The sequence below is a fragment of the Rhodococcus sp. BE178 genome, assembly GCF_050433545.1.
Taxonomy (GTDB): domain Bacteria; phylum Actinomycetota; class Actinomycetes; order Mycobacteriales; family Mycobacteriaceae; genus Prescottella.
On sequence record NZ_JBNPXA010000025.1, the window covers coordinates 1 to 40902 of the forward strand.

33 protein-coding genes and 4 pseudogenes are annotated in these 40902 nt (G+C 68.4%); 13 read left to right on the plus strand and 24 right to left on the minus strand.

Annotation, left to right across the window (positions count from 1 at the left end):
- Nucleotides 1–221 precede the first annotated feature (221 nt).
- Both J2X34_RS27315 and J2X34_RS27320 read left to right on the plus strand, forming a co-directional pair.
- On the plus strand, nt 222–2222 hold the full coding sequence (locus J2X34_RS27315; RefSeq protein ID WP_429520266.1) for an SDR family oxidoreductase: 2001 nt from the start codon (nt 222–224) through the stop codon (nt 2220–2222).
- A 139-nt stretch (nt 2223–2361) separates the two neighbouring features.
- Nucleotides 2362–3843, plus strand: a complete 1482-nt coding sequence (locus tag J2X34_RS27320; protein WP_114718946.1) for a flavin-containing monooxygenase — start codon at nt 2362–2364, stop codon at nt 3841–3843.
- Between the two features lie 10 nt (nt 3844–3853).
- On the opposite strand, the gene J2X34_RS27325 is transcribed toward J2X34_RS27320, so the two are convergent.
- The 7 genes and pseudogenes from J2X34_RS27325 to J2X34_RS27355 form a co-directional block, all read right to left on the minus strand.
- Complete coding sequence (locus tag J2X34_RS27325) at nt 3854–4771, minus strand: sucrase ferredoxin (protein ID WP_181818664.1); 918 nt, start codon at nt 4769–4771, stop codon at nt 3854–3856.
- Between the two features lie 21 nt (nt 4772–4792).
- Nucleotides 4793–5365: a YdeI/OmpD-associated family protein gene (locus tag J2X34_RS27330; RefSeq protein ID WP_114718945.1), complete on the minus strand. Its 573-nt coding sequence runs from the start codon at nt 5363–5365 to the stop codon at nt 4793–4795.
- A 2-nt stretch (nt 5366–5367) separates the two neighbouring features.
- Nucleotides 5368–5868, minus strand: coding sequence for a hypothetical protein (locus J2X34_RS27335; RefSeq protein ID WP_397484289.1), 501 nt, complete (start codon nt 5866–5868; stop codon nt 5368–5370).
- 29 nt (nt 5869–5897) lie between these two features.
- Entirely contained in the window at nt 5898–6671 is a 774-nt protein-coding gene (locus J2X34_RS27340) for an alpha/beta fold hydrolase (RefSeq protein ID WP_114718943.1), read from the minus strand.
- On the minus strand, nt 6668–8785 hold the full coding sequence (locus tag J2X34_RS27345) for a heavy metal translocating P-type ATPase (protein WP_429520267.1): 2118 nt from the start codon (nt 8783–8785) through the stop codon (nt 6668–6670). Before J2X34_RS27345 ends, J2X34_RS27340 begins: the two co-directional genes overlap by 4 nt.
- A gap of 48 nt (nt 8786–8833) precedes the next feature.
- Entirely contained in the window at nt 8834–10390 is a 1557-nt protein-coding gene (locus J2X34_RS27350; protein WP_429520268.1) for a DNA polymerase Y family protein, read from the minus strand.
- Nucleotides 10387–10773: pseudogene (locus J2X34_RS27355) on the minus strand (hypothetical protein); the annotation flags it as partial. The pseudogene J2X34_RS27355 and the gene J2X34_RS27350, both read right to left, overlap by 4 nt.
- Nucleotides 10774–11750: 977 nt before the next feature.
- Here J2X34_RS27355 and J2X34_RS27360 point away from each other — a divergent pair.
- A pseudogene (locus J2X34_RS27360) lies at nt 11751–11981 on the plus strand (ATP-binding protein); the annotation flags it as partial.
- Nucleotides 11982–12257: 276 nt separating this feature from the next.
- Nucleotides 12258–13463 carry an Ig-like domain-containing protein gene (locus J2X34_RS27365; protein WP_258557625.1) on the plus strand — a complete coding sequence of 402 codons (1206 nt, stop codon included), beginning with the start codon at nt 12258–12260 and terminating at the stop codon, nt 13461–13463.
- A 35-nt stretch (nt 13464–13498) separates the two neighbouring features.
- Here J2X34_RS27365 and J2X34_RS27370 read toward each other — a convergent pair.
- The 5 genes and pseudogenes from J2X34_RS27370 to J2X34_RS27390 form a co-directional block, all read right to left on the minus strand.
- Nucleotides 13499–14646 (minus strand): annotated as a pseudogene (locus J2X34_RS27370) (serine hydrolase domain-containing protein).
- Nucleotides 14647–14711: 65 nt separating this feature from the next.
- Nucleotides 14712–16118: a WS/DGAT/MGAT family O-acyltransferase gene (locus J2X34_RS27375; RefSeq protein WP_429520269.1), complete on the minus strand. Its 1407-nt coding sequence runs from the start codon at nt 16116–16118 to the stop codon at nt 14712–14714.
- Nucleotides 16119–16309: 191 nt separating this feature from the next.
- Nucleotides 16310–16573: a DUF1876 domain-containing protein gene (locus J2X34_RS27380; protein ID WP_429520270.1), complete on the minus strand. Its 264-nt coding sequence runs from the start codon at nt 16571–16573 to the stop codon at nt 16310–16312.
- A 45-nt stretch (nt 16574–16618) separates the two neighbouring features.
- Nucleotides 16619–17189: pseudogene (locus tag J2X34_RS27385) on the minus strand (erythromycin esterase family protein); the annotation flags it as partial.
- A 356-nt stretch (nt 17190–17545) separates the two neighbouring features.
- Nucleotides 17546–17764, minus strand: a complete 219-nt coding sequence (locus J2X34_RS27390; RefSeq protein WP_114718937.1) for a hypothetical protein — start codon at nt 17762–17764, stop codon at nt 17546–17548.
- A gap of 686 nt (nt 17765–18450) precedes the next feature.
- Here J2X34_RS27390 and J2X34_RS27395 point away from each other — a divergent pair.
- Complete coding sequence (locus tag J2X34_RS27395; RefSeq protein ID WP_114718936.1) at nt 18451–19260, plus strand: ribosome hibernation promotion factor; 810 nt, start codon at nt 18451–18453, stop codon at nt 19258–19260.
- A gap of 276 nt (nt 19261–19536) precedes the next feature.
- Here J2X34_RS27395 and J2X34_RS27400 read toward each other — a convergent pair whose 3' ends face one another.
- Nucleotides 19537–20067, minus strand: coding sequence for a DUF6262 family protein (locus tag J2X34_RS27400; RefSeq protein ID WP_429520271.1), 531 nt, complete (start codon nt 20065–20067; stop codon nt 19537–19539).
- Nucleotides 20068–20862: 795 nt separating this feature from the next.
- On the opposite strand from J2X34_RS27400, the gene J2X34_RS27405 reads away from it, so the two are divergent.
- Entirely contained in the window at nt 20863–22035 is a 1173-nt protein-coding gene (locus tag J2X34_RS27405) for a serine/threonine-protein kinase (RefSeq protein WP_181818669.1), read from the plus strand.
- Nucleotides 22036–22058: 23 nt separating this feature from the next.
- Here the strand turns inward: J2X34_RS27405 and J2X34_RS27410 are convergent, their stop codons facing one another.
- On the minus strand, nt 22059–22733 hold the full coding sequence (locus J2X34_RS27410) for a response regulator (protein WP_114718934.1): 675 nt from the start codon (nt 22731–22733) through the stop codon (nt 22059–22061).
- 9 nt (nt 22734–22742) lie between these two features.
- A complete protein-coding gene (locus J2X34_RS27415) occupies nt 22743–24029 on the minus strand; it encodes an ATP-binding protein (RefSeq protein WP_429520278.1) in 1287 nt (428 codons plus the stop codon).
- Nucleotides 24030–24163: 134 nt separating this feature from the next.
- On the opposite strand from J2X34_RS27415, the gene J2X34_RS27420 reads away from it, so the two are divergent.
- Both J2X34_RS27420 and J2X34_RS27425 read left to right on the plus strand, forming a co-directional pair.
- Entirely contained in the window at nt 24164–25561 is a 1398-nt protein-coding gene (locus J2X34_RS27420) for a PspC domain-containing protein (RefSeq protein WP_429520272.1), read from the plus strand.
- Between the two features lie 31 nt (nt 25562–25592).
- Nucleotides 25593–25811, plus strand: coding sequence for a hypothetical protein (locus J2X34_RS27425; RefSeq protein ID WP_114719004.1), 219 nt, complete (start codon nt 25593–25595; stop codon nt 25809–25811).
- 65 nt (nt 25812–25876) lie between these two features.
- Here J2X34_RS27425 and guaA read toward each other — a convergent pair whose 3' ends face one another.
- The 4 genes from guaA to guaB all read right to left on the minus strand — a co-directional run bounded on the left by guaA (nt 25877) and on the right by guaB (nt 32143).
- A complete protein-coding gene (gene guaA / locus J2X34_RS27430; protein WP_429520273.1) occupies nt 25877–27448 on the minus strand; it encodes a glutamine-hydrolyzing GMP synthase in 1572 nt (523 codons plus the stop codon).
- A gap of 41 nt (nt 27449–27489) precedes the next feature.
- Nucleotides 27490–29253: an FAD-dependent oxidoreductase gene (locus J2X34_RS27435; protein WP_429520274.1), complete on the minus strand. Its 1764-nt coding sequence runs from the start codon at nt 29251–29253 to the stop codon at nt 27490–27492.
- Nucleotides 29254–29449: 196 nt separating this feature from the next.
- Entirely contained in the window at nt 29450–30589 is a 1140-nt protein-coding gene (locus J2X34_RS27440; RefSeq protein WP_114718930.1) for a GuaB3 family IMP dehydrogenase-related protein, read from the minus strand.
- Nucleotides 30590–30619: 30 nt separating this feature from the next.
- Nucleotides 30620–32143, minus strand: coding sequence for an IMP dehydrogenase (guaB, locus tag J2X34_RS27445; protein WP_114718929.1), 1524 nt, complete (start codon nt 32141–32143; stop codon nt 30620–30622).
- Between the two features lie 208 nt (nt 32144–32351).
- Here guaB and J2X34_RS27450 point away from each other — a divergent pair, with 208 nt between their 5' ends.
- Nucleotides 32352–32756 carry a DUF5319 domain-containing protein gene (locus J2X34_RS27450; protein WP_114718928.1) on the plus strand — a complete coding sequence of 135 codons (405 nt, stop codon included), beginning with the start codon at nt 32352–32354 and terminating at the stop codon, nt 32754–32756.
- Nucleotides 32757–32837: 81 nt separating this feature from the next.
- On the opposite strand, the gene J2X34_RS27455 is transcribed toward J2X34_RS27450, so the two are convergent.
- The 3 genes from J2X34_RS27455 to J2X34_RS27465 form a co-directional block, all read right to left on the minus strand.
- Nucleotides 32838–33818, minus strand: a complete 981-nt coding sequence (locus tag J2X34_RS27455) for an anti-sigma-D factor RsdA (protein WP_429520275.1) — start codon at nt 33816–33818, stop codon at nt 32838–32840.
- Nucleotides 33811–34389, minus strand: a complete 579-nt coding sequence (locus J2X34_RS27460; RefSeq protein WP_031938667.1) for a sigma-70 family RNA polymerase sigma factor — start codon at nt 34387–34389, stop codon at nt 33811–33813. Before J2X34_RS27460 ends, J2X34_RS27455 begins: the two co-directional genes overlap by 8 nt.
- Before the next feature lie 129 nt (nt 34390–34518).
- On the minus strand, nt 34519–35367 hold the full coding sequence (locus tag J2X34_RS27465) for a hypothetical protein (RefSeq protein WP_429520276.1): 849 nt from the start codon (nt 35365–35367) through the stop codon (nt 34519–34521).
- Nucleotides 35368–35929: 562 nt separating this feature from the next.
- On the opposite strand from J2X34_RS27465, the gene J2X34_RS27470 reads away from it, so the two are divergent.
- From J2X34_RS27470 to J2X34_RS27485, 4 genes are all read left to right on the plus strand, one after another.
- Nucleotides 35930–36220 (plus strand): WhiB family transcriptional regulator, encoded by a 291-nt coding sequence (locus J2X34_RS27470; RefSeq protein WP_114719002.1) that lies wholly within the window; start codon nt 35930–35932, stop codon nt 36218–36220.
- A gap of 167 nt (nt 36221–36387) precedes the next feature.
- Entirely contained in the window at nt 36388–37050 is a 663-nt protein-coding gene (locus J2X34_RS27475; protein WP_114718926.1) for a fasciclin domain-containing protein, read from the plus strand.
- Nucleotides 37051–37113: 63 nt separating this feature from the next.
- A complete protein-coding gene (locus tag J2X34_RS27480) occupies nt 37114–37779 on the plus strand; it encodes a sigma-70 family RNA polymerase sigma factor (protein WP_114718925.1) in 666 nt (221 codons plus the stop codon).
- Between the two features lies 1 nt (nt 37780).
- Nucleotides 37781–38485, plus strand: coding sequence for an anti-sigma factor domain-containing protein (locus J2X34_RS27485; protein WP_429520277.1), 705 nt, complete (start codon nt 37781–37783; stop codon nt 38483–38485).
- A gap of 80 nt (nt 38486–38565) precedes the next feature.
- Here J2X34_RS27485 and groL read toward each other — a convergent pair whose 3' ends face one another.
- Nucleotides 38566–40179, minus strand: coding sequence for a chaperonin GroEL (gene groL / locus J2X34_RS27490; RefSeq protein WP_114718923.1), 1614 nt, complete (start codon nt 40177–40179; stop codon nt 38566–38568).
- A 114-nt stretch (nt 40180–40293) separates the two neighbouring features.
- Nucleotides 40294–40596, minus strand: a complete 303-nt coding sequence (groES, locus tag J2X34_RS27495) for a co-chaperone GroES (RefSeq protein ID WP_005518479.1) — start codon at nt 40594–40596, stop codon at nt 40294–40296.
- Between the last annotated feature and the right edge of the window lie 306 nt (nt 40597–40902).

Consider the following 40902-nt stretch of genomic DNA (forward strand, 5'->3'; position numbering starts at 1 on the left):
GCTGCACGAACTCGAGCGCCGCGACGGCTCGACCGCCCTGATCACGATGTGCGCGGGCGGCGCACTCGCGACGGGCACCATCATCGAGCGGATCTAGTCGTGCGGCCGCGTCGATGAACCGGCGAGGCCGCCGCTAGTCGCCGTGGCCGCCACCGTTCCGACCACCGAAAGCCGCCCCGATTACCCTGGCACCACTCCTTACTTCGGAGTAAGTTCCGGGTATGGCCACGTACATCGTCACGGGCGGCACCGGGTTCCTCGGCAGACACACGATCGAACGGCTGCTCGAGCGCGATCCCGCCGCCGAGATCCACGTCCTGGTCCGCCCCGGGTCGGTGTCGAAGCTCGAACGGATGTCGCACTCGTGGCCGGACGGCGACCGCGTCCACGCGCTGGTCGGGGACCTCACCGAGCCCGGACTGGGACTCGACGCCCCACCTCCGGACGCCGACCACGTGCTGCATCTCGGCGCGATCTACGACCTCACCGCCGGGGACGAGCAGGCGGCGACGAACATCGACGGCACCCGATCGGTGATCGAGCTGACCGCCCGGATCGGCGCGACGCTGCACCATGTCTCGTCGATCGCGGTGGCAGGCGATCACCGCGGACGGTTCACCGAGAGTGACTTCGACCTGGGCCAGGGATTCCCGACGCCGTACCACCGCACCAAGTTCGAGGCCGAGCGGCTGGTGCGCGCGTCGACGGTGCCGTGGCGCATCTACCGGCCGGCGGCCGTGGTGGGCAGCTCGGTCACCGGCGAAATGGACAAGATCGACGGGCCGTACTACTTCTTCCCCGCCCTCGCCGCACTCGCGAAGCTTCCGTCCGTCCTTCCCGTCGCGGTCCCGAGACTCGGATACACCAACGTGGTTCCGGTGGACTTCGTCGCGGCGGCGATCGTCGAACTCATGCTCCGCCCCGGCCTCGACGGCCGCGCCTTCCACCTCGTCTCTCCCGAGTCACAACCGGTCCGGCAGATCTACGCCGCGCTCGCCGACGCCGCCCACGCGCCGACACCGGTAGCCGATCTACCCGGCGCCCTGGCCGCGCCCCTGCTGAACCCACCGGATCGGATACGGCCCACCCGCAACCTCGTGCTGCGTCGCATGGGCATCCCGCCGCTGCTGCTCGACCACCTCACCCTGCCGACCCGGTTCACCACCGACCAGACCCAGGAAGCACTGCAGGACAGCGGAATCGCCGTACCCCCGTTCCCGTCGTACGCGGCGAGGCTGTGGTCGTACTGGCGTGAGCACCTCGACCCCGACCGGGCCCGCCGCGACGATCCGGCCGGTCCGCTCGTGAACCGTCACGTCGTCATCACCGGCGCCTCCTCCGGCATCGGACGGGCCACCGCGATCGCCACCGCCGCGAAGGGCGCGACCGTGCTGCTTCTCGCTCGTCGCGCCGACGAACTGGACGCCGTGGTGTCGCAGATCCGCGAGGCCGGCGGGTCCGCGTTCGGGTACCCGTGCGACCTCACCGACACCGAGGCGGTCGACCGTACCGTCAAGTCGATCCTCACCGAACACGATCACGTGGACATGCTCGTGAACAATGCGGGTCGGTCCATCCGCCGAGGTATCTACCGCTCGACCGACCGCCTGCACGACTTCGAGCGCACCATGGCCGTCAACTACTTCGGCGCTGTCCGCATGGTCCTCGCGCTGCTACCGCACATGCGCGAGCGACGCTTCGGCCACATCGTCGACATCAGCACCGCCGGCGTCCAGGCCCGGACGCCGCGGTTCGCGGCCTACGTCGCGAGCAAGTCCGCGCTCGACGCCTTCGCCGACGTGGCCGCGGCCGAGACCCTGTCGGACGGGATCACGTTCACCACGATCCACATGCCGCTCGTGGAAACCCCGATGATCGCGCCGACCGGGCAGTACAACGCCGGCCGCGCGGTGAGTGCCGAGAAGGCTGCGGCGATGGTGGTCCGCGCCCTGATCGAACGCCCCAAGCGCATCGACGTCCCCATCGGAACCCTGGCCGAGTTCGGTGCCATCTTCGCGCCGCGAATGAAGGACCTCGCACTATCTCGGATGTATCACGCCTTCCCGGACTCCCCGGCCGCCCGCGGCGAGGCCGGCCCCGCACCCCGGCCGGTACCCCTCCTCGAGGCCCCGCGGGACGCCCGCCGACCGACCGGTCCGACAGCGTCGGCGGCCCGCTTCGCCCGTCGTCTCACCCGACTGGTTCCGGGCGTGCACTGGTGACGCATATGCGCTGGTGAACCGCCCTATTTCGCCCCGAAAATCGCACAGAATTTCGATTCCGAACGAGCCGCCGAGTTCGCCAAACCGTCTTTCGCTGTGCTAAGCAAGATAGGGGACCAACGAAAATAGGGAGAAGACTTTGACGCCAAGGATCGCGATTTTGGGAGCCGGTCCGAGTGGCCTCGCACAGTTGAGGGCATTCGAGTCGGCACGTAAATCAGGTCTTGGGTCGATGCCCGAAATTGTTTGTTACGAAAAGCAGAGCGATCTGGGCGGCATGTGGAACTACACGTGGCGCACCGGGCTCGACCAAAACGGCGAACCAGTGCACGGAAGCATGTACCGCTTCCTCTGGTCGAACGGACCGAAGGAATGCCTGGAGTTCGCCGACTATTCTTTCGAGGAACATTTCGGCCGACCGATTCCGTCGTACCCGCCGCGTGCCGTCGTACACGACTACATCATGGGCCGGGTCGATCAGAGCGATGTGCGCAAGTACATCCGCTTCGACACCGCCGTCCGCTGGGTGGAGTACGTCGAACCCGAGAGCGAGGGTGACACCGGAAAGTTCGCGGTGACCGTCGCCGACCACAAGTCCGGCTCGCTCGAGACCGAACTCTTCGACTATGTCGTGGTCGGAACCGGACACTTCTCCACTCCGAATGTTCCGCACTTCGAGGGCCTCGACGACTTCCCGGGCCGCGTGCTGCATGCTCACGACTTTCGTGACGCCCGAGAATTCACAGGTAAACGGCTTCTGCTGATCGGCAGCAGTTACTCGGCCGAGGACATCGGGACGCAGTGCTTCAAGTACGGCGCCGCCGAGGTCACCTTCAGCTACCGCTCGGCGCCCATGGGCCACGACTGGCCCGAGGGCTTCTCCGAGGTGCCCGTGCTGACCGGGATCGACGGCCACACCGCACGTTTCCAGGACGGCAGCACCCGCGAGGTCGACGCGATCGTCCTGTGCACCGGCTACCAGCACCACTTCCCGTTCCTGCCCGACGAGCTGGCGTTGCGCACGAACAACCGCCTGTACCCGACCGGCATGTACAAGGGCGTCGTCTCGCAGGAGAACTCGCGTCTGTTCTTCCTCGGCATGCAGGACCAGTACTTCACGTTCAACATGTTCGATGCGCAGGCCTGGTTTGCGCGCGACGTCATTCTCGGCCGGATCGAATTGCCAGACACCGAGACGCGGGAACGGGATATCCAGGAATGGCGGGCCCGCGAGGAAGAACTTTCGACTGCCGTCGAGGAAATCGATTTCCAGGCCGCTTACATTCGCGATCTGGTGGATCGGACCGACTACCCCGAATTCCACGTCGAAAAGCAGGGCGAGCTTTTCAAGCAGTGGAAGAAGGACAAGAAGGCCGACATCATGGGCTACCGGAATTGCAGCTACGTGTCGACGCTGACCGGCACGATTGCCCCGCCGTTGCACGACGAGTGGCTGAACATTCTCGACGATTCCGCGGAATCGTTCCTGAACAACGATTTCGGCACGGGCGATTCGGCGAAGCAGGATTCACCCGCGCCGCGGAACGTGACGCCCATCGGACCTCGGATCACGCGGGCGCACCCGCCGCGGACCGAACGCTCGACCGAACTGTCCGGCTGAGCCGACGTCGCTAGGAACTCCCCGCCGGCACCTCGGCGGGGAGTTCCTGCATGCTCACCGCCACCACCGGCCGCACGAGCTTGGCCTCGGCGCCGCAGCTCGCGGGGCGGGCCGCGAGCTCCCGCTGCTCGAGTGAGACTCGCCACCGTCGACCGTCGCGGTGTGCCACCACCGGATCGGCGGTCCGTTCGTCGACCACCAGCTCGTCAGTACGGGCCGGCACGTCCTGTCGCACCGTCACCTCGGCGACCTGGCCGCGCGGGCTCCAGATGCTCCGTCCCCGCAGTCCCGGCAGGTACACCCGACCGTCCGCGGCGGCCCGGACGGCCCGCGCGCTGTCGTCCGGGCCCAGCCGCCCGTACGTGTTGCCGCTGGGCAGCAGGATCAACGACGGCGCGAACCGGTGGCCACCGGTGTGCGAGCACTCCCACACGGCGTCGCCGAACTCCGCGGTGAGCGCCGCCGCCACCGGACGTCCGAGCACCGCGCAGCACTGATCCCTTTTGCCGTGCGCGCACACCAGCACCACCGGCCCGGGCACCCGCTCCCCCAGCCCGGGTGCGCGGCCACGAACCTGCATCAGATCGACGTCGAGCAGGTCGGAGACATCTCCGATTTCGAGGCGCTCGCACCACGAGTGGTCCGGGTGCGAGTTCGCCAACAGCACCGTGCGACCGCCGCGCGCCACCTCGCTGCGTCCGGGACGGCGGATGAACATGATGCGCACCCCCGCCGCGTCGGCGCGGTCCGCCAGCTCACCGGCCAGTTCCGCGCCCAGCGCGGTGCCGTCGAGGACGTCGCGGCCCCACGCGCCCGGGTACTCGATGCACACCCAGCCCGCGACCTGAGCCGCGGTGCCCGGCAGCGGTTCGTCCGCCGACAGCACGGAGCACGTGTTGGGGCCGGCCTGCGGTACCGATTCACTCACCCCGCCATTGTGTACCGGCGCTCACTCGTAGAACCTGCGGCCCTCGGCGAACTGCTCGACGAAGGTGGCGATCCGCCGGGCCCGCGTCTCGGGACGCTTCGCGTCCTGGATGCGGTACAGCGCCGCGAACCGGTTGCGACTGTCGAGGGTCGCGAAGAACGCCTCCGCGGCCGGGTTCGCGGCGAGGGCGTCGAGCAGGTCCTGCGGCACCTGTGCCGTCCTCGGTCCCGCGTACGCCCGGTCCCACCGGCCGTCGGCCTTGGCCGCCTCCACCGCCGCCAGCCCCTCCGGTTCCACCAGGCCGCGCTCGATCAACGCCTCCACGGCATCCCTGTTGCGCTCGGACCAGGGGCTGCGGGCGGTGCGCGGCGTGAACCGCTGCACCCGGAAGTCCTCGTCGAGCCTGCGGGCCTGACTGTCGATCCAGCCGAAGCACAGCGCAACCTCGACCGCCTCGGCGTACGTCACGGACGTTTGCCGAGAATCCTTGCGGGCGATCTTCACGAGCACACCGGGCGACGACACGTTGGCGCACAGCCACTCTCGGAACTCGGCCTGGTCGGCGAAGTACTCGACGGGCAGTTCGGCCGCCACGATCAGTGCCTCGCCCAGACCCGCACGAAACCCTGCACCAGATACGCGAAGGCGCCGAGCCCGAGGACCCACTTGGTGGTGCTGACCGCGGTGGCGGCCCGCACGGTGGTGTCGCTGATGCGGTCCCGGTGATCGAGCAGGTAGAGCCCGGCGACGTTCTCGACGTAGTCGCCCGCGGCCGCGGCGACGGGAGCCGCGAGCAGCATCCGCTTCGTCGCCGGGGACAGCGGCGTCAGCTCGTCGAGCCGCCGGGCCCCCACCCGCAGCGCGGTGGCGTAGATGACGGGGTGCACGAAGTCCGGGTAGAAGTGGCTGCGGTAGCGCGCGATCTCGCCCGCGTCCATGCCGTCCAGCACCGCCCGGTACGCCCGCGCCGACGGCGCCGTCTGCGTCTTCAGCAGCTTCACCCCGACCGGGCCGAGCAGGCGCGCGATGTTGGCCTGCGACACGACATACGCCACCGACCACGCGATGAGCTTCCGATCTGCACGAAGGAATGCCATGTCCCGCATACTGCCACGCGGGACCGACGTCAGTGCGCCATCAGGAACGGCAGGACCGCGGCCTCGAAGTCCCGGTACCGGTCGCGATGGATGCTGTGCCCGCTCGTGAACGACACCACCTCGCAGTCGCGGATCGCGGTGACCGCGGCGTCGAGCAGCACCGGATCCACCATGCCGGCGGGGCCACCGCGCAGGATCAGCGTCCGCGCCTCGATGTCCGGGAGCCGTTGCCACCATGACGGATTGGGCTCGTGGAACTGGGTGAGCGCCGACGCCGTCATCGACCGGTCGAACGCCCACACCGCCCGCGGGCTGCGCAACATGCTGGAGGCGGCGTGCCACAGTTCCACCAACGACGGCAGCCTGCCGCCGAAGTTCGGGATCGGATCGCCGGGGCGCAACGGCAACGGTGATTCCTCGAGCACGAGGCGACGGACCAGGTCCGGACGCTGCTGCGCGACCAGCGAGACGGCGTGCCCGCCGAGCGAGTGCCCCACCAGGTCCACGCTGCCGAAGCCGAGGTCCTCGCACAGGCCGAGGATGTCGTCGCCGAACTCCCCGAACAGGTACGACTCGGCGTGCGCGCTGCGGCCGTGACCGCGCAGGTCCACCGCCAGCACCCGCCGCCCACGACCGGCGACGGCCCGCGCGAACCGGTCCCACGTGCGACTGTCGCCGCCCATCCCGTGCACCAGGATCACCGGAACAGGATGTGCCACAGCAGATCCTGTGGCACCACTGTCGCGGTAGGCGATCGTGTGGCCACTCCGGGTGACTGTCGTCTCGGTCATCTCCACGATCATCGAGCGTAATCGTGCTCCCGTTCCGGAACCGAGCGGGTCAGCCGTTGCGGTTCGAGCTTCAACCGGCGCAGCAACTGTGCGTTCGCCGCGACGACGACGGTGGACGCCGACATCAGGATCGCGCCCACCTCCATCGGCAGCACGAACCCGACCGGCGCGAGGACACCGGCCGCGAGCGGCACCGAGATCACGTTGTAGCCCGCCGCCCACGCCAGGTTCTGCACCATCTTCCGGTACGTCGCGTGGGACAGTTCGATCACCGACACCACCGCACGGGGATCGTCGCTGACCAGCACCACCCCGGCCGACGCGATCGCGACGTCGGTGCCGGCACCGATCGCGATGCCGACGTCGGCCTGCGCGAGCGCGGGCGCATCGTTGACGCCGTCGCCCACCATCGCGACCCTGCGCCCCGCGGCCTGCAACTCCTTGACCTTGGCGCCCTTGTCCTGCGGCAGCACGCCGGCGATCACCTCGTCGATGCCGAGGTCGTCGCCCACGGCCCGCGCGACCGCCTCCGCATCGCCGGTGAGCATCACGACGCGTACCCCGCGGGCATGCAGCGCCTCGATCGCGTCGCGAGACTCGGGCCGGATCTCGTCGGCCAGCGCGACCGCACCGATCACCCGACCGTCGCGGAGCACGTGCAGCACCGTCGAGCCGTGCGACGCCCACTCCTCCGTCTCGGGCAGGGCGGACGCACGGTGGCTGTGGAGCATGCCGGGCCCGCCGACGCTGACGCTCGCGCCGTCGACGATAGCCGTGACGCCGACGCCGTTGCGGGCCTGAAACTCGGTGGCCTGCGGGACGCGCAACCCGCGATGCTCGGCGGCCGCGACGATCGCGCGGCCCAGCGGATGCTCGCTGTCGCGCTCCACCGCGGCCGCGAGCGCGATGACGGTGTCGTCGTCCCGTCCGGCGACCGCGGTGGCCGCGACCAGCGCCGGTTCGCCCTTGGTGAGGGTGCCGGTCTTGTCGAACAGCACGGTGTCGACGGTGCGCATGGCCTCGAGCGCACGCCGGTCGGTGATCAGCACACCGGCACGGGCCGCGCGCTCGGTCGCGATCGACACCACCAGCGGAATCGCCAGACCGAGAGCGTGCGGGCACGCGATGACCAGGACCGTGATGGTCCGGGTGATGGCCTCGTCGGGGGTACCGAAGATCGACCACACCGCCAGCGTGACCACCGCGGCGCCCAACGCGAACCAGAACAGCATGGCCGCGGCCCGATCGGCGAGGACCTGCGCCCGCGACGACGAGTTCTGCGCCTCGGCGACCAGACGCTGGATGCCGGCGAGCGCGGTGTCGTCGCCGACCGCGGTGATCTCGATCCGCAGCGCGGAATCCGTCGACACCGTGCCCGCGACGACCGTGTCGCCCAGCCCGCGGCGCACCGTGCGGGACTCGCCGGTGATCATGGATTCGTCCAGGTCACCGGCGCCCTCGACGATCCGGCCGTCGGCGGGGATGCGGCCGCCGGGGCGCACCATCACGACATCGCCGGCCACGAGATCGGCGGTCGAGACCGTGGTGACCGCGCCGTCGTCGCCGATGCGCTCGGCCTCGTCGGGCAGCAGGGCGGCGAGCGAATCCAACGCACTCGAGGCCTGCCCCAGCGACCGCATCTCGATCCAGTGCCCGAGCAGCATGATCACGATGAGGAGGGCCAGTTCCCACCAGAAGTCCAGGTCGTGGCCCAGGATGCCGAGGCTCGACCCCCACGACGAGACGAATGCGACGGTGATCGCGAGCGCGATCAGCAGCATCATCCCGGGCTGCCGGGCACGGAGTTCGCTCACCGCGCCGGTCAGGAAGGGGCGGCCGCCCCACACGAACATGACAGTGCCGAGCAGCGGCGAAATCCATTCCACCGCAGGGTTGTCCGGCAACGTGTAGCCGACCAGATCCGCGAACATCATGTTCGCCCCGACGACGGGGACGGACAGAATCAGCATGATCCAGAAGAGCGTGCGGAACTGGGCGACATGATCACCGTGACCGGCGTGCCCGCCGTGACCGGCGTGACCTGAATGATGCGCGTGTTCCGAACCCTCGTGACCGGAAGTATCCGCCGCGTGGTGTTCGTGAACTGCTTCTCCACTTGGGTTCATACCCACTGAAGGTATACCCCCCATGGGTATAGAGCAAGGGTGGATCGGCTACTCGTAGATGCCCTCCACACCCCACCTTCCTCCCTCGCAGATCAGAAGCAACGCCCGCGACTCGGCGAGCAGCACCTGCGCGCGCGCGGCCGCCCGCGCCGCCGAGACGTCCCACCAGCGTTCGTCCACCGGCCACGGTCCCGCCCACCCCTGTACCTCCCAGTCCCGGCTCCCCCACCGCAGCCGTGCGGGAACGGCGCTGAACTCCCCCCGCTCGGTGACCTGCACCGCACCACCCGCGCGGTCCTCGAGCGACACCGTCGGGATGTTCGGCAGCACCGTCGCCGGCGCCGGTTCGGGGAGTCGTCCCGGCCACGGCGCGGTGGGGTCGGATTCCGGTACCAGCTCGCCTCCCAACGGCACCAACGTGATTCGTTCCGCCGGCCCCCGACCGCCACTGAGCACACCCACCCGCACCGATTCGCCGCCGAGCAGACCCTGCACGCGGATCAGGGCCCGGCGGGCTCGTTCGTCCTCCTCTCCGACACCACCCCAGAGCCCCAGTTGCAGGGCCCCGGCAGCCACCACCTCCACCGGTTCGAGACGCAGGACGGTGATCCCCGCGGTGGGCCGGGACCCGCTGCGGCCGGTGAGCCAACCGTCCAACTGCCAACGCACCCGGTCCGCGGTGCCCTCCGGCGTCAGCGGTTCGGCGCACCGCCACGTCCGGGTCAGGTGCTCACCGTTGCCGGTGGTCGCCGACACCTGTAGTCGCGTACACGCGACCGCGGCGCCCGACAGTTTCGCGTGCAGTCGCTCGGCCATGGCCCGGCCCGCGAAGGCCGCGGCGTCGATCCGGTCGATCGGCGGATCACACTGCTGCTCCACCTCCAGGTCGGGGGGCAGCGCCCGCGCCGACGGTGGGCGTTCCGGTTCGCCGCGGGCAGTCCGGTGCGCGCGGACGGCGTCGGCGCCGAACCGCGACGCCACATCCACCCCGGACAGCGCCGCGAAGGATCCGACGGTGCGCAGCCCGAGTCGGCGCAGCAGATCGACCAGGTCGGCCCGGTCCGCTGCCGCGAGGCTGGGTTCGGCCGCGATCTCGGCGATCGGCAGCGGGGCCAGAAACCGCGCCCCCTCCCCGGCCGGCACCAGCGCCGCGTGGCGCGCCGCGATCACCGCGGTGGACAGTTCGTCGGCGATGCCGATCTGACACTCCGCACCGGCCGCCGCCACCACGTCCACCAACCGTTCGGCCGCGGCCTCCTCCGAGCCGAAGTACCGGCTCGCGCCGCGAGCCGCCAACACCAGCAGACCGGGGCGCAGCACCTCCACCCCGGGCGCGGCCTCGTCCACGGCGGCAGCGACGGGCTCGAACAGCCGCGCGTCACGCTCCGGATCGGCCTGCGCCACATGCAGTTCCGGACAACGCGCCTGCGCCTCCCGACGCCGCAGCCCACGACGCACCCCGTCCGCCCGGGCCGGCGCCGAGCACGCGATCACCCGATTGGCCAGCAACACCGCCACCGGCCGGGTGGCCGGCAGATCCGCCGCCGCGGCCGCGGCCACCGCGGGCCAGTCCGGGCACCACACCGCCAGCACCCGCGAGCTCACAGCGCCACCACGTCCGGCGTGAGCGCGACCGCCTCCGGCACCCACTCGACGCGCCCCTGCATCGAACACACATCCAGGCACGTGGTCCGCGGCCGGAAGGCCCGCCCCTGCGCCCGCCCCTGCGCCCGCACCGCCAACCGGACCGAACACACCCGGCCACGTCCGACGTCCGCGCCGCGCCCCACCCCGTCGTAGCCGCGCACCTGCGCGTCCAGCCGGACCTCCGCCCCGCCCCAGTGCCCGTCGGTGACCACCAACGTGGACTGCTTGCTGCGCGCGCGAGCCACCACGGCCCGGGCCCGCGACGGCGGCACCAACATCCCACCCAACCCCAGAACCACCAGGTCCATGCCGTCGAGCAGAACCGCCGCGACTTCTCTCGGGGTCCAAGGCTGTGGCGCGACACTTTCAGAGGAGTTTTCGCAGCTCAGTGCACCCTCCGGAGAAGGTAGCAGATCACCACAGGCGTGGCACTGAAGATGAGCGCAGATACGAACCCAGGCGCACGCCGGCAACGGATGCACGCCAGGAAAGTGCTGGACAAGCGTGACCACACGCATGCAATAATTAGAACATGCGTTCGAACGAAGGGCTAGGGGGAAACGCCACCACAGCGGAGACGAGTACGCCGCTTGCCGCACTGCCCTTGGGAGAACAGCTCGAGAGGCTGCGATCGCAGATGGCCGCGATTTCTTCGCGCACAACTGATCACAAGGCACTGAATCCCCAGTGCGGAAGAGATGTACTCGCGGCACCCGGAGGCCTGGAGCAACTGCTACCCGCCAGAGGTCTACCCAAGGGCACCGTCGTTGCGTGCTCTGGCACCTCGCTCCTACTCGGCATGCTGGCAGCAGCCACCCAGGATGGGACGTTCGCTGCGGTTATCGGGTACCGCCAGCTCTGTTGGCTTGCCGCGGTGGAGATGGGCGCGGACCTGTCCCGTCTGGCGCACATCCCTGACGCTGGAGATAACGCGTTGAAGGTGCTCGGCGTGCTCCTTGACGGGCTCGACATGGTGGTACTCGACCTTTCCGGTGCCGCCATATCACCGAGCCGCTCCCGACCTCTCGTAGCGCGTGTCCGCAGCCACCGCTCCGTGTTGGTGGTCACCAGCGGCGACTGGCCCGGACCTGATCTTCGACTGGATTCCAGACCGGCCGCCTACGGCGGAATCGAAGGCGGAGTCGGCCGCATCCAGTCCATTCACCTAGATGTTCGGGTCTCCGGCAAGGGCATTCGACCTCGCGCTGGACGCCTGGTTCTCTCGAGCACCAGCTCCGGCCACACATCCTGGTCCATGAGGGATCCAGCTCCAGATCGTTTGGCTCACATTGGATAGCCGAGTTGGGCAATGAAAATGGTGGCCGACACCGGCGACGGGATCTCCGCCGAACACCTCCCGCATGCATTCGCACGGGTTCACCGGCTCGATGTGGCACGCGACCGCGGGCATGGCGGAGCCCGGATCGGCCTCGCGATCGCCAAGGTGCTCATCGAGGCGCCGCGTGGTCACATCACTGTCACCAGTGATGGACCGGGAACGGGAAGTACCTTCACCATCACGTTGCCCCTCCGCCCAGATCAGCCGTGAGGAAGCACTCGGTGGCAGCGGTCGGACGTCACCGGCTCGAGCCCGCCAGGCACTTGTCCGGCGGTCGTCACTGTCCTGATCGCCGACCTCGCCGTTACGACAGGAATCAACTTGGAGTGCACGGTCTGATGCCGGTCCGGCCCAGCCTGTCCCCGCAAGTGGTCGAAGTGACACCGAGACCGGCGAACGACAACTAACGTCAGCCAAGTCACCATCAGTGCACCTATGGCGGTTCCTCCGCTCGGTACGACGGGAGAGCCAGAGGAGGAGCGATTCGTGTTCTCGACGCCACGACGCTGGATGCCCCCGGTTACTGCGGCCACGATCGCTTCGAGCCTGATACTGGGATCGTCCATCGCATTCGCCGCACCTGTTGAGGTGTCGTTCAACGAATCCTGCCGGGCGTCTTCCGTCGTCGACGTCGACAATCTCAGAACGGACATGGTCACCGTCGAGGCACCGGCCACCGTCGAACCGGGACAGCGGTTCACCTATCGAATTCAGACAGGTCCGCAGTCCTACCCCTCCTCGAGCTCGGGGGCGACCACCATCAGCGTCTCCCGACTGAAGAACGACTTCGAGATCCCGGCCAATGCGGTCTTCGTCGGCGCCACGGTAGTGGCCGGCACGGGCATCAACCTGGACAACGTCGCACCGAACGTGCTTCGCGTCGACGACAACGGTGTCGTCAACGATGTCTCGGGTGGCGTTCTGCGATTGTCCGGGAACAACGAGGTGATCGGAAACAGTCCATCGTCGAGCACCGACAGCGAGGGTGGCATCCGGGTTCCGAAGAACTCCAAGAACCTCGACGGCTCAACCAACCCCAACGGGGACACCTGGTTCCAGATGCCCGCCGTCGAGGTCACGATGATCGCCGGCGAATCCGGCGTGATCGCACCGAAGCTCAGGACTGCGGGCGCGGCCGGCGACTTCGACAACGATGCGAACTTCAACACCTCACTCGCCAAGGCATCGCTGTTCGGGACCCACTGGGCCGCGACCCGGTGTTCGCCGAGAGACACAACCACCGGACCGCTGAACGGTGGGGCCGACCCCGTGGCGACTGTCGCCATCTCGAGTCCAACCGATGTGAAGACGTCGACGGTGGTGTCGGCACCGGAGTCGGTGCCCACCGGGACGTCGGTCACCCTGTCTGCCACTGTCTCGCCGGCGCCCGGCGGCGGCACGGTGCAGTTCCGGATCGACGGCGTCGATCTTGACGGCCCCGTCAGCGTGGTCGACGGACGGGCGTCGGTGTCACACACCTTCGCCGATGCCGGTGAGCACAAGATCGGGGCGGTGTACTCGGGCGCCCCCGGCACCACCCCGTCGACGTCGGAGGTGCGCACCATGACGGTGACGGGATCGGACGAGCCGAGCGCGAACCGGGTTCCGAAGACCGCAGTGTTGATCGCCCTCGGCGCCGCCGCCGTCGCGACGCTCCTCGTGGTCGGCCGGACCCGTTCACGCGGGAAGTGAGAACCCTCGCGCCGCCGGGACCGTGACCGACGAGGTCACAGTCGTCGTGCGATCGACTGGGCCTGCGCACCCAGCCGCAACATCCGCAGGTCGGTCAACGGGGTCAGCGCGTTTCCCATCCGATTGGTCACGAAGGCCAGTGCCAGACCCGACTTGGAGTCGGCGAATGCGCCGGACCCACCGAGTCCGTAGTGGCCGAAGGCATGTTCGTACTGCGTCCGGCTGGCGACGAGGGCGGCGTGATAACCGAGCCGCCAGTTCGTCCGGATGCCAAGGACGAAGTCCCGGTCGGTGGTCTGCACCTCGCTCAATTGCGCGACAGTCTCCGATCGCAGGAACTGGATGCCCTCGACGCTGCCGCCATTGGCGAGCGCCCCGTACATCTTGGCGAGCGCACGAGCGTTGAAGACGCCGTTCCATCCCGGCATGGCGACGTCGTGGATGGCTGGGTTGCGGACGAGTTCGTCGAATCCCCGCGGCATTCCGGCATCGGCGACGCCCCTGAGCCCCGGTATCCGGGAAAGCACAAACGAGGTCGTATCCCACGACAGTCGGAACGGGTTGATCCGTGGGAACGACTTGGCGATCCGGTATCGCTGCTCGGGCGGAACGACAAACCAGAATTCGGGGACGCCGAGCGGCTCGGCGATCTCGGTGCGCACCAACTCGGCGAACGGCTTGCCGGTGGCTCGCGCGAGCAGCTCCGCAACCAACGTGCCGTAGGTGACCGCGTGGTACCCGGGCAGCATCGGACTGCGGGGATCCGGCGCGCTGGCGGCCAGCGCCGCGGTGACGGCGGCATGGTCCATCAATCCCAGCGGACCGGAAACCAGGCCCCGCACCCGGTGCAGCCCGGCACGATGGCTCATCAGATCCCGGACGGTGATCGCGTCCTTGCCCGCGGCGGCGAACTCGGGCCAGTACCGAGCGACGGTGGCGTCGTAGTCGATGATCCCGCGCTCCGCCAGACGATGTAGCACGGTGCTGGCGACGCCCTTTCCGGTCGAGAAAGACAGTGCGACGGTGTCCTTCGTCCACCGGTCGGCCTCGCCCAACCGCCCCACACATCGAGCACCCGCTCCCCGTGCAGGTAGACGGCGAGTGCGCCGCCGCCGTCGCGGGATCCGTGGAACAGGTCGAAGAACTGGGCAGCTAGTGCCCGGAATCGGGAGTCGATGCGCATCGCGCCTGTCACGAGCGGCGGCGCAGGCACCAGGGTGGGACGGTCGGGATGAACGGCTGGATTGTTCATGATCCATCCCGTGCTGTCGCGGTCTCGAGGTCACACAACGCTTCCTCCAGCGCTTCAATCAAACGCTCGATGTGCGGAACTGATTCCGGAGCGCCGATGCAACCGAACTGGAGCTCGTCCGCGTAGTGACAGACCGTGATGTTGAGGTCGATGCCGTCGAAGACGACGGAGACCGGGTACAGCTGCCGCAGCGGCGCGCCGTTCCAGTACAACCACTGCCGGGGACCCGGAATGTTCGAGATCACCAGATTGAACGTGGGCCGCAGGTGAGGGTCGAGCGGCAATATCGTCGTCAGGTTCGGGACGAGGTCCGGCACGGCCGTTACCAGCGACGGGTACAAACCCTGCTCGTGAATCCGCTTCTTGGCGTCGGTCATCGACCGTACGATCAGGTCCAGTCGGTCGAGGGGGTCTGCCAAGTCCGTTCCGAGGTTGCACAGCGCCACCCCCACGGAATTACCACCCGAATCGGCGTCCGTGCGTCTGCGCTGCGCAACCGGCACCAAGGCAACCAGCGGCGCGTCCGGCAACTCGCCCCGCTCGAGTAGCCAGGCCCGCAGCGCGCCCGCGCACATCGCGAGGATCACATCACCGCAGGAAGCTCCGGTCGCATCCTGAACGGACCTGATCCTGGCCTTCGGCCACGAACGGGCGGAGAACGTCCGCGCTGAGGTGATCTTTGCGTTCAGGACACTCCGAGGGGCCTGCATCGGCAACACGGTGGCCTCCGACCTCAGACCCGCGGCGACCTTGCCCGCCTCTCCGAACAGGGCCTTGCCGAGAATCTCCACCGCGGCGACCATCCCCTCGGCAAGGTCGCGGGCCCGGCGGACAGAGCGGCCCAACGACCCCCATCCGTCTCGGGCGGGACTCGTCAGGGGCTCCTCACCGTCGCGCGTGAGAGGAACCGGCTTGCCGCGTTCGAGCGGATCGGTGCTCAGCGAACGCTCGATGAGACGTATCCCGGACATGCCGTCGAGGAGCGCGTGATGGATCTTCACGTAAAGGGCGAATCGCCCTCCGGACAGACCCTCGATCAGATGGGCGCTCCACAGCGGTCTGGAGCGGTCGAGCTGGCTCTCGTGCAGTCGTGCGACCAGCTGGTGGAGCTCCGCGTCTCCGCCCGGAGGAGCCAACGCCGACCACCGCAGGTGCCAGCTCATGTCCAGACGGTCGACCGTCTCCCACGTGGGTATGCCGGCCGTGGACAGTCTCGCGACGGGCCTGCGCATGAGCGCCGGGTGCACACTCGTATAGGTCAGGGCTTGCCGGTAGGCCGCTTCGACGAAGGTCTCGTGCTGGTCTTCGGCCGGATCGAACACCATCAGGGCAGCTACGTGCAGGGTGCGCGAACCGATCTCCCCCACGAGCAACGCCAGGTCGACGGGCGACATCAACTCCATCAGGCACCTCCGCGGCGCGCACCCAGCGGGCTTCCCCTCAGCCTTGCACCATCGGAGGTCGCCCGTCCAGACCTGCGTACGCGCCCGGCGCCGTCGGGCGATCCCCCTCGCCGACCCGGGTCCGGGCTGGAGCGCTTCTGCTCAACGTTCGCCGCGGATCCAGCCGAACGCATCACCTGGAACCGCGACGATCATCGCATCAACCGGGTGGGCTGATGCGTAGCGTTCTCGATGTCCTTGGATGTCGTCGCAACCAGTTGATTCGCGAGATCCCTGAGAGCCCGCGCAGTGGCGAGTTCGTCACCGATCACCGGCACCTCCGGGTCTGCTGGATCTCGCCTCGTGAATCCGACGCCGACGAGCCTGGACGGACCGATCGTCAGGGATGCCTTCGCCCGGGTCCGACGATCATGTTCGTCGATCGTGACATCGATCATCCAGGTCTTGTCGCTCATGAACTACTCCTTCGCGGACCGCGCCTTCGGGATCGAGGTGACGTCGGGGCGGACGATCTTGCGTTCGGCGATGCCTCCCCATTCGCTTGCGGCGGTGACGGTTCCGTGGTGCGTGGTGAACCCGATGAGTCGGCACTGGTCTCGATGCCGCTCACGGATCAGGTGCCCGAGTGTGAGTTCGCCGTGGGCGCCGGCTTCGGTGGCGTGCGCGTCGCCGACGTGGGAGTTGTGGGCCCACACGATGACGCGTGACGCGTGACGAGTTGTCGTGGTGGCGGTCGAGGTGGGTGATCAGGGCGTCGAGGGTGTCGGCCATATGGAGGTCGCGGAGGTTCCAGGACGTTACGTGCCCCCGGAACATCGCCCGATAGTATTCCTCGGCGTTGCGGACGCTCCAGGCGTTGTGCTCGGCATAGAACTGCTCGTCCTCGGCGGTGACTCCGTCAGCTCGGACGTAGTCGATGGCGTGGCGCTGCAGCTCCCGCAGCTGGTCGACAACCTCAGTCTCGCAGGACTTCCCGGCGCCGAAGGCGGCGGCGTACCCGTATGCCTGGCCGTCACTACTCGGGACCTGGTCGAAGCATGCGTACCGCCCACGTGCCCGGTCGGCCGCCTTTGTTGCGTATCCCGGAATGCTCCCGGTACCTCGTTAACCGGATGGTCTCTGAGCTGACCCCGAGTACGGGCGTGGATTGACCCCGGTCGACGTCACCGAATTCTACAGTCGTTATGCCGACCTCGATCATGCCACTCCTACACGAATCCACACTGCTGCAACGGAATTGCAGGGAACTCAGGGGCGATAGCGGAACAGGCGGCATGACGATCTGGGCGTTTCGGGCGATGCCCGGATCGTTCCGGCACGATACGATCGTGGGACAGCTGCACAAATAGGTGACAACCTGCCTCCCTTTCGCGCGGCAGTCCCAAATGCCGGCGGATCCGAGCCCGCAAAAGGGTCGTCGAATGCCTCTACTTGTCGGCGTGCACGGTGCCCTCGAATCGGTGCGAGGTGTAGCCCTCGACATCCGGGACCGGACCGCTGGTGATCCACCGAGGGTGGTCACACGCACCCTCCTGGTCCGCCGACATCGACCGCCACACCTCCTGCGCGAGGCGTTCCACCACGCCCACACCGACATCCCCACGCTCGACGACATCGAACGCGATGATCTCCCGTTCCTGCGCCATAAACACAACATAGGCACCCGCCGGCAGCCAGGACGAGCAATGTCACGAACCTGCGCTCGGAACGTGACACAAACACCGCAACGCGCATGGTGAACACGGAACGGCACCACGTAGCGCACCCGTCACGTACCGCCCGACACCCACAACCCCACCGGGCACGATGCGTTTGGTTATGCTGCGGGCCGTCGCCCCTATTGAGGAAATGGTCACCATCCGCCGGGAAGCAGCGTCGACGCTACACCGATCATGTTGCGCATCAACATATCTTGTGCAGGCGTCGCACCTGTTGTCGGACGGTGTCCCCCGGATCCGTGCGCACCGTCGTGCGCGGCATGGCGATTGCTGCCCATCCGTGACCAGCGACCGGTAGATGGCCGGAGCACGAGCATGGGCGCGCCCGCGACTGCGAGGGGCACGCCCATCATGTGGGCCGGTCCCCAAGATGTAGCGCTACTCGCTGGCATGCCAGCCGGGAAGGCCTCCGCATCCCACAGCCGTAGCGGCGCGGCGACCGCCACCGCGGACACGGCCAGAAGCGCGCAGATCCACACGAGGGTGCGGCACCGGCGACACGACGGGGCCGGCTCGGTCAGACCAGCGAACGTACCGTGCAAACCGGGCCCAAAAGCCGCGCTCGGGCCGTTCGGCCCTTCCGGTGCCGCGCCGCCCGGCGTAGCAATGGCCCAATGAGACACCGACCCGAGCTGCCCCCGACGTTCCCGATCGAGGTCACCAAACACGGCGATCTGCCGGGCGCCGAGGACTATGTCAACTACAAGATCGGCGGCCTGGGCCGTCTGGCCCACCGGCCGCTGCTGTCCGCTCACGTCAAGCTCACCAAATACACCGACCCCGCGCTGGAGAAACCGGTGCTCGCCCAGGCCAATCTCGATGCCGACGGGAAGACGGTGCGCGCGCAGGCAGCCGGCCCCAACACCCGCGAAACGGTCGACAAGCTCGAAGCTCGCCTGCGGCGGCAACTCGAACGTGCTGCCGAACACTGGGAGGCCAAGCGCGGCAAGGGGCCGTCAGCCGAGCCACACGAATGGCGGCACATATCCGAACCCACCCATCGGCCCGACTACTTTCCCCGACCCGAGGCGCAACGGAAGATCGTCCGGCACAAGGCCTACACGCTGGCGACCTGCACCATCGACGAGGCCGCGTTCGACATGGACATGCTCGACTACGACTTCCACCTGTTCACCGAGGAAGGCACCGGCCGGGACAGCGTCCTGTACCGCGACGAGCCCACCGGATACCGGCTGGCTCAGCTGACGCCCCCACAGCCATCCGACCTCGCCGCGTATCAAGTGCCGCTCACGATCAGCCCGCACACCGCGCCTCGGCTGACCACACAGCAGGCGGTCGAACAGCTCAACGCCCTCGGCCGGCCCTTCCTGTTCTTCCTCGACGCCGGCACCGGGCGCGGCAACATCCTGTATCGCCGCTACGACGGCCACTACGGCCTGATCACCCCAAGCACCGAAAGGTGAAGCAGACCAATATGATGCCGGGCCCGCGCGAGGAACCACGCCCGAGTAACGGGCCGGTGTGATATCTGGCCTGCGCCGCGGCCGCGCGGCGCCGCGCTTCGGTCGTTCCTTCAGATGCGACGACCGCGCCACTCGTTGATCAGGCCGGTATACGAGTGGCATCCACAACGACTGCACACAACGGTGCGGTCTCGAGGAGCGGTGCGGGTCGGCATCCCGTCGACCCGCACCAATTACCGGTGAACTGCTATCGCTGAGAGTTCGCTACCGTCCACGTCAGCGGGTGATCCCCGGCCTGTTCATGTTCGCGAAGAGTTCTCGGTTCGCGGCCCGGGCCGCATCGAGTTCCTGGTTTCGTTCCTCGAGTAGGCCGGTGAGTTCGACGACGTGCTGCTCGAGCATCGTGATGGGGTGCTGCAGTTGGTCGATGTCGGTCGGCGCACCGAGTCCGGATTCGCGCCATGCCTGTTCGCCGAGCAGTTCGGACAGTCTGCGCTGCAGCTGCCTGTTGTGCGCGGCCAAGCGCGTGATGCGCTGTTGGACGTCGGCGAGGTCGGCTTTCAGGGAGTCGCGCGTCACGGGTGCCGGGCTTCCTGCAGTCGCTGGCGGCGCCGTCTGAGCCGTGTGGATCTGGGCGAGCAGGTCCTTGTGCCGGTAGAGGAAGGTGCGGTCGACACCGGCAGCACGGGCGATCGCAGAGACGCTGATCTCGGTCCCTTCCGCACCCGCGGCGTTGAGTGCCTTGATCACTCGTTGCCGTCGCCGCGCGGAGTCCGCGCGGCGGCCCTCGATTATCGGATCGGCCATCGGTCACGCCCCCCTGTCTGGCCGGATGTCGGGAACTCGCTGGCGGATCCGGTATGCGAGACCGGCAACCTGGTTGCGAGCGCGTCGGATATCGGCTTGGATACGGGAGATCAGGCGGCGAATACGGGTGATCTCCTCGTCCGACGGCATGGCCTCTGCCTTGGCCCAGTCGTGGCAACAAGCGTGCCGCGAAGTCGTTCGCGGCTGCGCAGCAAGTCGGCGAGGTATGCCTCGAGGTCTGGCAGGTAGGACTCATCGGTCGAGAAGTGCGAACAGCCGACACAGCGGAAGCGGACCGGGCAGTCCTCCCCGCCCGCTGTGACGTTGCTCGGCTCGCTGCATGCGCCGTGCGGGACTGCGATTTCGCCGACGGCACGGCGCCACGTGTTCGGCGTCGAGCAGTGCTTTCGCCTGCCGCGTCGACGGCACTCGATTCGCCCTTCGCCGGCACCGCCGCGATCCGCCGACGCAGGTATTCCAGGCGCTGCTGACGCGTCAGGCCCGACAACCCCGACAACTCGGCGGAGACGGAAGGCGGGGATACAGGCAGCTGGGCTGGTTCGGTCATATCTGCTCCCCGGGGCACACTTCTGGTTCTTCCGATGTTCGGCGCGCACGGGGAAGACGCGGCACACAGTCGATTCGAACATGTTTTCGAATCAGTTCCAGTAAAGCTCCTGCGTGTCAGCACGTCAAGACGAACCCCGCCGATCCACTAACCTCGAATACGTGACTGATCAGGAACCCACCCGAGCAGGCCGACGAAGCCGGGCGGTCATCGGGCCGGACTACCTGATGGCGGGCAGATACCGGCTGCGCTCCAAGCTCGGCGGCGGCGGCATGGGCGCGGTGTGGCTCGCGCACGACACGCTGCTCGACCGCGAGGTCGCCGTGAAACAGGTCACCTCCACCATCGGCATGGACGAGGCGGAGGCCCGCGCGGTCCGCCAGCGGGCCCTACGCGAGGGCCGCAACGCCGCGCAGCTGTCCCACGAGCACGCGATCGCGATGTACGACGTCGCGGTCGAGTCCGGCGAGCCGTGGCTCGTCATGGAGTACCTGCCGTCGCGCAGCCTCGCCGAGGCCATGAATCTCGCGGACACCCTGCCGCCCCTCGAGGTCGCGCAGATCGGTGCGCAGATCGCGGCCGCGCTCACGGAGGCGCACGCGGCCGGCATCCTGCACCGCGACATCAAGCCGGGCAACATCCTCGTCGCCGACCGCGGCGAGGCCCTCGGCATCGTCAAGATCAGCGACTTCGGGATCGCCCGCGCGAAGGGTGACGCGCCCAGCGGCAAGCCGGGGGTCATCACCGGAACGCCCGCCTACTTCGCCCCCGAGGTCGCCCGTGGCGACGACCCCACCGAGGCCAGCGACGTCTTCTCGCTCGGCGCGACGCTGTACACCGTCGTCGAGGGCCAACCCCCGTTCGGCCTCGACACCGATCCCATCGCGCTGCTGCACCGGGTCGCGAAGGCCGAGATCTACCGACCGAGCCTCAGCGGTCCGCTCACCGACACGCTGCTGCACCTACTCGAGCCCGACCCGGCCCGCCGCCCCACGATGGCGCAGGCCCGCGACGCCCTCGCCGCCGTCGCACTCGGATCCGACGCCGGGACCGGGGCGGCCGCCGCCGACGCGCTGATCGGCGCACCGGTGAAGGCGGCCGACGGCACGGTCCCCAACTGGGCCTACCGGTCGGCCCCGGCACCGATCCCGCGCCGCCGCATGGCCTCGACCACTGCGACGGATCTTCCTGCCGCGCAATCGAACACACCGTTGGGCGCGGTTCCGCGTCCCGCGGGGCGGGCGTGGCTCCGTCAGCTCACCGACGGTCTCACCGGCCCGCAGGCCCCGACCGACACGCGCGGCAAGATCGTCGCGGCCGCGCCGCTCGCGATGGCCGTCATGGTCGGCATCATCGTGCTCGCGTTCGTCGTGGTGCTGATCGTCGCGCTGGTTCTCTGAGACAGCGTCCCAGTAGCGACGGCTCAGTCGATGCGGCGCCGGTGCGCCCACCGGGTGAGCGCATTCCGATTGGACTGCTGTGTCTTTCGCAGCACGTTCGACGCGTGGGTCTCCACGGTCTTCACCGAGATGACCAACTCCTCGGCGATCTCACGGTAGGTGTACCCGCGGGCGAGCAGGCGCAGCACCTCGAGTTCACGCGGGGTGAGCGAGTCCAGTTCCGGATCCAGAGGAGGCTCCGGAACATTCGAACGTCCGGTGAACGAGTCCAGCACGAAACCCGCGAGCCTCGGGCTGAACACCGCGTCGCCTCCGGCCACGCGGCGGACACCGTCCGCCAGTTCGGCACCCGAGATCGTCTTCGTCACATACCCGCGGGCACCGGCCCGGATCACGGCGATCACGTCCTCGGCTGCGTCGGACACACTCAGCGCCAGACAGACCGGGCCCGAGTCGATTCCGTTCAGCACCGCGACACCACCCCCGTCGGGCATGTGCACGTCGAGCAACACCACCTGGGGACGCAGCGCGTTGATGCCGGCTACGGCCTCGGCGACGCCGCCAGCCTCACCGACGACCTCCATGTCGGACTCCCGACCGAGTTCGGCACGCACCCCGGCCCGGAACACCGCGTGGTCGTCGACGAGGAATACCCGGAACTTGTCGGGGCTGGGTGCAGAGGAGGCCGAGAAAGTCACGGCCCCACCCTAGGACATCGGTTCGGCTTCGCTCGCGACGTCCGGGGCAGCAATGTCTTCACTGTCCGGCGAGACCGGGCGCGGCATGTGGATCCGCACCTCGGTGCCCTTGCCCACCGTCGAGCGGACCTCCACCCGACCGCCGCGCCGCTCGATCCGGGCACGAATCGACTTGGCCAGCCCCTGCCGGTCCTCCGGCACCGTGTCGGGGTCGAAGCCCACACCGCGGTCGCGGACGAAGATGCTGACCTGGTCGCGTTCGGTCTCCGCGTACAGATCGATGCTCGAGACCCCCGCATGCTTGGCGGCGTTGACGAGCGACTCCCGCGTGGCGCCGAGCAGCGCGGTGAAGCACTCCCGCGACAGCCCGGGCCCCTCCTTGCCGTCGGCAGCGAGTTCGACGTCGCCGACGGTGACCGGACGCACCGTCACCCCGTGCTGATCCTCCACCTCACCGGCGATGGTCTGCAGTGCCTCCGACAGGCTCGTATGCGCGGTCTCGCCGCCACCGAACAGCCACCGTCGCAGCTCCCGCTCCTGCCCGCGCGCCAGCCGGGTCACCTCCTGCGGCGACTCTGCCTGCTTCTGGATCAGCGCGAGCGTCTGTAGCACCGAGTCGTGCAGGTGCGAGGCGATCTCCTCGCGCTCCTCGTTGCGGATGCGGGCGGCACGCTCCTCGCCCAGCGCCCGCCACAGCCGCAGCCACAGCGGCACCGTGAGCAGACCGGCACCGACCAGTGTCACGACGACGGCGAGCAGCGACGACCGCAGCGCATCGATGTCGACCTGCGCGAGGATCACCACACCGAGGCCCGTGACGATCAGCGTCACACCGCCCAGGACGCGCGCCCAGGTGAGCACCGTCGGGCGGTGCGGCAGACCCAGCACCGAACGCGAACCGTCGGTGTCGAACTCCCGCCACACCAGCGCGGCACCGACCGCTACGACGACGAACGGTGTGATCACCGACGCCGCCGTACCGTTGATCATCCAGGCCAGACCCGCACTGATCGCGAGTCCGATCACGGCCAGGCCCAGCGCGCGACGACGCTCGGCGGCGCTGGGTTTCTCGGTGTCGGTGCCGGGCGGCGTGAAGATCCACAGCAGCCCGTACGCGACGATGCCCGCACCGGCGAGCGCGGCCAGCAGTGTGAACGCGACCCGCACCTTGAAGACGTCGACGCCGAGATGATCGGCGAGGCCGCCGGCGACACCGCCCACGATGCGGCCCCCGACTCGACGCTCGAGCCTGGGGTGGAGGATTTCGTCCCGCACGGGATCCAGAGCCGTGTTCACGACCTGGTTGGGGTCGACCAGAGGTTGCACAGTCCCGATCCTGGCACGGATTCCCGCGGTCCGGCATCAGGGTCCGACCCTGATATCCGTGGACGCTCCGACCCGGGTTCAGGGAAAGATCAGGGTAGTTCCCGATGGTGCGGCGAGTGGCCGATCGCGACGATGGTTGTATGAGCACTGAAGGGACCACCGGGAGCTTCTCCGATCAGCTTCACGACCTGTGGCGGACCCGCCCGATCCGGCTACCGGCGCACGGCCACATCGCCGGCGTCGCGGCGGGCATCGGCCACCGCTACGGCATCGACCCCGTCCTCGTGCGGGTCGCGTTCGTCGTCTCGACGATCTTCGGCGGCGCCGGCATCGTGTTGTATCTCGCATGCTGGCTGCTGCTCAGCAAGCCCGGCGACCAGGTCTCGCCCGCCGAGTCACTGCTCGGACGCGGCCAGAGTTCGCAATCCGGCACCAAGACCGTGGTGTTGCTCGTGGCGCTCGCGATCGCCGCGAGCACGCTCGGCCCGATCGGTGTCGGGATGGGCGGGTCGGGACTGATCAGCTTCGCGCTCATGCTCGGCGGCCTGTGGCTGCTGTACCAGCGCCGGCCGATTCCGCCGGCGCTGCCGGCGGGGGTGCCGCAGACCGTCGCCGGGTTCCCGGTGACGCCGTTCCAGACGGCGCCGACGGCCGCGTACCCCGGCCAGCCGTACACCGGGTACAGCGCGTACACGCCGTACACGCGACTGCCCGACCACTACGAGCCCGAGTCGGAGCCCGCGTCCGAGTCCGAGTCCGGGGCCGCTCCGGATCGGCCGACCGTCCCGACGGATCCGGTGGCTGCGACATCACCCGAGCCGACTCCCCCGGCCTGGGACCCGCTCGGCGTCGCGCCGTTCGCGTGGGACCTGCCCGAGCCGGCCCGCGCACCGGAGCTGCCCGCGGAGCTGCCACGCAAGCCCCGCAGCCGATTCACGTCCGTCGTCCTCGGCCTCGCGGTCCTGGCTGCCGCCGCCGCGACCGGCGTGTGGGCCGCGACCGGCGCGGAATGGTTGACGCCCGCCCGGATCGGCGGCATCGCCCTCGCCGTGATCGGCGCCGGACTGCTCGTCGGAGCCTTCCTGCGGCGCGGCTACGGACTGCTCGTCGTCGGATTCCCGCTCGCCGGGTTCGTGATCCTCTCGTCGATCATCGGACCACTGAACTGGGACGGGTCGAAGGTCGGCCAACACACCTGGACCCCGCGATCGATGGGCGAACTCACTGCCGTCTACGAGGGCACGGCCGGCGACTTCACCGTCGACCTACGCCAGCTCGATCTCACCGAGAACCGGGAGATGCGCCTCGACGGCACGTTCGGTAACTACACCGTGATCGTGCCCGAGAACATGAACGTCCGCACCGATTGCTCCGTCGTCGGCGGTACCACCGACTGCATCGGAGACGGATTCGTCGACGGTGGCGCCGACGGCACCAGCGGCCCGGTCCTGGACCTGAAGGTCGACAACAAGTTCGGAGAAGTGAGGGTCTACCGTGGCTGAATACGCTGACAATCAGGAAACCACCGAACGCATGTCGGACACCGACGAGCAGTCCACCGCGACACCGTCGCGATTCCCATCTATAGGCCTGCTCCTGGCCGGCATCGCCGCGCTGCTGGTCAGTGCGTGGGCCATCATCGGCCCGTTCACCCTCGACCCGCTCGCCAACGTCGGCGCCCGCTGGCTGTTCGTGATCGTCGCGGTCGGCATCGGCGCGGCGCTGGTGTTCTCCCCGGGTCGGCGGCGCTAGCCGCACAGACGACAGCGCCCCAGCCTGTGTGGTGGCCGGGGCGCTGTCGTGCGTTCAGTGCGGGATCACTCCCACTCGATCGTTCCCGGCGGCTTGCTGGTGACGTCGAGGACTACGCGGTTGACGTCCGCGACCTCGTTGGTGATCCGGGTGGAGATGCGCTCGAGCACCTCGTACGGCAGTCGGGTCCAGTCGGCGGTCATCGCGTCCTCGCTGGAGACCGGGCGCAGCACGATCGGGTGCCCATAGGTGCGGCCGTCGCCCTGGACGCCGACGCTGCGGACGTCCGCGAGCAGCACGACGGGGCACTGCCAGATCTGGCCGTCCAGGCCGGCGGACGTGAGCTCTTCGCGCGCAATGGAATCCGCGTGGCGCAGGATCTCGAGACGCTCCTGCGTGACCTCACCGATGATGCGGATGCCCAGGCCCGGCCCGGGGAACGGCTGGCGTCCGACTATCTCCTCGGGCAGACCCAGCTCGCGACCGACGGCGCGCACCTCGTCCTTGAACAGCAGGCGCAGCGGCTCGACGAGCTTGAACTGCAGGTCCTCGGGCAGACCGCCGACGTTGTGGTGGCTCTTGATGTTCGCGGTACCGGTGCCGCCGCCGGACTCGACGACGTCCGGGTACAGGGTGCCCTGCACCAGGAAGTCGACGGTCTCGCCGTGCGCGGCGCTCTCGCCGAGCACCTCGGACACCGCTCCCTCGAAGCTGCGGATGAACTCGCGGCCGATGATCTTGCGCTTGGTCTCCGGATCGGACACGCCGGCCAGCTCGCGCAGGAACGTCTCCGACGCGTCGACGGTGATCAGGCGGGCGCCGGTCGCGGCGACGAAGTCCTTCTCGACCTGCTGGCGCTCACCGGCGCGCATCAGACCGTGATCGACGAACACGCAGGTGAGGCGGTCGCCGATCGCACGCTGCACCAGCGCGGCCGCGACAGCGGAGTCGACGCCACCGGACAGGCCGCAGATGGCCTTGCCGTCGCCGACCTGCTCGCGGACCTGCTCGATCAGCGACTCCGCGATGTTCGCTGCCGTCCACGCACCGGGGATCCCGGCGATCTCGTGCAGGAACCGGCTGAGCACCTGCTGGCCGTGCGGGGAGTGCATGACCTCGGGGTGGTACTGGACGCCGGCGAGCTTGCGGGCGCGGTCCTCGAACGCCGCGACCGGTGCACCGGCGCTGGACGCGGTGACCTCGAAGCCTTCGGGTGCGGCGGTGACGCCGTCGCCGTGGCTCATCCACACCGGCTGCGTCGCAGGCAGGCCGTCGTGCAGGACGCCGCCGCTGACGGTCATCTCGGTGCGGCCGTACTCGCGGCCGCCGGTGTGCGCGACGGTGCCGCCGAGCGCGTTCGCCATCGCCTGGAAGCCGTAGCAGATACCGAAGACGGGGATGCCCAGGTCGAACAGGGCGGCGTCGAGCTGCGGCGCACCCTCCTCGTACACGCTGGACGGCCCACCCGACAGGACGACGGCGAGCGGCTTCTTCGCCGCGATCTCCTCGACGGTCGTGGTGTGCGGCACCACTTCCGAGTAGACCTTCGCCTCACGGACGCGGCGAGCGATCAGCTGCGCGTACTGGGCACCGAAGTCGACGACGAGAACCGGCCTGTCCTGCTGGGTTTCTGACACCAGAACAGTCTAATATGCGCAGCTCCCGCACCGTCCCCGGCCTAGGCGACCCCGCTCCCAGCCTCGGTGCCCTCCGGCTGCCCACCGGTCCGACCGCCACGGATCTCGACGATCGGCAGGGTCAGCGCGGCCGGCGCACCCGCCGGGACCACAGGATTCTTCGGCGCCACCGGGGCGATCCGGGAGTAGCCGGCGCCCTGCGCGGGACGGTTGTCCTGCTCGCCCTTGTTGGGCCACAGCGACGCCGCCCGCTCGGCCTGCGCGCTGATCGTCAGCGACGGGTTCACGCCGAGGTTCGCGGAGACCGAGGCACCGTCGACGACGCTGAGCGTCGGGTAGCCGTACACCCGGTGGTAGGGGTCGATGACTCCGTGGTCGGCATCCGACCCGATGGTGCAACCGCCGAGGAAATGCGCGGTGAGCGGGATGTTGAACACCTCGCCCCACGTGCCGCCCGCGACACCGTCGATCTTCTCGGCGATCCGTCGGGTGGCTTCGTTGCCGGCCGGGATCCACGTGGGGTTGGGCTCGCCGTGGCCCTGCTTGCTGGTGACCTTGCGGCGGCCGAGGACCCCCTTCTTGGTGTACGTGGTGATCGAGTTGTCGAGGTTCTGCATCACGAGTGCGATGATGGTGCGCTCGCTCCAGTTCTTCACGGTGAGCATCCGGAGCATCTGTCGCGGGTTGGCGGCGATCACCTTGAGCAGCTTGATCCAGCGCGGCGTGCTGCCGCCACCGTCCGTCATGAGCGTCTGCAGCAGACCCATCGCGTTGGAGCCCTTGCCGTACCGGACGGGCTCGATGTGCGTGTCCGACGAGGGATGGAACGACGACGTGATCGCGACGCCGTGCGTGAGGTCCATCGCCGGATCGATCTTGTACTTGCCCGCACCGACGATGGACTCGGAGTTGGTGCGGGTGAGCTCGCCGAGGCGATTCGACAGCCGCGGCAGCGTCCCGGTGTCCTTCATCCTGTGCAGCAGTTGCTGGGTACCCCACGTGCCGGCCGCGACCACGACGTACTGCGCGGTGTAGGTCCTGCGGTTCTTGCGGACCTTCGCCCCGGTGCGGTGGGTCGCGACGTCCCACGTGCCGTCCGACCGCTCGTACAGCGACTCGACGGTGGTCATCGGGATGATCTCGGCGCCGGCCTTCTCCGCCAGGCCGAGGTAGTTCTTGATGAGGGTGTTCTTGGCGCCGTGGCGGCAGCCGGTCATGCACTCACCACACTCGATGCAGCCGGTGCGGTCGGGGCCGACGCCACCGAAGTACGGGTCCGAGACGGTCTTGCCGGGCTCCCCGAAGAACACACCGACCGGCGTCTGGATGAACGTGTCACCCACGCCCATGTCCTCGGCGACCGACTTGATGACCTCGTCGGCGGGGGTCATGTGGGGGTTCTGGACGACACCGAGCATCTTGCGGGCCTGCTCGTAGTGCGGCGTGAGTTCGGAGTCCCAGTCGGTGATGTCGCGCCACTGCGGGTCCTGGAAGAACGACGACGGCGGCTTGTAGAGGGTGTTCGCGTAGTTCAGGGAACCGCCGCCGACACCCGCGCCGGCGAGGATCAGAACGTCGCGCAGCAGGTGCACGCGCTGGATGCCGTAGCAGCCCAACGCCGGTGCCCAGAGGAAGCGCTTGAGGTCCCAGCTGGTCTTCGCGAAGTCGGCGTCGGCGTAGCGGCGCCCGGCCTCGAGCACACCGACCTTGTAGCCCTTCTCCACCAGCCGGAGCGCGGTGACGCTTCCACCGAAGCCGGAGCCGACGATCAGCACGTCGTAGTCGGTCGCGCGCTGCTTGCCCATAGGACACCTCCACCATGAACGGATTTGTTACTCGCCAGTATGCACCGCAGTCCTGTGACTCATACCACAAGGGTGCCCTAACTGTAACCACCGGTCGCACGAACGGTGGCGGTTCCCCGAAACGCCTGTGGCCGAATGTCACACCGGTTCAGTTCAACTGAACGGATGTGACATTCGGCCACAGGAACGAGGTGGATCAGGCGCGAACGCTCAGGCCGACCTTCTGGAACTCCTTGAGGTCGGAGTAGCCCGACTTCGCCATCGAGCGGCGCAGGCCGCCGACGAAGTTGAGCGAACCGTACGGGTCGTCCGACGGCCCGTTCAGGACCTGGTCGAGCGCCGGACGCTCGCCGTACGAGACCGGCAGCAGCGAGCCACGCGGCATCGACGGGTGCGCGGCCGCGGACGGCCAGAACCAGCCACCGCCCGGAGCCTCCTGCGCCACCGCGAGGGGCGCACCGATGACGGCCGCGTCGGCACCGCATGCGATGGCCTTCGCGAAGTCGCCCGACGACGTGATGTCGCCGTCGGCGATGACGTGGACGTAGCGTCCGCCGGTCTCGTCGAGGTAGTCCCGGCGAGCCGCGGCGGCGTCGGCGATCGCCGTCGCCATCGGCACGCCGATGCCGAGCACCTCACGGGTGGTGGTGGCGCCCTCGGTGGAGCCGTAGCCCACGATGACGCCGGCCGCGCCCGTACGCATCAGATGCAGCGCGGTGCGGTGGTCGCTCACGCCACCGGCGATGACCGGGACGTCCAACTCGGAGATGAACGTCTTGAGGTTCAGCGGCTCGCTCTCGCCGTGCGCGACGTGCTCGGCCGAGATGATCGTGCCGTGGATGACCAGCAGGTCGATGCCGGCCTTCACGAGCGCCGGGGTGAGCGCGCGAGCGTTCTGCGGGCTGACGCGGACAGCTGTGGTGACACCGGCGTCGCGGACCTGCGCGACCGCTGCCGCGAGCAGCTCGGGCTGCAGCGGCGCGGCGTGCAGTTCCTGCAGGCGTGCGACGGCCGCGTCGGGATCGATCTCCTTCTCGGCCATCTCGGCGAGCTCGGCGAGCTTGACCTCGACGTCGGCGTGCCGACCCCACAGGCCCTCACCGTTGATGACACCGAGACCGCCGGCCTTGCCGAGCTCGATCGCGAACGACGGCGACACCAGCGCGTCGGTCGGATGAGCCAGGACGGGGATGTCGAAGCGGTACGCATCGATCTGCCAGGCCGTCGACACCTCCTTCGAGGAACGGGTCCGGCGAGAGGGAACGATGTTGATGTCGTCCAACTCGTAGGTGCGTCGGGCAGTTCTGCCCATGCCGATTTCGACGAGGTCGCGCACGCGCGCCCCTTTCTCGATTGTTATGAGTGCTTAGCGGGCAGCGTAGTTCGGCGCTTCGACGGTCATGGTGATGTCGTGCGGATGGCTCTCCTTGAGGCCCGCCGCGGTGATCTGCACGAACTGCGCCTCCTGGAGCTGCTCGATCGTCCCGGAGCCGGTGTAGCCCATGGCCGCGCGCAGGCCGCCGGTGAGCTGGTGGATCACCTGCGACAGCGGGCCGCGGAACGGAACCCGGCCCTCGATGCCCTCGGGGACCAGCTTGTCCTCGGCGAGCACGTCGTCCTGGAAGTAGCGGTCCTTGGAGTAGGACTTGCCCTGTCCGCGGCTCTGCATCGCGCCGAGCGAGCCCATGCCGCGGTAGCTCTTGAACTGCTTGCCGCCGACCAGGATCAGCTCGCCCGGGGACTCGGCGGTGCCGGCGAGGAGCGAGCCGAGCATCGCGGTGGACGCGCCGGCGGCGAGCGCCTTGGCGACGTCACCGGAGAACTGCAGGCCGCCGTCGGCGATGACCGGGACACCGAGCGCCTTGCACGCGGCCGTGGCCTCGAGGATCGCGGTGATCTGCGGGGCGCCGACACCGGCGATGACGCGGGTGGTGCAGATGGAGCCCGGGCCGACACCGACCTTGACGGCGTCCGCGCCGGCCTCGGCGAGAGCGAGAGCGCCGGCGCGGGTGGCGACGTTGCCGCCGATGAGCTGGACGCGGTCGCCGATCTCGGCCTTGAGCTTCGCGATCATCTGCAAGATGTTGACCTGGTGGCCATGCGCGCTGTCGACGACGAGGACGTCGGCACCGGCGTCGGCCAGCGTCATCGCGCGGACCCAGGCGTCGTCACCGACACCGACCGCCGCACCGACGAGCAGGCGTCCGTCGCGATCCTTGGTGGCGTTGGGGTGCTGCTCGGTCTTGACGAAGTCCTTGACCGTGATGAGCCCGGTGAGCTTGCCGTGGCCGTCGACGATCGGGAGCTTCTCGATCTTGTGACGACGCAGCAGGCCGAGCGCGACCTCGGCGGTCACACCCTCGCGCGCGGTGATCAGCGGCGCCTTGGTCATCACCTCGGCGACCGGACGGTTCTCGTCCACCTCGAACCGCATGTCGCGGTTGGTGATGATGCCGACGAGGGTGCCGGTCTCGTCCGTGACGGGCAGTCCGGAGATACGGAACCGCGCGCACTTGGCGTCGACCTCGGCGAGGGTGTCCGACGGACTGCACGTGACCGGATCGGTCACCATGCCGGCCTCGGACCGCTTGACGGTCTCGACCCATCCGGCCTGCGCCTCGACGGCGGAATTGCGGTGCAGGACACCCATGCCGCCGGCGCGCGCCATGGCGATGGCCATGCGGGCCTCGGTGACGGTGTCCATCGCCGAACTCACCAGCGGGACGTTGAGGCGGATCTCACGGGTCAGCTGGCTCGAGGTGTCCACCTGGTTGGGGACGACGTCCGAAGCCGCCGGCAGCAGCAGCACGTCGTCGAAGGTGAGACCCAGCATCGCAACCTTGTTCGGGTCGTCTCCCCCGGTGTGCACGTGCCCTCCGGTACTACTCATGCGGCTCGGGCCCTCCATGAAGCGTCGATTGATATTGATTACGGAAGAAGAGTCTGGGCCGACGAAAAATTCCCCTGCGGGATTTGCCGTGCGCAGACCTCCGTGGACCATGGTATCGGCTCGCCCGAAAGTGCACGCGGGCCGTCCCGGCGACTCACCCACGGCTATCAGCTAGCGCAGACCGGGATGAACTGCGTACCGTGGTGTTGTGCGCGATCAACTGCCTCCCGGTCTTCCGCCGGACCCCTTCGCCGGTGACCCTGCCGACCCGTCTGCTGCGCTCGACGCGATCGAGCCGGGCCAGCCGCTGGATCCCCATGAGCGTCTCGCCGTGGAGGAGGACCTCGCGGACCTCGCCGTCTACGAGGCGCTGCTCGGCCACCGTGGAATTCGCGGACTGGTCGTGTGCTGCGAGGACTGCCAGCAGGACCACTACCACGACTGGGACATGCTGCGCGCGAACCTGCTCCAGCTGCTCGTCGACGGCACGGTCCGCCCGCACGAGCCCGCGTACGACCCGTCGCCCGACGCGTACGTCACCTGGGACTACTGCCGCGGCTACGCGGATGCCTCGATGAACGACGCCCTCCACGGCGACGGCTTCGAACTCTGAGAGTCACCCCTCGACGGCTACGGCCCGGCAAGCATTGCTTGCCGGGCCGTACTCGTTCGTGCGGGATCCATCCCTGAATCGTCAGGGCGAGGGCGTCACCGGCGGCTGTCCGCCCAGTGAGCCACTCGTGGCCCGTGTGGTCGACGTCGCAGGCGGCGTCGTCGTGGTCGTCGTGGGAGGCGGCGTCTCGGACGTCGCGGTCGCCGGGTTCGGTGAGGAGGTCGCCGACGGCGATGGCGACTGTGACGGCGCTGTCGAGGTGCCCGGAATCACGCCCTGGATGCGGGGGTCGATCGTGGGCGACGGCCACTCCGTGACCGGAACCGACGTCTCCAGCCCCGGACTGGTGGACGACGAGTCGCCGGCGGTGGCGGGTGGCGGGGTCGTCGCCGGCGGCACGATCGGAGCCTGTGGCGGCACGACCTTCCCCAACTCGGTCAGGAGTCGGTCGCGCCACACGTTCAGCTCGTCCCGGGTCCCGGCCTCGTTGACCGCGCTCGCGCGCGCACCGGCCGAGTCGAGCTTGGCCTTCGCGCCGACCGCATCACCCGACGCGATGAGACGTTCGGCCTCCTGGAGGTTGGACGTCGTGTCGATCTTCGCGACGGTGGAGGCCGCCCGCTCGGTGAAGACCACCTGCTTGACGCCCCACAGCGGGTCGCCCGGTTCGGCGTTGTACGAGAAGATGCTCATGCCGCCCATCGCGATCGCGACGACGGCGGCGGCCGCGGCGATCGGTCGGAGCAGTCGGAGTTGGCTGCGCCCGGACCGCGACCGGGTCGACAGTGAGTCCTGCGCCTCGAGTTCGCGGTTGACGCGGGCAACGATGTCGTCGAGGTCCGGTTCAGCCGGCAGGGGCTGCGCCAGGATCTCGGTCCGCCAGTTCGCGAGCAGCGCGGCGACCTGGTATTCCTCGGGACTGTCGGTTGCGACGGGACGGTCGCCGGCGATCGCGTCGATCAGCGCATCGTCACGACGCACCGCGGCGACGTCGACGGGCGTGCCGTTTCCAGCGAGATCGGCGTGGGGATCGCCCGGCTCGCCATTCTGGCCCCTAGCCATGCCTCTCACCTGCTCTCGTCACTTCCTTCTTCAACTTGGCAATGGCTCGGTGTTGAGCCACCCGCACCGCGCCAGCGGTGCTTCCGACTGCTGCTGCCGTCTCCTCCGCCGACAGACCGACGACGAGCCGAAGGACGAGGATCTCGCGGTGCTTCTCGGGAAGCGTCTGAAGCAGTGCGTTCACCTGTCGGCTCGTCTCCGAACTCAGCGCCCGCTCTTCGGGACTGTCGTCGGAGGAAACGACATCTGGTACTTCAGCAACTGGATCGGATTTGTTACGCGCAGCGTTTCGGTGAGCGTCAGCGACCTTGTGTGCGGCGATGCCGTAGACGAAAGCCATGAACGGACGACCCTGATCCTGGTAGCGCGGAAGTGCCGTCATCACCGCGAGGCACACCTCCTGCGCCACATCGTCCGCGGACAACTGCCCACGCTCCGCGGCGCCGACCCTGGCACGGCAATAGCGCACGACCAGAGGGCGAATACTCTTCAGGACCTGGGCCAGAGCATTCCGATCGCCCTGCGCTGCGGCAGCGACGGCGGAGTTCAACTCCTCACCCGTGTTAGACATCGTCAGCGCGAATCCTGGCGTTACAGTGGCACGTCCCCCCAGCCGGGTGTGCTTCCGCCTCACGGCGGAACGTCTGTAAGAGTAACGACAGAGTCCGACGCGTCAGTGCATCGTTCGAATATCGGGCGGTCATTTCGAGAACCTCCCGCCCCGGCGAGCGATCGCATCGGCGCATTCGTCACGGATCGCTCGTGCGGCCGGATCCGGGCGCACGCCGTCCACCAACATCGCTGCCGCCCATCGCAACGGGAGCAGTCCGTGTGCACCGGCGTCGACGAGCACCCGCTCCGCGGTCTCGAGTGCGAGGTCCGGCTCGGGCCTTCCGGTCGCCGACGCCGCGAACAGCAGCTCGGACTTGATCCGATGCCGCACGGACGGGCAGTCGGCCGAGCGGTCGACCGCAGCCTGAGCATGGACGGTTGCGGCGGCGAAGTCTCCGGCCGCGAGCGCGATCTCGGCCGTCACCCAGTGCAGTCTCACGTACTGACGCCACAGCGTGTCCGGTTCGCCGACCGCAGACAGGTACGCCTCGCAGCGGACGAGGAGCGTGCGCCCCAACGCCAGCCGACCGCATCCCAGCGCGTCGGCAGCAAGTCCCGTCAGAGCATCGCAGCGTGCCTCGTGCCACCACCGGTCGCCGGTACGGGTCATCCCGATCAGCGCCAGCGCGGCACCGTCGTAGCCGGAAGCGAGGGCGTGGGCGCCGAGCTGCCGCAGCAGGGATGCCTGTGTGCTGGCCGCGAGCGAGGCCACCGCCGGCTCGGTCCCGGACATCCGGCGCAGCGGTTCGAGCTCGGCCCGGGCCTGCGCGTACCGCCCCTGTCCACCCAGTGCGACGGCGCGCAACCAGCGCCCCAGCGGATCGGCAGGTACCGGCAACGGGTTCCGTCCGGGATCCGAACCGAAGGCGGCGCCCCCAAGACCGTGCGAGTCGTGTGAGTCGTGAGAGCCGTGCGGGTCGTGCGGGTCGTGCGGCATCCGGTGATCATGCCACTGCGGGCGCCGACGCCATTCCGCATACCGGTCGGCCGACGTCCGATCCCGCCCCGATAGCCCCCGATAGCCCCCGATAGCCATTGCAGACGCGACTGAAGACACACGATGAACCGTTGAAACTTCTCCAACTGGACGACCTGTTAATAATGTTCGTGCACCGTAAAGGCGATTCGCCGCGCGAACATGATTCAAATTTGAAGAATATGTGGCGTCGAGGTTAACGAGAATCGCCGAACAATACTCCAGAGTAACCAACCAGTCGGGGAGAATCAGGACGATCGTCCAGGTGAGGGCGACGTCGGCCAACGCGGAAGCGATCGACCCCCGTGTCGCTACGCAATCACAGCCGCCGCCCCATGTAAATGTCCAGGGCGTTAATTCTTGGCTCCAGGGATATGGAAATCACCACTCAGCGTAAGTGTTGACGGGATTTCATATGCCCCTTTACGGTTGCGGGGCGTAACCGATTTCATAGGTCTTGTCATCCCGGGGGGTGGCGGGCCGCTCGCAGCGTCACCGCGAGCCTGCTGACAGAGGAGTCCTGATGCCTGTTCCGAATCATCTTCCCGGCCCGAATGCCGATATCTGGGATTGGCAGATGCACGGGTTGTGTCGTGGTGTGGACTCCGCCGTGTTCTTCCACCCGGACGGCGAACGTGGCCGTGCTCGGGCCCAGCGGGAAAGCCGCGCGAAGGAGATGTGCCGACAGTGCCCGGTGCTGGCACAGTGCCGCAACCACGCGCTGTCGGTGTGCGAGCCGTACGGGATCTGGGGTGGGATGTCGGAGTCCGAGCGCGAGATGCTGACCAGGCAGTCGCGCCGCCGCATCGCTTAGGGGTGCCCGTCACCCGTAGGTGACGAGTACACGCGCAGGCCCGGGGAGACCTCGACGTCGAGGTCTCCCCGGGCGCAGTCGTGTCCGCGTCGACCCATCCGCGGCGTCCGGTACTCCGAATGCCTTTCCGACAGTGCTGAAGACCATCCCGTCAGGAAGGCAGTCCCATGAACATCAAGACGTCCCGCCTCATCGCCGTAGCCGCCACCACATCGATCGCGTTGCTCGGTGTCGCTGCGTGTTCGTCCGACGACAACTCCGGCGACGCCCCGACGACGAGCACCACGACATCAGGTTCGGCGGAGTCCGGAATGATGTCCTCGGGTGCCACCGCCGCGGCCGCGAACCCGGTCGGTCCGGGCTGTGCAGAGTACGCAGCGATGGTTCCCGACGGCCCGGGCTCGGTCAGCGGCATGGCACAGGATCCCGTCACGGTCGCCGCGTCGAACAACCCCATGCTGACGACACTCACCGCCGCGGTGTCCGGCCAACTCAATCCCGACGTCAACCTCGTCGACACGCTCAACGGCGGCCAGTTCACGGTGTTCGCTCCCACCGATGCGGCGTTCGCAAAGCTCGATCCGGCGACCGTCGAGACGCTGAAGACCGACGACGCCCTGCTGACCAAGATCCTCACGTACCACGTGGTTCCGGGACAGTTGGCCCCCAGCCAGGTCGACGGGACCCACGCGACGGTGGAGGGCTCCGACGTCACCGTCACCGGGTCCGGAGACAACCTGAAGGTGAACGAGGCCGGAGTCGTGTGCGGCGGCGTGCAGACGGCGAACGCGACCGTGTACCTCGTGGACTCGGTGCTGATGCCGCAGTAGTCATAGTCACGACGGTCCACGACCATGCCACGACGAGCCGCCCACTCCGGGAGGATCCGGCCGATGGACGCTACGGTGGTCCTCGATGCACTCGAACGAGGACACGTGAGCTCGGCCGGATCCTCCGGCGGCGATGACGCATGCCCCGTCGACAACGGGAAGCTCGTCGCCGCCCGCCACGAGGAATCGGTTCACCTGCGAAAGTTGTTGGCGGACATCGCCGAAGGTGACCGCGCTGCGTTCGCGGACTTCTACGATCGGACCGGCGCGCGGGTGTACGGCATGGTCCTGCGGGTCCTGCGTGACCCCGGGTTCTCGGAGGAGACCACTCAGGAGGTCTACCTCCAGGTGTGGAGATCGGCCGGCAACTTCGATCCCGAACGCGGATCACCACTCTCGTGGCTGATGACGCTCGCCCACCGCCGCGCGGTCGACCGGGTGCGGTCGGAACAGTCCCACTCCGATCGTGAGGTGGTCTACGAGACCGCGAACCGCGTGGACGAGTTCGATCAGGTCACGGAGGAGGTGCAGCACCGCGCCGAACGGCAGGCAGTTCTGGACTGCCTCCAGGCGTTGACCGACATTCAACGACAATCGGTCACGCTCGCCTACTACGGCGGCCGGACGTACCGCGAGGTGGCGGCCGAACTCGGGGTGGCGGTGCCGACCGTGAAGTCACGGATCAGAGACGGATTGACAAGGCTCAGAGGCTGTCTGGGGGTGATATGAGATGGACGACGATCTGATCGAATGGGCGCATGCCTGTGCGCTGCACGCCCTCGACGACTCCGAGCGACGCGACCTCGACGCACGACTGGCGGAGGCGGACGAGGCGACTCGCGCCGAGTTCGACGCCGCGGTCCGGCTGGCCCGCGAGACGATGGCCGCCGCCAGCTCCCTCGTCGCAGTCACGCCGCCGGCATCCCTGCGCCACAATCTGATCCGTCAGGTCACGGGCGACGAACTCGCGGCCCGTCGGACGCCCGGGCGCCGATGGCGGATCGCGATCGCGTCCGTTGCCGCTGCGGTGGCACTGCTCGCCGGCGGCGTGGTCATCGGTCGCCAGATCACGGAGGCCCCGCCGACACCGTCGGTCACCGCGCAGATCCTCGACGCACCCGACATGCACTCGGTGACAGCCGAGATTCCGGGTGGCGGCACGGCCACCACGATGTACTCGAAGGAAGCGAACGCGGCGATGCTGGTGATGAACGGTGTCACGCCGCCGAAGTCGGACACCGTCTACCAGATGTGGCTGGTACGTGGCGACGAGCCGGTGCCGGCCGGCACGATGGGCCCCGACCAGGTGTCCCCCACCACGACCGCGGTGCTCGAGGGCATCGACGGTGCCACCCAGCTCGGTTTCACGGTGGAGCCGCCCGGCGGGTCGACGTCCCCGACGGGCGACATGTTCGCGTCCATCCCGCTCACCTGATCCGATGCGGGTCCCCGAAAGCCGAAGACCCCCGGACGAAACCGTCCGGGGGTCTTTCGTCTCAGCTGGTGCCGAGGAGATCAGTGAGCGTGGCCGTGGCCGGCGTCCGCTGCTTCCTCGGTGGGCTTCTCGACGACGGCGCTCTCGGTGGTGAGCACCATGCGCGCGACGGATGCCGCGTTGACGACAGCCGAACGCGTCACCTTGACCGGGTCGACGACACCGTCGGCGAGCAGGTCGCCGTAGGTGAGGGTCGCGGCGTTGAAGCCGTGGCCCTTGGGCGCCTCGGACACCTTGCTGACCACGACGGAACCGTCGACGCCTGCGTTGGTGGCGATCCAGAACAGCGGAGCGCGCAGCGCGGTGCGCACGACCTCGACACCGGTGGCCTCGTCACCCGAGAGCGACGCAGCCAGGTCGGTGAGGACCTGACCGGCCTGCACGATGGCGGAGCCGCCACCGGGGACGATGCCCTCCTCGACCGCAGCCTTGGCAGCGTTGACGGCATCCTCGACGCGGAACTTGCGCTCCTTGAGGTCCGTCTCGGTGGCTGCGCCGACCTTGATGACGGCGACGCCGCCGGCCAGCTTCGCGAGGCGCTCTTCGAGCTTCTCGCGGTCCCAGTCGGAGTCGGTGTTCTCGATCTCGCGCTTGAGCTGCGCGACGCGGGTGGCGATGTCGGCCTCGGTGCCGGCACCGTCGACGATGGTGGTCTCGTCCTTGGTGACGACGACGCGGCGTGCCGTGCCGAGCAGGTCGAGACCGGCTTCCTTGAGCGTGATGCCCATGTCCGTGTTGATCACGGTGCCGGCGGTGACGACGGCGAGGTCCTCGAGGAAGGCCTTGCGACGATCACCGAAGAACGGCGCCTTGACGGCGACGGCCTTGAGCGTCTTGCGGATCGCGTTGACGACGAGCGTGGAGAGCACCTCGCCTTCGATGTCCTCGGCGATGATGAGGACCGGCTTGCCGGACTCGGCGATCTTCTCGAGCAGCGGCAGGAAGTCCGGCAGCGAGGTGATCTTGTCGCGGTACATCAGCACCAGCGCGTCCTCGAGAACGGCGCGCTGGGCGTCGATGTCGGTGACGAAGTACGGCGACAGGTAGCCCTTGTCGAACTGGACACCCTCGGTGACGGCGAGCTCGGTGTGCAGGGTCGAGGACTCCTCGACCGTGACGACACCGTCGACGCCGACTCGGGTCATGGCCTCGCCGACCAGCTCGCCGATCTCCGCGTCACGCGACGACACGGTGGCGACCTGTGCGATGGCCTCCTTGCCCTCGACCGGGGTGGCGGCCGCGAGCAGCGCCTCCGACACGGCGTCGGCGGCCTTGCTGATGCCGATGCCGAGGCCGATCGGGTTGGCTCCCGCGGCAACGTTCTTCAGGCCGGCCTTCACCAGCGCCTGCGCGAGAACGGTGGCGGTGGTGGTGCCGTCGCCCGCGACGTCGTTGGTCTTGGTGGCGACGCTCTTGACGAGCTGTGCGCCGAGGTTCTCGAACGGGTCCTCGAGCTCGATCTCGCGGGCGATGCTCACACCGTCGTTGGTGACGGTGGGGCCGCCGAATGCCTTGGCGAGCACGACGTGCCGACCGCGCGGGCCGAGGGTGACCTTGACGGCGTCGGCGAGCTGGTCGACGCCACGCTCGAGCGCGCGCCGGGCCTTCTCGTTGAACTCAATTTGCTTGGACATTGATTCAGCTACTCCTGGCTCAGGGTTTTCGTCCCGGAACGGATGTCAGGGTGTCGGCCGGAACGCACTCCGCCCCGGGTCCGATGCGGAACTCCGGGGCGGGAGGCGTAAGGCTTACTTCGCGACGACAGCCAGAACGTCGCGAGCCGACAGGATCAGGTACTCCTGGCCGGCGTACTTGATCTCGGTTCCGCCGTACTTGCTGTAGATGACGGTGTCGCCTTCCTGGACGTCCAGGGGGATGCGCTTCTCGCCATCCTCGTCCCAGCGGCCGGGACCAACTGCGACGACGGTGCCCTCCTGGGGCTTCTCCTTCGCCGTGTCGGGGATGACCAGGCCGGAGGCAGTCGTCGTCTCGGCCTCGTTGGCCTGGACGAGGATCTTGTCCTCGAGCGGCTTGATGTTCACGCTCGCCACGATGAGCCCTCCACTTTCAGGGGTTGTCGGGCCCGAGGCTGTTCCTCGGACCACCATCAATTCAGTCACCACAGTGACTCTTCACGCGCCCCGTCGTCGCGGGTGCCGGGACTCGCTCAGTGTCGACTAGCACTCTATACATGAGAGTGCCAGCGCTCAAGGGTGGCGTCCGCTCGAGCGCACTGACCCGAACACAGACGTGGGGGCGGGGGGGGGGGGGCCGCGCCCCCCCCCCCCCCCCCCACCCCCCCCCCCCCCCCCCCCCCCCCCCCCCCCCCCCGGCCCCCGCCGCTCACAACCCCAGGC

What these genes read in the sequence shown, in the direction of transcription:
- J2X34_RS27315 (WP_429520266.1), top strand. Translation starts at nt 222, where the DNA reads ATGGCCACGTACATCGTCACGGGCGGCACCGGGTTCCTCGGCAGACAC.
- J2X34_RS27335 (WP_397484289.1), bottom strand. Translation starts at nt 5,868, where the DNA reads ATGGCATTCCTTCGTGCAGATCGGAAGCTCATCGCGTGGTCGGTGGCG.
- J2X34_RS27340 (WP_114718943.1), bottom strand. Translation starts at nt 6,671, where the DNA reads ATGATCGTGGAGATGACCGAGACGACAGTCACCCGGAGTGGCCACACG.
- J2X34_RS27345 (WP_429520267.1), bottom strand. Translation starts at nt 8,785, where the DNA reads ATGAACCCAAGTGGAGAAGCAGTTCACGAACACCACGCGGCGGATACT.
- J2X34_RS27375 (WP_429520269.1), bottom strand. Translation starts at nt 16,118, where the DNA reads ATGGAGTTGATGTCGCCCGTCGACCTGGCGTTGCTCGTGGGGGAGATC.
- J2X34_RS27380 (WP_429520270.1), bottom strand. Translation starts at nt 16,573, where the DNA reads ATGAGCGACAAGACCTGGATGATCGATGTCACGATCGACGAACATGAT.
- J2X34_RS27390 (WP_114718937.1), bottom strand. Translation starts at nt 17,764, where the DNA reads ATGGCGCAGGAACGGGAGATCATCGCGTTCGATGTCGTCGAGCGTGGG.
- J2X34_RS27395 (WP_114718936.1), top strand. Translation starts at nt 18,451, where the DNA reads ATGAGACACCGACCCGAGCTGCCCCCGACGTTCCCGATCGAGGTCACC.
- J2X34_RS27400 (WP_429520271.1), bottom strand. Translation starts at nt 20,067, where the DNA reads ATGGCCGATCCGATAATCGAGGGCCGCCGCGCGGACTCCGCGCGGCGA.
- J2X34_RS27405 (WP_181818669.1), top strand. Translation starts at nt 20,863, where the DNA reads ATGGCGGGCAGATACCGGCTGCGCTCCAAGCTCGGCGGCGGCGGCATG.
- J2X34_RS27420 (WP_429520272.1), top strand. Translation starts at nt 24,164, where the DNA reads ATGGTGCGGCGAGTGGCCGATCGCGACGATGGTTGTATGAGCACTGAA.
- J2X34_RS27425 (WP_114719004.1), top strand. Translation starts at nt 25,593, where the DNA reads ATGTCGGACACCGACGAGCAGTCCACCGCGACACCGTCGCGATTCCCA.
- J2X34_RS27435 (WP_429520274.1), bottom strand. Translation starts at nt 29,253, where the DNA reads ATGGGCAAGCAGCGCGCGACCGACTACGACGTGCTGATCGTCGGCTCC.
- guaB (WP_114718929.1), bottom strand. Translation starts at nt 32,143, where the DNA reads ATGAGTAGTACCGGAGGGCACGTGCACACCGGGGGAGACGACCCGAAC.
- J2X34_RS27455 (WP_429520275.1), bottom strand. Translation starts at nt 33,818, where the DNA reads ATGGCTAGGGGCCAGAATGGCGAGCCGGGCGATCCCCACGCCGATCTC.
- J2X34_RS27460 (WP_031938667.1), bottom strand. Translation starts at nt 34,389, where the DNA reads ATGTCTAACACGGGTGAGGAGTTGAACTCCGCCGTCGCTGCCGCAGCG.
- J2X34_RS27465 (WP_429520276.1), bottom strand. Translation starts at nt 35,367, where the DNA reads ATGCCGCACGACCCGCACGACCCGCACGGCTCTCACGACTCACACGAC.
- J2X34_RS27470 (WP_114719002.1), top strand. Translation starts at nt 35,930, where the DNA reads ATGCCTGTTCCGAATCATCTTCCCGGCCCGAATGCCGATATCTGGGAT.
- J2X34_RS27475 (WP_114718926.1), top strand. Translation starts at nt 36,388, where the DNA reads ATGAACATCAAGACGTCCCGCCTCATCGCCGTAGCCGCCACCACATCG.
- J2X34_RS27480 (WP_114718925.1), top strand. Translation starts at nt 37,114, where the DNA reads ATGGACGCTACGGTGGTCCTCGATGCACTCGAACGAGGACACGTGAGC.
- J2X34_RS27485 (WP_429520277.1), top strand. Translation starts at nt 37,781, where the DNA reads ATGGACGACGATCTGATCGAATGGGCGCATGCCTGTGCGCTGCACGCC.
- groL (WP_114718923.1), bottom strand. Translation starts at nt 40,179, where the DNA reads ATGTCCAAGCAAATTGAGTTCAACGAGAAGGCCCGGCGCGCGCTCGAG.